General features: G+C 67.7%; 56 protein-coding genes and 6 pseudogenes (2 of these 62 cut by a window edge). 33 read left to right on the top strand and 29 right to left on the bottom strand.

All coding sequences use genetic code 11. The features are described 5' to 3' along the window. The 9 genes from uvrC to ACFQBT_RS08640 form a co-directional block, all read left to right on the top strand. Positions 1–1129, top strand: partial view of an excinuclease ABC subunit UvrC gene (uvrC, locus tag ACFQBT_RS08680; RefSeq protein WP_377821986.1) — the 3' portion only. Its footprint begins 875 nt before the window's first position; 1129 of the gene's 2004 nt are visible here — the last part of the coding sequence; the start codon falls outside the window, past its left edge; it ends in the stop codon at positions 1127–1129. A 13-nt stretch (positions 1130–1142) separates the two neighbouring features. Continuing rightward, positions 1143–2009 carry an RNase adapter RapZ gene (gene rapZ, locus ACFQBT_RS08675; RefSeq protein WP_377821985.1) on the top strand — a complete coding sequence of 289 codons (867 nt, stop codon included), beginning with the start codon at positions 1143–1145 and terminating at the stop codon, positions 2007–2009. Then, positions 2006–2953 (top strand): gluconeogenesis factor YvcK family protein, encoded by a 948-nt coding sequence (locus ACFQBT_RS08670; RefSeq protein ID WP_377821983.1) that lies wholly within the window; start codon positions 2006–2008, stop codon positions 2951–2953. Before rapZ ends, ACFQBT_RS08670 begins: the two co-directional genes overlap by 4 nt. A gap of 76 nt (positions 2954–3029) precedes the next feature. Next, complete coding sequence (gene whiA / locus ACFQBT_RS08665; RefSeq protein WP_377821981.1) at positions 3030–4010, top strand: DNA-binding protein WhiA; 981 nt, start codon at positions 3030–3032, stop codon at positions 4008–4010. Positions 4011–4221: 211 nt separating this feature from the next. Next, positions 4222–5229 (top strand): type I glyceraldehyde-3-phosphate dehydrogenase, encoded by a 1008-nt coding sequence (gap, locus tag ACFQBT_RS08660; RefSeq protein WP_377821979.1) that lies wholly within the window; start codon positions 4222–4224, stop codon positions 5227–5229. Next, complete coding sequence (locus ACFQBT_RS08655) at positions 5229–6428, top strand: phosphoglycerate kinase (protein WP_377821977.1); 1200 nt, start codon at positions 5229–5231, stop codon at positions 6426–6428. The genes gap and ACFQBT_RS08655 overlap by 1 nt, the downstream gene beginning before the upstream one ends. 3 nt (positions 6429–6431) lie before the next feature. Further along, on the top strand, positions 6432–7220 hold the full coding sequence (tpiA, locus tag ACFQBT_RS08650; RefSeq protein ID WP_377821975.1) for a triose-phosphate isomerase: 789 nt from the start codon (positions 6432–6434) through the stop codon (positions 7218–7220). A gap of 23 nt (positions 7221–7243) precedes the next feature. Beyond that, positions 7244–7486, top strand: a complete 243-nt coding sequence (gene secG, locus ACFQBT_RS08645) for a preprotein translocase subunit SecG (RefSeq protein ID WP_291523873.1) — start codon at positions 7244–7246, stop codon at positions 7484–7486. A gap of 78 nt (positions 7487–7564) precedes the next feature. After that, a complete protein-coding gene (locus tag ACFQBT_RS08640) occupies positions 7565–7915 on the top strand; it encodes an RNA polymerase-binding protein RbpA (RefSeq protein ID WP_377821972.1) in 351 nt (116 codons plus the stop codon). Positions 7916–7954: 39 nt separating this feature from the next. Here the strand turns inward: ACFQBT_RS08640 and pgl are convergent, their stop codons facing one another. From pgl to tkt, 5 genes and pseudogenes are all read right to left on the bottom strand, one after another. Further along, positions 7955–8701 (bottom strand): 6-phosphogluconolactonase, encoded by a 747-nt coding sequence (gene pgl / locus ACFQBT_RS08635; protein ID WP_377821970.1) that lies wholly within the window; start codon positions 8699–8701, stop codon positions 7955–7957. Between the two features lie 376 nt (positions 8702–9077). Further along, positions 9078–9857, bottom strand: a pseudogene (locus ACFQBT_RS08630) (glucose-6-phosphate dehydrogenase assembly protein OpcA); the annotation flags it as partial. A gap of 92 nt (positions 9858–9949) precedes the next feature. Further along, on the bottom strand, positions 9950–11494 hold the full coding sequence (zwf, locus tag ACFQBT_RS08625; protein WP_377821969.1) for a glucose-6-phosphate dehydrogenase: 1545 nt from the start codon (positions 11492–11494) through the stop codon (positions 9950–9952). A gap of 22 nt (positions 11495–11516) precedes the next feature. Next, positions 11517–12629, bottom strand: coding sequence for a transaldolase (tal, locus tag ACFQBT_RS08620; RefSeq protein ID WP_377821967.1), 1113 nt, complete (start codon positions 12627–12629; stop codon positions 11517–11519). Between the two features lie 30 nt (positions 12630–12659). Then, positions 12660–14787: pseudogene (gene tkt, locus ACFQBT_RS08615) on the bottom strand (transketolase). Between the two features lie 289 nt (positions 14788–15076). Here tkt and ACFQBT_RS08610 point away from each other — a divergent pair. Next, entirely contained in the window at positions 15077–16015 is a 939-nt protein-coding gene (locus tag ACFQBT_RS08610; RefSeq protein ID WP_377825418.1) for a heme o synthase, read from the top strand. 100 nt (positions 16016–16115) lie between these two features. Here the strand turns inward: ACFQBT_RS08610 and ACFQBT_RS08605 are convergent, their stop codons facing one another. The 5 genes from ACFQBT_RS08605 to ACFQBT_RS08585 form a co-directional block, all read right to left on the bottom strand. Next, positions 16116–16403 (bottom strand): hypothetical protein, encoded by a 288-nt coding sequence (locus ACFQBT_RS08605; RefSeq protein ID WP_377821965.1) that lies wholly within the window; start codon positions 16401–16403, stop codon positions 16116–16118. An 88-nt stretch (positions 16404–16491) separates the two neighbouring features. Further along, positions 16492–17418, bottom strand: a complete 927-nt coding sequence (locus ACFQBT_RS08600; RefSeq protein WP_377821963.1) for a COX15/CtaA family protein — start codon at positions 17416–17418, stop codon at positions 16492–16494. Then, positions 17418–18176, bottom strand: a complete 759-nt coding sequence (locus ACFQBT_RS08595) for an ABC transporter permease (RefSeq protein WP_377821961.1) — start codon at positions 18174–18176, stop codon at positions 17418–17420. The genes ACFQBT_RS08600 and ACFQBT_RS08595 overlap by 1 nt, the downstream gene beginning before the upstream one ends. A 5-nt stretch (positions 18177–18181) precedes the next feature. Then, positions 18182–18889, bottom strand: coding sequence for an ABC transporter ATP-binding protein (locus ACFQBT_RS08590; protein WP_377821960.1), 708 nt, complete (start codon positions 18887–18889; stop codon positions 18182–18184). A gap of 37 nt (positions 18890–18926) precedes the next feature. Further along, positions 18927–19223 (bottom strand): hypothetical protein, encoded by a 297-nt coding sequence (locus ACFQBT_RS08585; RefSeq protein ID WP_377821958.1) that lies wholly within the window; start codon positions 19221–19223, stop codon positions 18927–18929. On the opposite strand from ACFQBT_RS08585, the gene ACFQBT_RS08580 reads away from it, so the two are divergent. The 9 genes from ACFQBT_RS08580 to ACFQBT_RS08540 all read left to right on the top strand — a co-directional run bounded on the left by ACFQBT_RS08580 (position 19207) and on the right by ACFQBT_RS08540 (position 26796). After that, on the top strand, positions 19207–20199 hold the full coding sequence (locus ACFQBT_RS08580) for a glycoside hydrolase family 3 N-terminal domain-containing protein (protein ID WP_377821956.1): 993 nt from the start codon (positions 19207–19209) through the stop codon (positions 20197–20199). The two genes, ACFQBT_RS08585 and ACFQBT_RS08580, sit on opposite strands and share 17 nt — an antisense overlap. Before the next feature lie 94 nt (positions 20200–20293). Beyond that, the gene (locus tag ACFQBT_RS08575) at positions 20294–20983 is read left to right on the top strand and encodes a helix-turn-helix transcriptional regulator (protein WP_377821954.1); all 690 of its coding nucleotides are present in this window, start codon (positions 20294–20296) and stop codon (positions 20981–20983) included. Next, positions 20980–22398, top strand: a complete 1419-nt coding sequence (sufB, locus tag ACFQBT_RS08570; protein WP_377821952.1) for a Fe-S cluster assembly protein SufB — start codon at positions 20980–20982, stop codon at positions 22396–22398. The genes ACFQBT_RS08575 and sufB overlap by 4 nt, the downstream gene beginning before the upstream one ends. Next, complete coding sequence (gene sufD, locus ACFQBT_RS08565; RefSeq protein ID WP_377821951.1) at positions 22398–23585, top strand: Fe-S cluster assembly protein SufD; 1188 nt, start codon at positions 22398–22400, stop codon at positions 23583–23585. The genes sufB and sufD overlap by 1 nt, the downstream gene beginning before the upstream one ends. Next, positions 23582–23920 carry a non-heme iron oxygenase ferredoxin subunit gene (locus tag ACFQBT_RS08560; RefSeq protein ID WP_377821949.1) on the top strand — a complete coding sequence of 113 codons (339 nt, stop codon included), beginning with the start codon at positions 23582–23584 and terminating at the stop codon, positions 23918–23920. The genes sufD and ACFQBT_RS08560 overlap by 4 nt, the downstream gene beginning before the upstream one ends. Positions 23921–23955: 35 nt before the next feature. Beyond that, positions 23956–24720 carry a Fe-S cluster assembly ATPase SufC gene (gene sufC, locus ACFQBT_RS08555; RefSeq protein ID WP_377821947.1) on the top strand — a complete coding sequence of 255 codons (765 nt, stop codon included), beginning with the start codon at positions 23956–23958 and terminating at the stop codon, positions 24718–24720. Beyond that, entirely contained in the window at positions 24717–26039 is a 1323-nt protein-coding gene (locus tag ACFQBT_RS08550; RefSeq protein ID WP_377821945.1) for an aminotransferase class V-fold PLP-dependent enzyme, read from the top strand. The genes sufC and ACFQBT_RS08550 overlap by 4 nt, the downstream gene beginning before the upstream one ends. Beyond that, positions 26039–26473, top strand: a complete 435-nt coding sequence (gene sufU, locus ACFQBT_RS08545; protein WP_377821943.1) for a Fe-S cluster assembly sulfur transfer protein SufU — start codon at positions 26039–26041, stop codon at positions 26471–26473. Before ACFQBT_RS08550 ends, sufU begins: the two co-directional genes overlap by 1 nt. Beyond that, positions 26470–26796, top strand: a complete 327-nt coding sequence (locus ACFQBT_RS08540) for a metal-sulfur cluster assembly factor (protein WP_377821941.1) — start codon at positions 26470–26472, stop codon at positions 26794–26796. The genes sufU and ACFQBT_RS08540 overlap by 4 nt, the downstream gene beginning before the upstream one ends. Positions 26797–26877: 81 nt before the next feature. Here ACFQBT_RS08540 and ypfJ read toward each other — a convergent pair whose 3' ends face one another. Next, entirely contained in the window at positions 26878–27807 is a 930-nt protein-coding gene (gene ypfJ / locus ACFQBT_RS08535) for a KPN_02809 family neutral zinc metallopeptidase (RefSeq protein ID WP_377821939.1), read from the bottom strand. 62 nt (positions 27808–27869) lie between these two features. On the opposite strand from ypfJ, the pseudogene ACFQBT_RS08530 reads away from it, so the two are divergent. Continuing rightward, positions 27870–29467, top strand: a pseudogene (locus ACFQBT_RS08530) (ABC-F family ATP-binding cassette domain-containing protein). Positions 29468–29475: 8 nt separating this feature from the next. Here the strand turns inward: ACFQBT_RS08530 and ACFQBT_RS08525 are convergent. Next, positions 29476–30297 carry an SURF1 family cytochrome oxidase biogenesis protein gene (locus ACFQBT_RS08525; RefSeq protein WP_377821937.1) on the bottom strand — a complete coding sequence of 274 codons (822 nt, stop codon included), beginning with the start codon at positions 30295–30297 and terminating at the stop codon, positions 29476–29478. A gap of 32 nt (positions 30298–30329) precedes the next feature. On the opposite strand from ACFQBT_RS08525, the gene moaA reads away from it, so the two are divergent. Next, positions 30330–31307, top strand: a complete 978-nt coding sequence (gene moaA / locus ACFQBT_RS08520; RefSeq protein ID WP_377821935.1) for a GTP 3',8-cyclase MoaA — start codon at positions 30330–30332, stop codon at positions 31305–31307. Between the two features lie 15 nt (positions 31308–31322). Here the strand turns inward: moaA and ACFQBT_RS08515 are convergent, their stop codons facing one another. Both ACFQBT_RS08515 and ACFQBT_RS08510 read right to left on the bottom strand, forming a co-directional pair. Continuing rightward, entirely contained in the window at positions 31323–31835 is a 513-nt protein-coding gene (locus ACFQBT_RS08515) for a DUF732 domain-containing protein (RefSeq protein WP_377821934.1), read from the bottom strand. Positions 31836–31926: 91 nt separating this feature from the next. Next, entirely contained in the window at positions 31927–32238 is a 312-nt protein-coding gene (locus tag ACFQBT_RS08510; RefSeq protein WP_377821932.1) for a DUF3099 domain-containing protein, read from the bottom strand. Between the two features lie 65 nt (positions 32239–32303). On the opposite strand from ACFQBT_RS08510, the gene fabG reads away from it, so the two are divergent. From fabG to ACFQBT_RS08495, 3 genes and pseudogenes are all read left to right on the top strand, one after another. Further along, positions 32304–33029: a 3-oxoacyl-ACP reductase FabG gene (gene fabG / locus ACFQBT_RS08505; RefSeq protein WP_377821930.1), complete on the top strand. Its 726-nt coding sequence runs from the start codon at positions 32304–32306 to the stop codon at positions 33027–33029. Position 33030: 1 nt separating this feature from the next. Continuing rightward, positions 33031–33791 (top strand): annotated as a pseudogene (gene fabI / locus ACFQBT_RS08500) (enoyl-ACP reductase FabI). 17 nt (positions 33792–33808) lie between these two features. Beyond that, the gene (locus tag ACFQBT_RS08495) at positions 33809–35959 is read left to right on the top strand and encodes a tetratricopeptide repeat protein (RefSeq protein WP_377821929.1); all 2151 of its coding nucleotides are present in this window, start codon (positions 33809–33811) and stop codon (positions 35957–35959) included. Positions 35960–36007: 48 nt separating this feature from the next. Here the strand turns inward: ACFQBT_RS08495 and ACFQBT_RS08490 are convergent, their stop codons facing one another. From ACFQBT_RS08490 to glgC, 5 genes and pseudogenes are all read right to left on the bottom strand, one after another. Then, entirely contained in the window at positions 36008–36772 is a 765-nt protein-coding gene (locus ACFQBT_RS08490) for a glutamate ligase domain-containing protein (RefSeq protein WP_377821927.1), read from the bottom strand. Continuing rightward, a pseudogene (gene cphA, locus ACFQBT_RS08485) lies at positions 36748–38775 on the bottom strand (cyanophycin synthetase); the annotation flags it as partial. The pseudogene cphA and the gene ACFQBT_RS08490, both read right to left, overlap by 25 nt. A 101-nt stretch (positions 38776–38876) precedes the next feature. Continuing rightward, positions 38877–39728: a cyanophycinase gene (locus tag ACFQBT_RS08480; protein WP_377825416.1), complete on the bottom strand. Its 852-nt coding sequence runs from the start codon at positions 39726–39728 to the stop codon at positions 38877–38879. A gap of 24 nt (positions 39729–39752) precedes the next feature. Next, complete coding sequence (gene serB / locus ACFQBT_RS08475) at positions 39753–40673, bottom strand: phosphoserine phosphatase SerB (RefSeq protein ID WP_377821926.1); 921 nt, start codon at positions 40671–40673, stop codon at positions 39753–39755. Beyond that, on the bottom strand, positions 40670–41920 hold the full coding sequence (glgC, locus tag ACFQBT_RS08470) for a glucose-1-phosphate adenylyltransferase (RefSeq protein WP_377821925.1): 1251 nt from the start codon (positions 41918–41920) through the stop codon (positions 40670–40672). The genes serB and glgC overlap by 4 nt, the downstream gene beginning before the upstream one ends. 58 nt (positions 41921–41978) lie before the next feature. Between glgC and glgA the strand changes: the two genes are divergently transcribed. Together glgA and ACFQBT_RS08460 are read left to right on the top strand one after the other, a co-directional pair. Continuing rightward, positions 41979–43175, top strand: coding sequence for a glycogen synthase (gene glgA / locus ACFQBT_RS08465; protein WP_377821924.1), 1197 nt, complete (start codon positions 41979–41981; stop codon positions 43173–43175). Beyond that, positions 43172–43525, top strand: coding sequence for a hypothetical protein (locus tag ACFQBT_RS08460; protein WP_377821922.1), 354 nt, complete (start codon positions 43172–43174; stop codon positions 43523–43525). The genes glgA and ACFQBT_RS08460 overlap by 4 nt, the downstream gene beginning before the upstream one ends. Here the strand turns inward: ACFQBT_RS08460 and ACFQBT_RS08455 are convergent. Continuing rightward, positions 43509–44255, bottom strand: coding sequence for a hypothetical protein (locus tag ACFQBT_RS08455; RefSeq protein WP_377821920.1), 747 nt, complete (start codon positions 44253–44255; stop codon positions 43509–43511). The genes ACFQBT_RS08460 and ACFQBT_RS08455 overlap by 17 nt on opposite strands. Positions 44256–44287: 32 nt before the next feature. Here ACFQBT_RS08455 and ACFQBT_RS08450 point away from each other — a divergent pair, with 32 nt between their 5' ends. The 3 genes from ACFQBT_RS08450 to ACFQBT_RS08440 all read left to right on the top strand — a co-directional run bounded on the left by ACFQBT_RS08450 (position 44288) and on the right by ACFQBT_RS08440 (position 46201). Then, the gene (locus ACFQBT_RS08450; RefSeq protein WP_377821918.1) at positions 44288–45073 is read left to right on the top strand and encodes an ABC transporter ATP-binding protein; all 786 of its coding nucleotides are present in this window, start codon (positions 44288–44290) and stop codon (positions 45071–45073) included. Continuing rightward, positions 45073–45879: a TrmH family RNA methyltransferase gene (locus tag ACFQBT_RS08445; protein WP_377821916.1), complete on the top strand. Its 807-nt coding sequence runs from the start codon at positions 45073–45075 to the stop codon at positions 45877–45879. The genes ACFQBT_RS08450 and ACFQBT_RS08445 overlap by 1 nt, the downstream gene beginning before the upstream one ends. A 130-nt stretch (positions 45880–46009) precedes the next feature. Continuing rightward, positions 46010–46201 (top strand): hypothetical protein, encoded by a 192-nt coding sequence (locus tag ACFQBT_RS08440; RefSeq protein WP_377821914.1) that lies wholly within the window; start codon positions 46010–46012, stop codon positions 46199–46201. Positions 46202–46280: 79 nt separating this feature from the next. Here the strand turns inward: ACFQBT_RS08440 and ACFQBT_RS08435 are convergent, their stop codons facing one another. From ACFQBT_RS08435 to ACFQBT_RS08415, 5 genes are read right to left on the bottom strand one after another with little or no spacing between them, the layout of a single operon-like run. Next, a complete protein-coding gene (locus ACFQBT_RS08435) occupies positions 46281–46835 on the bottom strand; it encodes an NUDIX domain-containing protein (RefSeq protein ID WP_377821912.1) in 555 nt (184 codons plus the stop codon). After that, positions 46828–47367, bottom strand: coding sequence for a YbaK/EbsC family protein (locus ACFQBT_RS08430; RefSeq protein WP_377821910.1), 540 nt, complete (start codon positions 47365–47367; stop codon positions 46828–46830). The genes ACFQBT_RS08435 and ACFQBT_RS08430 overlap by 8 nt, the downstream gene beginning before the upstream one ends. Then, complete coding sequence (locus ACFQBT_RS08425) at positions 47364–47750, bottom strand: DUF3037 domain-containing protein (RefSeq protein ID WP_377821908.1); 387 nt, start codon at positions 47748–47750, stop codon at positions 47364–47366. Before ACFQBT_RS08425 ends, ACFQBT_RS08430 begins: the two co-directional genes overlap by 4 nt. Continuing rightward, on the bottom strand, positions 47747–48382 hold the full coding sequence (locus ACFQBT_RS08420) for a HipA family kinase (RefSeq protein WP_377821906.1): 636 nt from the start codon (positions 48380–48382) through the stop codon (positions 47747–47749). The genes ACFQBT_RS08425 and ACFQBT_RS08420 overlap by 4 nt, the downstream gene beginning before the upstream one ends. Before the next feature lie 2 nt (positions 48383–48384). Next, positions 48385–48513, bottom strand: a complete 129-nt coding sequence (locus ACFQBT_RS08415) for a hypothetical protein (RefSeq protein ID WP_377821904.1) — start codon at positions 48511–48513, stop codon at positions 48385–48387. Between the two features lie 42 nt (positions 48514–48555). On the opposite strand from ACFQBT_RS08415, the gene ACFQBT_RS08410 reads away from it, so the two are divergent. After that, positions 48556–49512, top strand: a complete 957-nt coding sequence (locus ACFQBT_RS08410) for an L-lactate dehydrogenase (RefSeq protein ID WP_377821902.1) — start codon at positions 48556–48558, stop codon at positions 49510–49512. Here ACFQBT_RS08410 and ACFQBT_RS08405 read toward each other — a convergent pair. Beyond that, positions 49509–50549, bottom strand: a complete 1041-nt coding sequence (locus tag ACFQBT_RS08405; protein ID WP_377821900.1) for an LLM class flavin-dependent oxidoreductase — start codon at positions 50547–50549, stop codon at positions 49509–49511. The two genes, ACFQBT_RS08410 and ACFQBT_RS08405, sit on opposite strands and share 4 nt — an antisense overlap. Positions 50550–50567: 18 nt before the next feature. Here ACFQBT_RS08405 and ACFQBT_RS08400 point away from each other — a divergent pair, with 18 nt between their 5' ends. The 3 genes from ACFQBT_RS08400 to ACFQBT_RS08390 all read left to right on the top strand — a co-directional run bounded on the left by ACFQBT_RS08400 (position 50568) and on the right by ACFQBT_RS08390 (position 53752). After that, the gene (locus tag ACFQBT_RS08400) at positions 50568–51338 is read left to right on the top strand and encodes a lysophospholipid acyltransferase family protein (RefSeq protein ID WP_377821899.1); all 771 of its coding nucleotides are present in this window, start codon (positions 50568–50570) and stop codon (positions 51336–51338) included. 33 nt (positions 51339–51371) lie between these two features. Continuing rightward, positions 51372–53447, top strand: a complete 2076-nt coding sequence (locus tag ACFQBT_RS08395; RefSeq protein ID WP_377821898.1) for a RecQ family ATP-dependent DNA helicase — start codon at positions 51372–51374, stop codon at positions 53445–53447. A 74-nt stretch (positions 53448–53521) separates the two neighbouring features. Beyond that, a complete protein-coding gene (locus tag ACFQBT_RS08390; RefSeq protein WP_377821896.1) occupies positions 53522–53752 on the top strand; it encodes a hypothetical protein in 231 nt (76 codons plus the stop codon). Between the two features lie 15 nt (positions 53753–53767). Here the strand turns inward: ACFQBT_RS08390 and ACFQBT_RS08385 are convergent, their stop codons facing one another. From ACFQBT_RS08385 to ACFQBT_RS08375, 3 genes and pseudogenes are all read right to left on the bottom strand, one after another. Continuing rightward, complete coding sequence (locus tag ACFQBT_RS08385) at positions 53768–54727, bottom strand: SDR family NAD(P)-dependent oxidoreductase (RefSeq protein WP_377821894.1); 960 nt, start codon at positions 54725–54727, stop codon at positions 53768–53770. Then, complete coding sequence (locus ACFQBT_RS08380) at positions 54727–55197, bottom strand: hypothetical protein (protein WP_377821892.1); 471 nt, start codon at positions 55195–55197, stop codon at positions 54727–54729. The genes ACFQBT_RS08385 and ACFQBT_RS08380 overlap by 1 nt, the downstream gene beginning before the upstream one ends. Then, a pseudogene (locus ACFQBT_RS08375) lies at positions 55197–55808 on the bottom strand (zinc-dependent alcohol dehydrogenase) (it continues 584 nt past the right edge of the window). Before ACFQBT_RS08375 ends, ACFQBT_RS08380 begins: the two are co-directional and overlap by 1 nt.

Genomic DNA, 55808 nt, shown 5'->3' with positions numbered 1-55808 from the left:
GGAGGAGGGTGACCTGGGCCTGGCCGAAGTGGTCGAGCGACTACTGATCCAGGTGTACGGCGGGGAGTCACCCGAAGGGGTTCCGCGCGAAGTTCTCGTGCCCGTCCTGCCGACGGATCCGGAGTCGGTTGCCGCCTGGCTGAGCAGTCTTCGGGGCGCCCGGGTGGACCTGCGGGTGCCGCAGCGCGGCGACAAACGCACGCTGATGCAGACCGTCGAGCGCAATGCCAGCCAGGCGTTGGCCCGGCACAAGGTGGCTCGCGCCGGCGACCTGACCGCGCGCAGCCAGGCGCTGCAGGATCTGCAGGATGCGCTCGGCCTGTCGCAGGCACCGTTGCGGATCGAATGTTTCGACGTCAGCCACGTGCAGGGCACCAACGTCGTCGCGTCGATGGTGGTCTTCGAGGACGGCCTGGCCCGCAAAGGGGAGTACCGACGGTTCATCGTGCGCGGAACCCCGCAGGCCGACGGTTCGGTGCGGGTGGACGATACGGCCGCGATGGATGAGGTGCTGACCCGGCGGTTCCGGCGCTACCTCGATGAGCAGGGCGATAGCGGTGGTCTGGAGATCGACGACCGGGAGGGCGACGACGGTCTGCCGCACGGGCCGATCGACGAGACCACCGGCAAGCCCCGCCGGTTCGCCTATCCACCGCAGCTGATCGTGGTGGACGGCGGCAAGCCGCAGGTCAACGCCGCGGCGGTCGCATTGAGCAAGCTGGGGATCGACGACGTCGCCGTGGTCGGCCTGGCCAAACGGTTGGAGGAGGTCTGGCTGCCCGACGACGATTTCCCGGTCATCCTGCCGCGCACCAGCGAAGGCCTCTATTTGCTGCAGCGCGTCCGCGACGAGGCGCACCGCTTCGCCATCACCTTCCACCGGCAACGACGGTCCAAGGCGATGGTGCGATCGGCCCTCGACGACATTCCCGGTCTCGGGCAGGTCCGCGCGAAGGCGCTGCTGGCGCACTTCGGTTCGGTGAAGAAGTTGCGGGCCGCCGATGTCAGCGAGATCACGGCCGTCAAAGGGATCGGACCGGCGTTGGCCGAGTCCGTTCATCGTGCCCTGAGCGAGGATGGTGCAGACGTGCCTGCCGTCAACCTGACGACGGGCGAGGTGCTGGAGTGATTGGATCACTGGTGTGAGCCCGCAAGCCGAGCTGATCATCGTGACCGGGATGAGCGGTGCCGGTCGCACGACGGCCGCCAAAGTCCTGGAGGACCGGGGTTGGTACGTCATCGACAACCTGCCGCCGCAGTTGCTGACCGCGATGGCGGAGTTGCTGGCCGACGCCGGCGGGGAGGGGCGATCGCTGGCGGCCGTGGTGGACATCCGGTCGAGGGTGTTCTTCACCGAGTTCCGCGATGGCCTGGACCGGCTGCGCGATGCCGGCTGGAAGCCGACAGTGGTGTTCATGGACGCCACCGACGAGGCGCTGGTGCGTCGCTTCGAGTCGGTACGCCGACCGCATCCGTTGCAGGGCGACGGCCGGATGCTCGACGGGATCCAGGCCGAGCGGGAGGCGCTGTCGGACCTGAGGGACACCGCCGATGTGATCATCGACTCCAGCGGGCTCAACGTGCACCAACTGACCGCGAAGATCCGCGGCATGTTCGGCGGCGACGACGGTCCGAGCCTGCGGATCGCCGTGATGTCGTTCGGCTTCAAGTACGGCATTCCGCTCGATGCGGACATCGTCTTCGACATGCGCTTCCTACCCAACCCGTTCTGGAATCCACAGCTGCGTCCGCACAGCGGTCGCGAACCGATCGTGGCCGACTTCGTGCTCGCCCAACCCGGGGCCAAGGAGTTCCTGCGTAGCGCCGTCGAACTCCTGCGCCCGATGACGGAGGGCTACCTGCGTGAGGGTCGCAGCTACATCACGTTGGCGATCGGCTGCACCGGCGGAAAGCACCGTTCCGTCGCGATGTCGGAAGCCCTCGCCAAGGAACTGGACTCCGATGAGATCCGGGCCATCGTCGTACACCGCGATCTGGGGCGGGAGTGAGCCGTCGTCCGGCGGTCGCCGCACTCGGCGGCGGACACGGTCTGTTCGCCTCGTTGCAGGCCCTGCAGTACGTCACCGACCAGATCACGGCTATCGTCACCGTCGCTGACGACGGCGGGTCCAGCGGTCGGTTGCGGGAGGAGTTCGACATCCTGCCGCCCGGTGACCTGCGGATGGCCCTTGCCGCCCTCTGCGACCCGTCGGAATGGGGTCTGCAATGGCGGGACGCGCTGCAGCACCGGTTCGCCGGAGACGGTCCCCTGGGCGGGCATCCGCTGGGCAACCTGATGATCGCCTCGCTGTGGGACCTGCTCGGTGATCCGGTCGCCGGCCTGGATCTGGTGGGCCGGTTGGTCGAGGCCCGGGGCCGGGTGTTGCCGATGGCCATCGAACCCGTACGAATCGAGGCGCAGGTGCGCGGCGCCGACCCGGACCAGCCCGAGCAGATCAGCACGGTGACCGGTCAGGTGAAGGTCGCCACCACCACCGGCGACGTCCTGAGCGTCGGTCTGCATCCGGACCCGCCCCGGCCCTGCACCGAGGCGCTGGACGCCGTCGGCGACGCCGACTGGATCGTGCTGGGTCCTGGCTCCTGGTTCACCTCCGTGATCCCGCACCTGCTGGTTCCCGACCTGCGGGATGCGCTCGTGCATACCAAGGCGCGACGGCTGCTGACCTTGAACGTGACGATGCACACAGGGGAGACGGCGGGATATACCGCCGCTGATCATCTGGAGGTGCTCGCAGCGCATGCACCCGAACTGCATCTGGATGTGGTGCTGGCCGATCCCAGCGTCGTGACCGACTCCGGCGACCAGTTGCGAGATGCGGCTCAATCCCTCGGTGCCACGGTGGTTTTCACCCAGGTCGCGGACAGCGACGCCCCTGGTACGCATGATCCCTTGCGGTTGGCTGCGGCGTATCGCGACATCTTCGAGTTGTGACTGCCACGCGACCCGGAAAGAGGCTTGGCAGCGACGGCGGTGCATGCATGCTGGACGCGAGTGGGATGATGAACCCATGGCGATGACTGCCGACGTCAAAGACGAATTGAGCCGACTGCCGGTCGTCAAAGCCTGTTGCCGCAAAGCGGAGGTGTCTGCCACCTTGCGTTTCGCCGGCGGTCTACACATCGTCGGTGGACGGATCGTGATCGAGGCCGAGCTCGACACAGCGTCAGCGGCCAGGCGACTGCGACAGGCGATCTCGTCGGTCTACGGGCATGATTCCGAGCTGATCGTGGTCAATCCCAACGGAATTCGACGCGCGACGCATTACGTCGTCCGGGTCGTGCAGGGTGGGGAGGCCCTGGCTCGACAGGCCGGACTCATCGACCTCAAGGGTCGCCCTGTTCGTGGCTTACCGCCGCGGGTGGTCAACGGCTCGGTGTGTGACGCCGAATCCGCTTGGCGCGGTGCGTTCCTCGCGCACGGTTCGCTCACTGAGCCCGGTCGCTCGGGTGCCCTCGAAGTGTCGTGCCCCGGTTCAGAAGCTGCTCTGGCGTTGGTGGGGGCCGCCCGGCGCCTCGGCATATCGGCCAAAGCCCGGGAGGCCCGTGGCGTCGATCGCGTGGTCATCCGCGATGGGGACGCAATCGGTGCACTCCTGACGCTGCTCGGCGCCCACGACGCGTTCATGCAGTGGGAGGAGCGGCGCATGCGCCGCGAGGTGCGGGCGACGGCAAACCGGTTGGCCAACTTCGATGACGCCAACCTGCGCCGATCGGTGCGCGCCGCGGTCGCGGCGGGGGCGCGGGTCGAGCGCGCCATGGAGATCCTCGGGGAGGACATCCCGGAGCATCTTCAGCAGGCGGGTCGACTGCGCGTCGAGCACAAGCAGGCATCCCTGGAGGAACTCGGCCAGCTGGCCGATCCGCCGATGACCAAGGACGCCGTCGCCGGGCGGATCCGCCGGCTGCTGGCCATGGCCGACAAACGGGCCGAGGAACTGAACATTCCCAACACTGAGGCGGTGCTCACACCGGACATGCTTGAAGAGTGAGACGTACTGTCCGGTATCGCCCGAAGGCTGGGCAGCCGGGGGCCAGAGGCGGTGGATTCCCCTAGGGTCGTAACAGGCAGTCGTGACAGATAGTCAGTCGTGAAAGTCAACTGAACCGCAGCACCGCAAAGAGCACGCGCACGCTGACGGCTGGACCCCAGCCCCAGCTGGACGAATACGGCGAGAGCCGGCGATAGAGAGGCGAGTCACCATGACGGTCAAGGTAGGCATCAACGGTTTCGGACGCATCGGGCGCAACTTCCTGCGTGCCGCGCTGGCTTCCGGTGCGGACATCGAAGTGGTGGCGGTCAACGACCTCACCGACAACCACACTCTTGCCACGTTGTTGAAATACGACTCGATCCTGGGCCGGTTGCCCGGTGAGGTCACCTACGACGACAAGAGCATCTCGATCGACGGCAAGCCCATCGCGGCCTTCGCCGACCGCGACCCCGCCGCTCTGGACTGGGGCAGCGTCGGCGCCGACATCGTGATCGAGTCGACCGGCTTCTTCACCGACGCCGAGAAGGCCAAAGCGCACCTGGCCGGTGGCGCCAAGAAGGTCATCATCTCCGCCCCGGCCAAGAACGAAGACATCACCATCGTCATGGGCGTCAACGACGATCTGTACGACCCGGCCAAGGACACCATCATCTCCAACGCCTCGTGCACCACGAACTGCCTGGCGCCGATGGCCAAGGCACTGCACGAAGGCCTGGGCATCGAGCGCGGGCTGATGACGACCATTCACGCCTACACCGGTGACCAGAACCTGCATGACGGTCCGCACCGCGACCTGCGGCGTGCCCGGGCCGCCGCGCTCAACATCGTCCCGACCTCCACCGGTGCGGCGAAGGCGGTGGCCCTGGTCCTGCCGGAGTTGAAGGGCAAGCTCGACGGATTCGCGTTGCGCGTCCCGGTTCCGACCGGTTCGATGACCGACCTGACCTTCCAGGCGCCCAAGGAGACCTCCGTCGAGGAAGTCAACGCGATCATGAAGGCCGCCTCGGAGTCCGGCCCGTTGGCCAAGTACGTCAAGTACAACGAGGACCCGCTGGTGTCCACCGACATCGTCACCGACCCCGCCTCGTGCATCTTCGATGCGCCCCTGACCAAGGTGACCGGTGATCTGGTCAAGGTGCTGGGCTGGTACGACAACGAGTGGGGCTACTCCAACCGTCTGGTGGACCTCACCGTCCTGGTCGGTTCGTCGCTCTGATGCGTACCATCGCGGATCTGGGCGATCTGCGGGGTAAGAAGGTGCTGCTGCGCAGCGACCTGAACGTCCCGCTGGACAAGTCCGGCAACATCACTGACGACGGCCGGGTACGGGCATCCGTACCCACCATCAAGCGGCTGACCGAGCAGGGCGCCCGGGTGATCGTGGTCGCTCACCTGGGTCGTCCCAAGGGCGAGCCGGACCCGCAGTACTCCCTGCGACCGGTCGCGGAGCGACTCTCGCAACTCCTCGGCCAGCCGGTGGCGTTCGCCACCGACACGGTGGGGGATTCCGCCCATGAGGTCGTCGCAGGCCTCCAGGACGGGGACGTCGCGGTCCTGGAGAATCTGCGGTTCAACAAGGGCGAGACCAGCAAGGACGACGCCGAACGCGGCGCCTTTGCCGATCAACTCGCCTCTCTCGCCGATGTTTTCGTCTCCGACGGGTTCGGCGTGGTGCACCGCGCACAGGCCAGCGTCGTCGACGTCGCGGAGCGACTGCCCCAGGCCGCCGGCGGTCTGGTGGAGACCGAGGTCGGCGTACTCTCCCGGCTGACCCGTCCCCGTCGCCCGTACGCCGTGGTGCTCGGCGGCGCCAAGGTCAGCGACAAACTCGGCGTCATCGAGAACCTGCTGAAGGAGGCCGACACCCTGCTCATCGGGGGCGGCATGGTGTTCACCTTCCTGGCCGCCCAGGGCTATGAGGTGGGCAAGAGCCTCTTGGAGGCCGATCAGATCGACACCGTGAAGGGTTATCTGGCCGAGGCCGAGAACCGCGGCGTGGACATCGTGCTTCCGACGGACATCGTCGCCGCCGACGCCTTCTCGGCCGATGCGCATCACGAGGTCGTCGCCGCCGACGCCATCCCGGCCGACCAGATGGGTCTGGATATCGGGCCGGACTCCGCCGAGGCTTTCGGTGCGAAGATCCGTGAGTCCAAGACGGTGTTCTGGAACGGTCCGATGGGCGCGTTCGAAATGGCGCCGTACGCCGCGGGCACCAAGGCGGTTGCAGAGGCTCTGGTCGATGCGACGGCCGCCGGCGCACTCACCGTGGTCGGCGGTGGCGACTCAGCGGCCGCGGTGCGGCAGCTGGGCTTCCACGATGACCAGTTCACCCACATCTCGACCGGCGGGGGTGCAAGCCTCGAATACCTCGAAGGCAAGACCCTGCCCGGCCTCGCCGTCCTGGAGGACTGAAGCATGGCTCGTACGCCGTTGATCGCCGGCAACTGGAAGATGAACATCGACCACCAGCAGGCGACCGTTCTGGTGCAGAAGCTGGATTGGACCCTGCGCGACAAGAAGCACGACTTCGAGGCCGTGGAGGTCTGCGTGGTGCCGCCGTTCACCGATCTGCGCTCGGTGCAGACCTTGATCGACGGGGACAAGTTGTCGCTCATCCTCGGCGCGCAGGACCTGTCGCCGCACGACGAGGGTGCCTACACCGGCGACATCTCCGGGGTCTTCCTGCGCAAGCTCGGTGTGAGTTACGTCCTCGTCGGGCACAGCGAGCGGCGCGAGGGTCATGACGAGACCGACGAAGTGGTCGCAGCCAAGGTCAAAGCCGCCTTCCGCAACGACCTCGTGCCGCTGCTGTGCGTGGGCGAGTCGTTGGAGGTGCGTCAGGCCGGCGAACAGGTTGCCCACGTCGATGCCCAGATCGTGGCTGCGTTCGAGGGGCTGAGCGCCGCACAGGCCGCCACCGTCGTGGTGGCCTACGAGCCGATCTGGGCGATCGGCACCGGCGAGGTGGCTACCCCCGACGACGCGCAGGAAGTCTGCGGAGCCATCCGGGCCAAACTGGCCGAGTTGTACGACGAGGCGACGGCCGATGCTGTCCGCGTGCTGTACGGCGGCTCGGTGAAGTCCGGCAACGTCGCCTCGATCATGGCCCAACCCGACGTCGACGGTGCGCTGGTCGGGGGTGCATCGTTGGATCCTGTCGAGTTTGCGGCGATCTGCCGCTACCAGGCGCACGTCACTGCCTGATTCACCGTTTACACTCGACGTCTGTGGAAGCCGTAAAGATCGCGCTCGAGATCGTTGTTGCCATCACGAGTCTGTTCCTCACCCTCCTGATCCTGTTGCACAAGGGCAAGGGCGGTGGGTTGTCGGACATGTTCGGTGGCGGCGTCTCGAGCAACCTGGGCGGCTCCTCGGTCGCAGAACGCAACCTCGACCGGTTGACCTTGGCCGCGAGCCTCTTGTGGGTATTGGCCATCATCGGGTTAGGTCTGCTCGTCCGTTTCAGTTAGGTCCGGTTCAGCAAAGGAATCCGGCTGTCGGGCATCGGGGGTTGCCTGCCGGTCCGGTCAGGCATCAGGAGGAAGTACGTGGCCGGTGGTAACGCGATCAGGGGTAGCCGGGTCGGTGCGGGTCCGATGGGCGAGGCCGAGCGTGGGGAGGCAGCTCCGCGGGTCGTCATCGCGTACTACTGCGCGAACGACCACGTGACGACTCCGAGCTTCGCCCAGGAGCCCGGCATGGTCATCCCGGAGTTCTGGGACTGTCCGCGATGCGGGTTCCCCGCTGGCCAGGATCAGGACAACCCGCCGGCTCCGCCGAAAGCCGAGCCGTACAAGACCCATCTGGCCTACGTCAAAGAGCGCCGCAGCGACAAAGAAGGCGCCGTCATCCTTGACGAAGCGCTCAAGTCCCTGCGGGACCGCGGTCTGATCCAGTAATCCGGGATCCGGTAATCCGGTCGGAAGGCCCCGGGGCGGTCAGTCGCGACGTGCCTCGAGTGAGGACGCGGCTGCCTGATCCACCAACCACAGCGAGGCCTCGGTGCCGTGCGCCCCGGCGGCCGGGAAGTCCCAGGCCCGGGCATCGGGGGTTAGCGCTCCAGCGACCGCGTCCGCCTTCTCTGCGCCCGCCACGAGGAACCACACGGCCCGGCTCCGGTTGAGGGCGTCAAAGGTCAGCGATACCCGCGTGGGCGGCGGTTTGGGCGAGTCCTCCACGGGAATGGCGATCGCGCCGCTGATCTGTTGCGCCGGGTGGTGCGGGAAGAGCGAGGCCACGTGTGCGTCCGGGCCGACACCCAGCATCACGACGTCGAAGGCACCCAGTCCGTACTCACGCAGGGTTTCGGCATACGCCTCGGCACTGTCCTGCACCGAGTCACTGGTGTCGGGGCCGGCAACCCGGTGCACTTTGTCCGGGTCCAGCCCCAACATCGTCAGACCGGCGTCGTCGTTCTGGGTGTCGTTGCGGTCCGGGTGGCCCGTTGGCAGATAACGCTCGTCACCCCACCAGACGCGTACTCGTCGCCAATCGACCGCATCGCGGCCGGGCTGGTTGACCAGGGAGGTGATGATTGTCGAGCCCATCGACCCACCGGTCAGAGCCAGTTGGGCCTCCGCACGGTCGGCCTGTGCGTCGATGATCGCCGTCAGCAAGCGTGCCGCGCCCGCATCGGCGACCGCTTGTTTGTCCGGGTGCACGATGACCCTGCTGGCTGTGCTCATGAGGACTTCCCCGGCCGGTCGAAGCCCGTTTCGCGGCGGTCTTCGTCGCGGCGGTCTTCTTCGAGGCGGTCTTCTTCGCCGGTGTTTTCGTGCTGGCCTTGCTGGCGGCGGCTGCCTTCTGCGGCGAGGCCTTCTTGGCGGTGGTCTTCTTGGCGGTGGTCTTCTTGGCGGTGGGCTTGGTCGCGGTCTTCTTCGCGGTCGGTGCCGGTCGCTTGGCCAGCGATCGCGCCGACATCTTCGAGTCGGCCCGCCGGGCGGCCTTCTCGCCCTCCTTGGTCGCCTTCGCGACCGATGGCGTCTGGCCCTTGCGGGTGGCGGTGGCGGACGGCGTCCGCGCCTGGGTGACCTTGGGCAGGCCCTTCAGAAGCGTCTCCCGGTAGATGTCGTCTTTGTCGAGACGGCGTAACTCCTCGGCCAGGCAGTCCGCGGTGGTCGGTCGGTGCAGCGCGAGACGCCGCACCGGATGCCCGGGCTGACTCAACGTCGCCTGCTGGTCCTCGGTACGGACCAGGTCGATCGGCCCGCTGGCCCGCAGCAGGCGCACCGAGATCAGCCCACGGCCGGCCGGTCCGCTGATCCGGCGCACCGGACACTTGAGACAGATCGCGAGCCATCCGGCCAACAGGTCCGCGCTGGCCGAATCGGATGCGCCCGTGACGACCGCCGAGGTGACCTGCTCGTACGGCGGTTGGTCCAGTGCCGCGGCCAGCAGACCGCGCCACCGGGTCGCCCGGGACCAGGCCATGTCGGTGTCACCCTCGTCGAAGTGCTCGCGACGCTTCTGCAGCTCGCGGCGCGGGTCGTTGGACGATGACGCATCGGTGATCCGCCGGTCGGCCATCTTGCCGATGGGGGAGCGGGCCACGTCGTACCCCGGTTCGTGCGGCCACCAGGCCACGACGGGGGAGTCGGCCAGCAACAACGGGATCACGGCGGCATCCCCGTGGTCGGCCAACTCGCCGTACAGACGCAGCACGATGATCTCGGAAGCGCCGGCGTCACCGCCGAGGCGGATCTGGGCATCCATGCGGGACGCGGCGCGCACGTTGGACCGCACGATCACGATGATCCGGCTGGGGTGCTGGCGGCTGGCCTGCGCAGCCGACTCGATGGATTCCTCGGCGTATTCCTCGTCAGTGACGATGATGAGGGTCATCACCCGGCCGATGGTCATCGAGCCGGTTTCGTTCCGCAACCGGACCATCGCCTTGCTGACGTCCTGGACGCTGCTGCTGGGCAGATCGACGATCACGGCATCCTCCAGGTGCGCCCGTCGCGGCGCATCATCACATCGGCACTGTGCGGACCCCAGGTGCCCGCGGGGTACTGCTCCGGGCGACCCTTACGGGACCAGAAGCGTTCGATCGGGTCGAGGATCTTCCAGGACAGTTCGACCTCCTCGTGCCGGGGGAACAGCGGCGGGTCGCCCAGGAGCACATCCAGGATGAGTCGCTCGTAGGCCTCCGGGCTGGACTCGGTGAAGGCGCTGCCGTACCCGAAGTCCATGGTCACGTCGCGCACCTCCATCCCGGTGGCGCCGGGTACTTTCGACCCGAACCGGATCGTGACCCCTTCGTCGGGCTGGACCCGGATGACGATCGCGTTCTGCCCCAGTTCCTCGGTGTCGGTGTCGGCGAAGGGCAGGTGCGGCGCGCGTTTGAAGACGACGGCGATCTCCGTGACGCGTTTGCCCAGACGTTTGCCGGTGCGCAGATAGAACGGCACCCCCGCCCACCGGCGGGTGTGTACCTCGAGCTTGACCGCGGCGTACGTCTCGGTGGTGGAGCGTTTGTCGATGCCGTCCTCTTCGAGGTAGCCGATGACCTTCTTGCTGCCTTGCCACCCCGCGGCGTACTGCCCCCGCGCGGTGGATTTGCCCAGGTCGTCCGGCAGGCTGACGGCCGCCAGCACCTTCTCCTTCTCCTGCCGCAAGCCGCCGGCATCGAAGGAGTTGGGTTGCTCCATCGCTGTGAGGGCAAGCAACTGCAGGAGGTGATTCTGGATCACGTCCCGGGCCGCGCCGATTCCGTCGTAGTAGCCCGCACGACCGGCGATGCCGATGTCCTCAGCCATGGTGATCTGCACATGGTCGACGTAGTGGCTGTTCCAGACCGGTTCGAAGAGCTGGTTGGCGAACCGCAGCGCCAGGATGTTCTGGACCGTCTCCTTACCCAGGTAATGGTCGATCCGGAAGATCGAGTCCGGGGGAAACACCCGTTCCAGAACCTCCGAGAGCGCACGTGCGCTGGCCAGGTCGTGGCCGAACGGCTTCTCGATGACGACCCGCCGCCACGAACCCTCCTTCTGGTCGGTCAGGCCGGAGGCGTCCAGCTGCTCGCAGACGGTGCTGAAGGAACCGGGCGGAATCGACAGGTAGAAGGCGATATTGCCGCCGGTGCCGCGCTCCTCGTCCAGTTGCTTGACCGTGCTGGCCAGTTCGGCGAACGCCTCGGGATCATCGAAACTGCCTGGGACGAAACGCAATCCCTCCGACAGGTTGCGCCAGACATCCTCCCGAAAAGGGGTACGTGCGCCCGCGCGGACGGCATCGTAGACGATCTTGCCGAAGTCCTGGTCGGCCCAGTCCCGGCGAGCGAAGCCGACCAGCGCGAAGCTGGGCGGCAACAATCCGCGGTTGTACAGGTCGTAGATGGCCGGTAGCAGCTTCTTGCGGGCCAGGTCGCCGGTGACACCGAACATCACCATGCAACACGGGCCCGCGATCCGCGGCATGCGGCGATCGTCGGCGTGGCGAAGGGGATTGATCCCCCGGGCGACTCGTGCGGGACTCACCGTCTCAGCTCAGCCTCGGCGCCTAGGCCCGGGCCTTGGACAGCTCGCCGGACACCGATTCGAGCAGGTCGTTCCAGGACGCCTCGAACTTATCGATGCCTTCGTCCTCGAGAACCTTCACCACGTCCTCGTAGGAGATGCCGAGCTGGTCCAGCTTGTCCATCACGGCGGCGGCATCGGCGTACTCACCGGTGACCCGGTCACCTTCGAGTTCGCCGTGGTCGGCGAGGGCATCCAGGGTCTTGGGCGGCATCGTGTTGACGGTATCGGCTACGGCGAGTTCGACGACGTAGAGCGTGTCCGGCAGCGACGGGTCCTTGACACTCGTAGAGGCCCACAGCGGCCGCTGGAGGTGGGCACCTGCCTGGGCCAAATTCTCCCAGCGTGGCGTGGTGAAGACCTCCGTGAAGGCCTGATAGGCCAGCCGGGCATTGGCGATGGCTGCCTTTGACTTCAGGCCGGCGGCCTCGTCGGTGCCGATCTTCTCCAGGCGCTTGTCGACCTCAGTGTCCACGCGGGAGACGAAGAACGACGCGACGGAGCGGATCGTCGACAGGTCGACGCCGGCCTGCTGCGCCTGCTCCAGCCCCGACAGGTAGGCATCCATCACCTCGCGGTAGCGCTCCAGGGCGAAAATCAGGGTGACGTTGACGCTGATGCCGGCTGCGATGGCTGCGGTGATGGCGGGCAGTCCCTCTGCGGTCGCTGGGATCTTGATCATCACATTGGGCCGGTCGACCGTGTCCCAGAGCCGACGGGCGCTGTCGATGGTGTCCTGGGTTCGGCGGGCCAGCCGCGGGTCGACCTCGATCGACACCCGGCCGTCCTGGCCGTCCGTGGCGTCGTATACCGGGCGCAGGACGTCGCAGGCGTTGCGTACGTCGTCGGTGGTGATGACGAACACTGCCTCGTCCACGTCGGCGCCGTCGGCAGCCAGCGAACCCACCTGCTCGTCGTACGCCGATCCGTTGGACAGCGCGCTGGCGAAGATCGTCGGGTTGGTGGTGACGCCGACGACGTTCTTGTCCTCGGTCAGCTTCTTGAGGTCGCCGGACGAGATGAGAGTGCGGGACAGGTCGTCGAGCCAGATGGATACGCCGAGGTCGCTCAGCGCCTGGGTGTGTGCGTTGGACATAGAAGAAGCCTCCTGGTTAGGCGTGGACGGTTAGGCGGTGGCGTCGGCGATGGACGCCTTGGCGGCGTCGACGACGGCTTCCGGGGTGAAGCCGAACTTCTCGAAGAGCACCGGGCCGGCGGCACTGGCGCCGAAGTGGTCGATCGCCACGGTCCGGCCGGCATCACCGACGAATTCGCGCCAACCCAGTTGGCTGGCGGCCTCGACGCTGACCCGGGCCTTGATGGTGGGAGGCAGTACCTCGTCGCGGTAGGACTGATCCTGCTCCAGGAACCATTCCCGGCAGGGCATCGAGACCACCCGGGCCTGAATGCCTTCCTCGGCGAGCGTCTCGCGAGCGGAGACGGCCAGCTGCACTTCGCTGCCGGTCGCAATCAGGATGACGTCCGGAGCGGTGCCCTCTGCGTCGGCCAGGACATACGCACCGCGGGAGACACCGTCGGCACTGGCGTAGACGCTGCGGTCGACGATGGGCAGATTCTGCCGGGTGAGGGCCAGGCCGGCCGGGCGATCCTTGTGCTGCAGGATCGTTCGCCAGGCGATCGCGGTCTCGTTGGCGTCCGCAGGCCGCACCACGTCCAGGCCGGGGATCGCCCGCAGCGCCGCCAGGTGCTCGATCGGCTGGTGGGTGGGACCGTCCTCACCCAGGCCGATCGAATCGTGCGTCCAGACGAAGGTGACCGGGAGCTGCTGGATCGCAGCCAGACGTACGGCGGGGCGCATGTAGTCGGAGAACACCAGGAAGGTGCCGCCGTAGGGGCGGGTCAGCCCTTCCAGGGCAATACCGTTCAGGATCATCCCCATGGCGTTCTCTCGGATCCCGAAGTGCAGAGTGCGCCCGTAGGGACCGCCCTTCCACTCGCGGGTCTCGACACCCTCCGGAAGGAAGCTGGGCTGACCGTCCATCGTGGTGTTGTTGGACTCCGCGAGGTCGGCTGAGCCACCCCACAGCTCCGGCATCACCGGGGCGAGAGCGGTCAGGATCTTGCCGGATGCGGCGCGGGTCGCGATGCCCTTGGCGTCGGCGTCGAACGTGGGGAACGCGTCCGCGAACCCCGTGGGCAACTCGCCGGCAACCAGCCGGTCGAGCAACTCGGCGCCCGCCGGGTTGTTGGCACGCCACTTCTCGTAGCCCGGTTGCCACGCCTCGTGCGCCGCCTTACCGCGCGTAGCCACTTCCCGGACGTGGGAGATGACCTCATCGGACACTTCGAAGGTCTTGTCGGGGTCGAATCCGAGGAGTTTCTTGGTGGCCGCGACCTCCTCGTCACCCAGTGCGGACCCGTGTGCCTTGCCGGTGTCCTCCTTCGTGGGCGCCGGGTAGCCCAGGATCGTGCGCAGCACGATGATGCTGGGCTGGTCGGTGACACCCTGCGCGGCTTCGATGGCCTCGTACAGCGCATCGACGTCCTCGACGTACGTGCCGTCGTCGGCCCGGGATTGGCGCCAGTCGACGACCTGGGTGTGCCAGCCGTAGGCCGCGTAGCGGGCGGCGACATCCTCGGAGAAGGACACCTGGGTCTGGTCCTCGATCGAGATGTAGTTCTCGTCGTAGAACAACGTCAGGTTGCCCAGCTTCTGCCGGCCCGCTAGTGAGGACGCCTCGCTGGACACCCTCCATGATGTCGCCGTCGCTGGCGATGACGTAGACGTGGTGGTCGAAGGGGCTCTCACCGATCGGGGCGTCCGGGTCCAGCAGCCCGCGCTGGCGCCGCTGCGCCATCGCCATACCGACCGCGGAGGCCATACCGGAGCCGAGCGGCCCGGTCGTGATCTCGACGCCGACCGTGTGGTGCACCTCGGGGTGGCCGGGGGTTTTGGAACCCCACGTGCGCAGTGCCTCCAGATCGGACAGTTCGAGGCCGTAGCCGCTGAAGTACAACTGGATGTACTGGGTGAGGCTGGAGTGCCCGCAGGACAGCACGAACCGGTCCCGGCCCAACCAGTGGGGGTCGGTCGGGTCGTGTTTCATGACTTTCTGGAAGAGCAGGTAGGCCAGCGGAGCAAGGCTCATCGCCGTACCCGGGTGACCGTTGCCCGTCTTCTGGACGGCATCGGCAGCGAGGACACGGACGGTGTCGACGGCGCGGATGTCCAGATCACTCCAGCCGACCTTGTCGGCGATCGGACGGGCGAGAGAGGAATCGCGCTGGGCGATGGGGGACTGGGTTTCGACACTCACTGGTTCAGGCTCCTTCGGCAGGACGTTGCGTTTACCGGACAACAGGCCGCTTAACCGTTCGTCACGAGCCTAGTCCTGCCTGTCCTCGCTGCCGAGGTGGCGTCGCCCCGACGAGGGTGCCGGATAGGGAGGCTACGATGGAGGCGCGTTTCGAAGTGCGTCTGCGCACTGCCGCAGCGCTTCCCTGCCCAGCAGCTACGACAAGGACATCGTGACCGCGATCCGCCCGCACTCCGGTGCTCAGGAGTCGGCGGCGGTGGATCCGATCGGCGGCGAGGCCGACACCCCGGACCTCGGTCTGCGCACGTGGCGCACCGTCGTACGCGATTACGTCGCGCTGACCAAGCCGCGGATCATCGAACTGTTGCTGGTGACGACGTTCCCGGTGATGTTCCTGGCCGATCGCGGGGTGCCGTCGGTCTGGTTGATTCTGGCCACCTTGGTCGGTGGCACCTTGTCCGCCGGCTCGGCCAACGCGTTCAACTGTTACCTGGACCGGGACATCGACGCCAAGATGCACCGGACCCAGAACCGCCCCCTGGCCACGGGTGCCATCCGGCCCGGGTCGGCGCTGATCTTCGCTACCGCGCTGGGCGTCATCTCCGTGCTGTGGCTGGGATTGCTGGTGAACTGGCTGTCCGCCGCACTGTCGTTCGCGGCCATCGTGCTCTACGTCGGCTTCTACACGATGCTGCTCAAGCGGCGCACCGCGCAGAACATCGTGTGGGGCGGAGTCGCCGGCTGTATGCCGGTCCTGATCGGTTGGGCCGCCGTACGCAACAGCCTCGACTGGACGCCGGTCGTGCTGTTCCTGGTGGTGTTCTTCTGGACCCCGCCGCACTACTGGCCGTTGTCGATGAGGTTCAAGGACGACTACGCCGCAGCCGGCGTCCCGATGTTGCCCGTCGTGGCCGAGGACGTCGCCGTCGGCCGCAAGATCGTCGCCTACGCGTGGGCGACCGTCCTGGCCACGCTGGTTCTCATCCCCGTCGGCGACATGGGTCTGATCTACATCGTGGTGGCCGTCGCCTCGGGCGCGGTCTTCCTGCGCGAGTCGCACCTGCTACTTGCCCGGGCAGGGACCGGAGCGCCGTACTCAGTGCTCAAACCGATGCGGCTGTTCCATTTCTCGATCAGCTACCTGACGCTGGTGTTCCTCGGCGTTGCGATCGATCCGCTGCTGCATCTGACCCCCTGGCACTGACCGCCGGCGCTCGGTCATTGTTTGGCGCCGAAGGGCCAGATTGCCTTCTTCGGACCGCGTACCTGCACCGAACCGGCGGTCGTCGATCCTGACAGACGCATCATGATCCGGGGGTCGTCGGGATTGCCCTTGCGATGGTCCTCGTAGCTGCCGAGGTTGGTGGTGACACTGCTTTCCACCCACACGTCAGCCGGCACCGGATCTCCAGTGAGCCCCCGACCAGGTCGACCAGGATGTCGACCGTGTCGTCGACGAACTCGGCCTGGGAGAAATCGAGTTCGACCGAGCCGAGCCGGCGCTTGATCGACACGTAGCGAGGTACCTGCCACAACCCGGACCGTTTGGTGCTGCCGAGCGTGCCGTTCAGGTGCAGGGTGTCATCGGTCATGACCACAGTCTGGCCGTCGCCGGAGCCGCGGAACAGGACCATGCGTCCTGCCGGGTGCGTGACAGGTGTCAGACGTCGGACGCGTTGCTCACAACCCTGAGGGCGCGACGCGTTCGCGCAGACTGAGCATCGCCCAGGTGACGAAGACCACCAGCAGGCTGGCGCCCAGCATGTGCAGCAGGACCAGCGGTGCGGGCACCCCGAGGAAGTACTGCGTGTAGCCCAGGACCCCTTGCAGCAGGATCACGATCAGGACCCACAACCAGTTGCGCCACGGCTGCGAATCCTTGGCCGTCAGTCGCAGCGCGATGAGTACGGCGAACACCAGGCCCAGCAGCAACATCACGGCGTCGGCGTGCAGCCAGGAAGTGGTGCGCGGATCGATGTCCAAGCGGGCCGGCTGCGTCGCGTCGCCGGAGTGCGGGCCCGACCCCGTCACCATCGTCCCGAGGACCAGCACGATGACGGTCATGACGGACGCCGCCACCGCGAGCCATTGGATTTCTTTGCGCACCAACCACTTTCGGTCCGCGTCACCCTCGCGTTCGCGCCAGACGAGCCAGGCAGAGCCGCAGACCAGCAGCATCGAGGTCAGGAAGTGGATCGCGACGATCGCCGGATTCAGCTTGAGATGGACGCTGATCCCACCGACGACCGCTTGGATGACGATCCCGAGGATGATCAGGCCCACCGGCAGCAGCAGGCCCTTGCGATCGCGGGCCCACAACCAGATGGCCACGAGCAGGGCGATCGCAACGACACCGACGAGGCCGGTCAGGGTCCGGTTACCGAACTCGACGTATTTGTGCCAGGACTGCTCCTGGTGGGCAACGGGTACGTAGGATCCCGGGACGCATTGCGGCCAGGTCGGGCAGCCCAGACCGCTGCCGGTGAGGCGCACCAGGCCGCCGGTGCACACGATGAGCACCTCGACGACCAGGTTCAGCCACACCAGGAATCGCAGGACCCGGTGGGTCGGGACCGCACGCGGCAGGATCGGAAGGACGGCGCCCATCAGTCGCTCCACCGGAAGAACCGGGCCGTGAGCAGGGTGCCGGCGACGCCCCACACGACCAGGACCAGGACCGGCACCACCAGTGAGGTGTCGTGCCCCTGCAACGCAGCGCGCAACCCGTCGCCGAGGGCACCGGAGGGTAGGTAGCGCACGACCTCACCGAGGCCCCCGAGCCGATCGGTCGGGATCAGCAGGCCGCCGCCGGCCGCCAGCAGAACCCAGATCAGGTTGGCGACGGCGAGAACCCCTTCGGCGCGCAGTGAACCGGCCAGCAGCAGGGCCAGCGCCACCCAGGTCCACGTGCCGAGGACCAGCAGGACGATCCCGGCCAGGATGCCGGGCAGGTGCGGTCGCCACCCGAAACCGATTCCGATGGCGGACAGGACCACGGTCTGGATGGCGACGACGGCGAGTACGGCGAGCGCTTTACCGGCCAGCAGCCCGCCGCGCCCGAGCGGGCTGGCTCCGAGAAGCCGCAACACGCCGTACCGGCGATCGAATCCGGTCGCGATGGCTTGTCCGGTGAATGCGGTGGACACGACAGCCAGGGCGAGCACGCCGGGTACTGCGACATCGATGCGCCGGCCGGGGCCCAGGGAAGGGATGGTCGAGACCGCCAGGCCGACCAGCGCCATGACCGGCAGCACGACCGACACCAGCAGTTGTTCGCCGTTGCGCAGCAGGGTCTGCGCCTCGTAGGCGCCCTGTGCGCGGATCCGAGCGGCAGGTGAAGGCAGCCTCGTCGAGGTGGTCGTCATCGTCGTCACGCCGGTCGCGTCAGGTCGAAATAGGTGTCGGCGAGCGAGGCTCCGGCGGCCACGGCGGCGGGTGTTCCGGCGGCCACGACGCGCCCGGCGGCCATGATCACGATGTCGTCGGCCAACTGTTCGGCTTCCTCGAAGGAGTGAGTGGTGACCACGACGGCGCAGCCGCGATCGCGTTCTTCGCGCACCAAATCCCAGACGTCCAACCGGGCGTGCGGATCCAGGCCGGCACTCGGCTCGTCCAGGAAGGCGACCGCGGGACGCGGCAGCAGGGCCGCCGCCAACGCGACGCGCTGGCGCTGGCCACCGGACAGTCGTCGTACCGTGGTCTTCTCGAACGCGGCCAGTCCCAGCCGGTCTGCCAACTGCGGAAGGCGTCCGGTGTCGGGGTAGAGCCGGGCGAAGTGGGTCAGGAACCGACCGACGGCAACGCTGCCGGGCAGACCGCCGTCCTGCAGCATGACGCCCACCTTGGCTCGGTGCTCGGCGTCGGCGCCCCACGGATCGACGCCCAGCACCCGGATCGACCCGGAGTCGGGACGGCGCAAACCCTCGGCCATCTCGATGATGCTGGTCTTACCGGCGCCGTTCGGGCCGAGCACGCAGGTGACCCGTCCGGCCGCGGCCGACCAGGTCAGGCCCGCCAATGCGCGAGTGGTTCCGTACGAATGCACGACGTCGCGGATCTCAACTGCTGCGGACGTCACGAAGAGCCATTCTAGGCGAGGCGCGGTAGTGCCTCGGTTAGGGTCGCTGGGTGACCAGGCGGGCCGAGATGGTGACGATTGCCGGCACGGTGCTGACCGTCGCGGCGTGCAGTTCGCCGGTATCCGCGCCGCCCGCGACGTCGAATGCTCCGGTGACGGCGTCCGGCTCGCAAGCCCCCGTCACCTCCGCACCACCCACCTCGTCGTCACCGCCTGTTTCGTCCCCGCCGGCATCGTCTCCGTCCGCATCCCGCTCGTCCTCTCCGAGCGGCTGCCCAGCGGCGGCCGTCGTCGGGCGGCTCAGCCTGGAGGAGCAGGTGGGACAAGTCTTCATGGTCGGCACGCCGGCCCGCAGCGCAACCAGCGAGTTGTCCGGTTGGGCGACCCGCCACCACGTGGGCAACGTGATGCTGACCGGTCGGAGTACGGCGTCCGTCAGTCGCGTGGCCCACCTCACCGCTGACCTGAGGCGGATGACCACCGTTGCCGGCGTGCGGCCTTTCATCGCCACGGATCAGGAGGGCGGCAACGTCCAGGTGCTCAAAGGGCCCGGCTTCGACCGGATGCCGACCGCCCTGGTGCAGGGCGGATGGCGGTCATCGACACTCGAGGACCGGGCGGGACGGTGGGCCCGGCAGTTGAAGGCAGCCGGAGTGAACATGAACCTGGCTCCGGTGGCGGACACGGTGGCGGCCGGCGCCCGGAACCCGCCCATCGGTGGCTTCGACAGGGAGTTCGGACACACCCCCGGGGTGGCGGGGGCAGGAGCCACGGCCTTTGCCAAGGGCCAACTGGGTCAAGGAATCACGGTCAGCGTCAAACACTTCCCCGGTCTGGGTTCGGTGACCGCCAACACCGATTTCTCCGCGTCCGTCGTCGACAGATCGACGACGAAGGACTCGGCGAGCATCGGCGCGTTCCGTCAGGTGATCGACGCGGGGGCTCCGTTCGTGATGGTCTCCTCCGCGACGTACCAGAAGATCGACCCCCACCATCTGGCCGTCTTCTCTGCGACCATCCTGTCGTGGCTGCGCGGGGGCCTCGGCTTCTCCGGCGCAATCATCACCGACGACCTCAGCGGCGCGAAGGCGCCCCAGGTCCTGCCCGCCGGGCCGCGCGCGATCGCCGCGCTGGCCGCAGGCGACGACCTGCTGTTGTTGTCGGCCCAGCCGCAGGTGCTGCCGACCATGTGGCAGGCGGTGCACGACCGCGCGACGTCCGACGCCGGGTTCCGCAACCGGCTCAGGCAGGCCGCGATCCGGGTGATCGCAGCCAAGCAGCGGCTGGGGCTGGTGACCTGTGGCTCCTGACCGCAGCGACAGTCACCGCGGCACCTGTGACATGTAGCACAAGTTAGGTTGGCCTGCCTAGAAGTGCTACGGCGAATTAGGTAACACTCGTGTTGTGAATATCGAGACGGGTACCCGGCAACGGGTACTTCGCACCGTCTCAGAGCAGGGTCCGATCACCGCGGTCGAGTTGGCCGATCGGCTCGAGGTGACTCCCACGGCCGTCCGCCGGCACCTGGATGCGCTGGTCGCCGAGGGGCAGTTGTCCGAACGCGACAGCCAACGTGACCTGCACGGTGAACGTCGCCGGGGTCGACCGGCGCGGGCGTACGTCGTCACCGATGCGGGGCATTCGCGGCTGCGCTCGGATTACGACGACCTGGCCGCCGATCTGTTGGCCTTCCTGGCCGAGCAGGGCGGCGACGAGGCCGTCCAGGCGTACGCCCGGCGTCGCGCGTCGGTGCTCGCCGAGGGTCTGGAGCTGCCGGCCGAGGGTACGGTCGCCGACCGTACCCAGGCCTTGGCGACGGCCCTCGACGCACGGGGATTCGCCACCTCGACCCGCCCGCTGGGGACGGGCGTGCAGTTGTGCCAGGGACATTGCCCGGTACAGCACGTCGCCGAGCAGTTTCCCGCATTGTGCGAGGCGGAAACGGAAATGTTCTCGCGGGTCCTCGGTGTTCACGTACAGAGACTGGCTTCGTTGGCACACGGGGATCACGTGTGCACGACCTTCGTGCCGACCCCTGCTCAGTCAGGCAATGGTCAGCACCCGCAATCCACCACCCGAAGGGACGAATCATGAGCACGATCGAAGAGCTCAACCCCGGCTTGGAGGGCATCGGACGGTACGAGTACGGCTGGGCCGACTCCGACACCGCCGGCGCCAGTGCCCGACGAGGGCTGTCGGAGGACGTCGTGCGCGACATCTCCGGGCGCAAGAACGAACCGGAATGGATGACCAAACTCCGGCTCAAGGCGCTGTCCCTCTTCGACAAGAAGCCCATGCCGTCCTGGGGGAGTGACCTGACCGGGATCGACTTCCAGAACATCAAGTACTTCGTGAAGTCCACGGAGAAGCAGGCCACCACCTGGGACGAACTGCCCGAGGACATCAAGAACACCTACGACAAGCTGGGCATCCCGGAGGCGGAGAAGCAGCGCCTCGTCGCCGGCGTCGCCGCGCAGTACGAGTCGGAGGTGGTCTACCACCAGATCCGAGAGGACCTGGAGGAGAAGGGCGTCATCTTCGTCGACACCGACACCGGTTTGCGCGAGCACGAGGACATCTTCAAGGAGTACTTCGGCTCGGTCATCCCGGCCGGCGACAACAAGTTCGCCTCGCTGAACACCGCTGTGTGGTCGGGCGGTTCGTTCATCTACGTGCCCAAGGGTGTGCACGTCGACATCCCGCTGCAGGCCTACTTCCGGATCAACACCGAGAACATGGGCCAGTTCGAGCGGACCCTGATCATCGCCGACGAGGACTCCTACGTGCACTACGTGGAGGGCTGCACCGCGCCCATCTACCAGTCCGACTCGCTGCACTCCGCGGTCGTGGAGATCATCGTGAAGAAGAACGCACGGGTGCGCTACACGACGATCCAGAACTGGTCCAACAACGTCTACAACCTGGTGACCAAGCGCGCGACCTGCGAGGCCGGCGCGACCATGGAGTGGATCGACGGGAACATCGGATCCAAGGTGACGATGAAGTACCCGGCTGTCTTCCTGCTCGGTGAGCACGCCAAGGGCGAAACGTTGTCGATCGCGTTCGCCGGCGAGGGCCAGCACCAGGATGCCGGTTCCAAGATGGTGCACGCCGCGCCCAACACCAGCTCGACCATCGTGTCCAAGTCGGTGGCCCGCGGTGGTGGCCGCACCTCCTACCGCGGTCTGGTGCAAGTTCTGCCCGGTGCCACCAACTCCAAGTCGTCGGTGGTCTGCGATGCGCTGCTGGTCGACCAGATCAGCCGCAGCGACACCTACCCCTATGTCGACGTCCGTGAGGACGACGTGCAGATGGGTCACGAGGCCACCGTGTCCAAGGTCAGCGAGGACCAGATGTTCTATCTGCAGTCCCGCGGCCTGACCGAGACCGAGGCGATGGCGATGATCGTGCGCGGCTTCGTCGAGCCGATCGCCCGTGAGTTGCCGATGGAGTACGCCCTCGAACTCAACCGCCTCATCGAACTGCAGATGGAAGGAGCCGTCGGCTGATGTCGTTGCTGACGCCCGAAAAGAGTCACGTCGACCCGTCCGCCCAGGTGTCGGCCGGGGTCATCCCCGATCAGTCGCGCGCCGAGCGGCGTACGTCGTTCGACGTCGCCGACTTCGCGATCCCCAACGGTCGCGAGGAGGAGTGGCGCTTCACCCCGGTCGACCGGTTGGGTCCGCTGTTCCGTGACGAGGCAACCGGCGGCCACCTGGAGTGGTCCGAGCACCTGCCGCAGGGGGCCACCCTGAGCACCATGTCGGTGCAGGAGTGGCGCGACCTCGGTCTGGCGATTCCGGCCGATCGGGCCGCGGCCGTGGCTGCCGCTCATTCCGGTGGCGTCGCGGTGCTGGACATCGCGGCGAACGCCGAGCTCACCGAGCCGGTGCGCATCGAGCTGACCGGTGTGCAGCGCGAGACCGTGCACGGCCACCTGCTGGTGCGCGTCGGCAAGCACGCGCAGGCAACCGTGGTGCTGAGCCACCACGGCATCTCCGACTACAGCGAAGTGCTGACCGTCGAGGTCCAGGACGGCGCGAACCTGACCCTCGTCACCACCGCTGAGTGGCAGGACGAGGCCATCCACCTGGGTCAGTACGACGCGGTCGTACGCCGCGACGCCAGGTACCGGCACATCGCCGTCACCCTGGGCGGGGCCATCGTGCGGCTCAACACCAACGTGACGTACGACGGCCCGGGCGGCGACGCGACGCTGCTCGGCGTCTACTTCGCCGACGCCGGTCAGCACCTCGAGCACCGTTCGTTCGTCGACCACAACGCACCCCGCTGCACCTCTCTGGTGACGTACAAGGGTGCGCTGCAAGGGGATTCGGCCCACACCGTGTGGGTCGGGGATGTGCTCATCCGGGCTGCGGCCGAGGGCATCGAAACCTACGAGCTCAACCGCAACCTGGTCCTGACCGACGGTGCGCGCGCCGACTCGGTGCCCAACCTGGAGATCGAGACCGGTGACATCGAGGGAGCCGGTCACGCCTCATCGACCGGCCGGTTCGACGACGAGCAGTTGTTCTACCTGCAGGCTCGCGGAATCCCCGAGGATGCCGCCCGCCGCCTGGTGGTGCGCGGCTTCTTCGCCGACATCGTCGCCAAGATCGGTATCCCCGAGGTCGTCGATCCGCTGATGGAGGCGATCGACCGCGAGCTCGCGGCCGGCTCGGAGGCCGGAGCATGAGCGAGTTCGTCCGGGTATGCGCCCTCGGCGATCTGACCCGGAACACTCCGGCGCTGGCCGAGATCGACGGCCGGCCGGTCGCGATCGTGCGGGACGAGGACGATCACGTGCACGCCGTGGACGACACCTGCTCGCACGCGAACGTCTCCCTGTCCGAGGGTGAGGTCGACGGCTGCACGATCGAATGCTGGCTGCACGGCTCCGCTTTCGATCTGAACACCGGGGAACCCACCAGTCTGCCGGCCACCGAGCCCATTGCCGTCTACCCCGTGAAGGTCGAGGACGGTGACGTGCTGGTCGACGTGACCGCCTCCGTCAACGGCGTCGCCGTCTGAACTACTGCGTCTGAATCACTGAAGAAGGAAGAACCATGTCCACGCTTGAAATCCGTGACCTGCACGTCACCGTCGATACCGAACAGGGCACCAAGGAGATCCTCAAAGGGGTCGACCTGACCGTGTCCTCCGGCGAGACCCACGCGATCATGGGCCCCAACGGCTCGGGTAAGTCGACCTTGGCCTACAGCGTCGCCGGTCACCCGAAGTACACCGTCACCCAGGGCAGTGTGACCCTCGACGGCGAGGACGTCCTGGCGATGTCGGTCGACGAGCGGGCCCGCGCCGGTCTCTTCCTGGCCATGCAGTACCCCGTCGAGGTGCCCGGCGTCACCGTGAGCAACTTCCTGCGCACCGCCAAGACGGCGATCGACGGAGAAGCGCCGAAGCTGCGCACCTGGGTCAAGGACGTCAAGGGCGCCATGGAGAACCTGCGGATGGACTCCGCCTTCGCCGAGCGCAACGTGAACGAGGGCTTCTCCGGTGGTGAGAAGAAGCGTCACGAGATCCTGCAGCTGGAACTCCTGCAGCCCAGGATCGCCATCCTGGACGAGACCGACTCCGGTCTCGACGTGGACGCGCTGCGGATCGTGTCCGAGGGGGTCAACCGCGCCAAGGAAACCACCGACCTCGGCGTCCTGCTGATCACTCACTACACGCGGATCCTGCGGTACATCAAACCGGACTTCGTGCACGTCTTCGTCGACGGCAAGGTTGCCGAAGAGGGCGGCCCCGAACTGGCCGAACGCCTCGAGAACGAGGGCTACGACCGCTACCTGCAGGGGGCGACTGCGTCGTGACCACACACGCCGACATCGGCGTAGCCACTCCCGATGCGACCGCGCTGGACCTGGCCGCGATCCGGGCCGACTTCTCGATCCTGTCCCGTACCGTGCGTGAGGGAAAGCCGCTGGTGTACCTCGATTCGGGCGCCACGTCACAGAAGCCGCGAGTCGTCATCGAGGCCGAACGCGACTTCTATGAGCAGCGCAACGCGGCGGTGCACCGCGGTGCCCACCAGCTGGCGGAGGAGGCGACGGACGCCTTCGAGACCGCGCGAGCCCGGGTGGCGGCGTTCATCGGCGCGGCGGCGGACGACGTGGTCTTCACCAAGAACGCGACCGAGTCACTGAACCTGGTCGCCTACGGGCTGTCCAACGCGCTGGCCCCGGGCGCCCTGGACGGGGTCGACCCGGCCATCGCCGACCGGCTACGCATCGGCCCCGGCGACGAGGTCTGCATCACCGAGATGGAGCACCACGCGAATCTGGTGCCGTGGCAGGAGTTCTGCCGCCGCACCGGCGCGACGCTGCGCTGGATCCCGGTGCTGCCGGACGGAACGCTCGACCTGGAGAACGCACCCATCGGGGAACACACCAAACTGCTGGCGTTCACCCATGTCTCGAACGTCGTGGGCACGATCAACCCGGTCGCCGAGTTGGTCTCGCGGGCCCGCGAGGTCGGTGCGCTGACCGTGCTGGACGCCTGCCAGTCCGTGCCGCACCTCCCGGTGGACGTGACGCAGCTGGGCGTGGACTTCCTCGCGTTCTCCGGCCACAAGATGCTGGGCCCGTCCGGGATCGGCGTGCTGTGGGGACGCCAGGAGTTGCTGGCCGCACTGCCGCCGTTCCTGACCGGCGGCTCGATGATCGAGCTGGTCACGATGGAGAAGTCGACGTACGCCGCGCCGCCCCAGCGCTTCGAAGCCGGAGTGCCGATGGCTGCCCAGGCGGTTGCTCTCGGGGTCGCCAGCGATTACCTGGCCGGAATGGGCATGGACAACGTGGCCGCGCACGACCGTGCCCTGGTCGCCTACACCCTCGACCGGCTCGCCGAGCGGCCCTGGGTGCGCGTACTTGGCCCGACTGATCCGCAGATCCATTGTGGCGCGGTCGCCTTCACGATCGACGGAGTCCACCCCCACGATGTGGGGCAGATTCTCGACGACGCGGGGGTCGCCGTACGCACCGGGCACCACTGCGCCTGGCCGCTGCACCGAGCTCTGAAGGTGCCGGCCTCGACGCGGGCCAGCTTCGCGCCGTACACCACGTTCGAGGAGATCGACGCTTTCGTCGACGCACTCGACGCGGTGCCGGTGGTCTTCGGATTGGACGTGTGATGGACCTGTACCAGGAAGTGATCCTCGATCACTACAAACACCCGCAGCACGCCGGTCTGCGCGAGCCGTTCGACGCCCAGGTGCACCACATCAACACCACGTGCGGCGATGAGATCACGCTGCGGGTCGATGTGGACGGCGACGTGGTCAAGGACGTGTCCTATGACTCGACCGGCTGCTCGATCTCGGTGGCGTCGGCGTCGGTACTGGCCGAGGAAGTCATCGGCCACTCGATCACCGAGAGCATGGCGACCTACGAAGCCATGAAGTCCATGCTGACCTCCCGAGGCCAGGACCCCGGCGATGAGGAACTCATCGGAGACGGGGTCGCGTTCGCCGGCGTCGCCAAATATCCCGCGCGGGTCAAGTGCGCACTGCTGGCGTGGTCGGCCTACCTCGACGCGCTCAGCCGTACCCAGGAGGAAACCGCATGACAGAGACCACCAACCCCGTCAATGTCGCCGACGTCGAAGAAGCGATGCGCGATGTCGTCGACCCCGAGCTGGGGATCAACGTCGTCGATCTCGGTCTGGTCTACGGGATCACCGTCGACGGTGAGGCCAACGCGGTGCTCGACATGACGCTGACGAGCGCCGCCTGTCCGCTGACCGATGTCATCGAGGACCAGACTGCTTCCGCCCTGGAGGGTCTCGTGACCAGTCACCGGATCAACTGGGTGTGGATGCCGCCGTGGGGGCCGGACAAGATCACCGACGACGGGCGCGAGATGTTGCGCGCCCTCGGCTTCAACATCTGAGGTCCTTCTACCACCTACCAACGCCAGGCCCCCGGAAACCAAAGGTTCCGGGGGCCTGGCGTTCCGCCGCTTCGGGCGGCCTCAGCCCAGCGAAGCCGCGTTGAAGGTGTCGCAGCGGTTGAGGTCGCCGGTGGAGTAACCGGTGTAGAACCACTTCTGCCGTTGCGCCGAGGTGCCGTGCGTGAACGTGTCGGGACGGACCCGTCCACCGGCCTGGGCCTGGATGTGGTCGTCGCCGACCGCCGCGGCCGCGGACAAGGCCGATTTGATGTCGGTGTCGGTGATGTTCGGGATGAACACGTTGCCCTGGGCGTCAGTGGTCTGCGAGGCGTAGCGGACCCACAGACCCGCAAAGCAATCCGCTTGCAGTTCCGTGCGCACCGAGGCACTGTTTGCGCCCTGTGGGTCCTGCTGTGAGGCGCCGAGCAAACCCAGGATGTTCTGGACGTGGTGGCCGTACTCGTGCGCGACGACGTACTCCTTCGCCAGTGCGCCGGTGTCGGCGCCATAGGTGCTGGTCAACTCTCGGTAGAAGGACACGTCCACGTAGACCTTCTGATCCAGGGGACAGTAGAACGGGCCCATGGCGGAAGTCGCGGTGCCACACCCCGAGGCGGTCCTGCCGGAGTAGAGGACGGTCTTCGCGGGTGTGTAGTTCTGGCCGTACTTCGGCAGGTACCCCGACCAGAAGTTCTGCAGGCTGTTGACCGTAGCGATGACCCGGCACGTGTCGTTGTTGTTGGCGTCGGCACCGGTCTTGCACTCGCTGAACTGGTCGCTGACGGAGCCGGAGTTGGACGCTACATCGTTGCCGTTGTTCAGGGCGTTGGAAGTGCCGCTGGTACCAAGCAGATTGCCGCCGAAGATCATGGTCAGAATCAGGATGATGATGCCGCCGATACCGCCGACCGCCACGCCGCCGCGGCCGACCCCGCCGCTGCTGTAGCCCCCACCCGATCCGCCGGACTGCACCTGGGAGGTGTCGAGTCCGACGTTGTCATTGAACGTCATGCGCTGATCATCACCGTTCACGATTGGGGGTGCAAGCGGGCGCGCGACTAGAGTCGCTCCACGTGATCGTAGCCACCGATATCGAACTGCGGGCCGGTTCCCGACTCTTGCTGTCCGATGCCAGCTTCCGGGTGGCTGCCGGGGATCGAATCGGCTTGGTGGGTCGCAACGGAGCGGGCAAGACGACGCTGACCAAGGTCCTCGCCGGACAGAGCCAGCCCGCCGCCGGGTCGGTCACCTCCAGCGGCGAGGTCGGCTACCTGCCACAGGACCCCCGGACCGGTGACCTGTCCGTACTGGCCCGCGACCGCATCCTGTCCGCACGATCATTGGACGTGATCGTGCGTGATCTCGCCGCGTCGGCGGCCCAGATGGGCGACGACGACCCGGCCGTCGCCGAGCGGGCGATGCGCCGCTACGCCCGCCGGGAGGCCGAGTTCGAAGCCGCCGGCGGGTACGCCGCGCAATCCCAGGCCGCTGCGATCGCCTCCAGCCTCGGGTTACCCGAGCGCATCCTCGAACAACCCCTCTCCACCCTCTCCGGCGGTCAGCGTCGCCGCGTCGAGTTGGCCCGGATCCTCTTCTCCGGCGCGGAAACGCTGCTGCTGGACGAACCGACCAACCACCTGGACGCCGATTCCATCGTCTGGCTGCGCGACCACCTGGCCAGCTACTCCGGCGGACTGATCATCATCAGTCACGATGTCGACCTGCTGGAGAAGGTTGTGAACCGGGTGTTCCATCTGGACGCTAACCGGCAGGTGATCGACCAGTACAACGTCGGGTGGAAGTCCTACCTGCAGCAGCGGGAGACTGACGAGCGCCGCCGCAAACGCGAACTGCAGAACGCGCAGAAGAAGGCTGCGACGCTGCTCGCCCAGGCCGACAAGATGCGCGCGAAGGCCACCAAGGCCACCGCGGCACAGAACATGGCCCGGCGCGCCGAACGGCTGCTGAGTTCGGTGGAAGGCGAGCGGCAGAGCGACCGGGTGGCCAAACTGCGGTTCCCCAAACCGGCCCCGTGCGGCAAGACCCCGTTGATGGCCAGGGGTTGTCGCGGTCCTACGGCTCGCTGGAGATCTTCACCGACGTCGACCTCGCCATCGACCGCGGGTCACGGGTCGTGGTCCTCGGCCTCAACGGTGCCGGTAAGACGACGCTGCTGCGGATCCTGGCCGGCATCGATCCGCCGGACACCGGGATCGTGGACCACGGGCACGGCCTGCGGTTGGGCTACTACGCGCAGGAACACGAGAACCTCGACATGGATCGCACCGTGCTGGACAACATGAAGTCCGCGGCGCCGGAACTCGGGGAGACCGAGACCCGCAAGGTCCTGGGGTCGTTCCTGTTCAGCGGCGACGATGTCGACAAACCCGCGGGGGTGCTCTCCGGAGGTGAGAAGACCCGGTTGTCGCTGGCGCTGCTCGTGGTCTCGTCGGCGAACGTGTTGTTGCTCGACGAGCCGACCAACAACCTCGACCCGGCCTCCCGGGAAGAGATCCTGGGCGCGCTGCACGCCTTCGAGGGGGCGGTGGTGCTGGTGACCCACGACGAGGGAGCCGTGCACGCACTGGAGCCCGACCGGGTGCTGCTACTGCCCGACGGCGTCGAAGACCTGTGGGGTCCGGACTACGCCGATCTGGTGGCGCTGGCCTGACGCGCGGCTCACGCGTCCTCCTCGTCCCAGACCCGCACCTTCTGGGGTTTGGGCGGTTGCGGCGTGTTGGCACCGGGTCGGTCGGCGCCGCGTTCGTCGCGAAGCTCGCGCCGGGCGCGCATGACCACGAATCCGTACCCCGCGACCATGCCGATCCACCACTGGATCGCGTACGACAGGTTGATGCCGGCGTAGGAGCCCGGGTCCGGCGCGGGCAGGGCGGCTGGTCGCGCCGGTGCCGCACCGGTCGACGTACGTTCCGATTGCATGAGCACGTACTTGTCGCCGACCACATCGGAGGCAGTGAGCCCGGCCGCGGCGACGATGTCCGGCAGGTAGATCGACGCGACCTGTCCGGTGACCGCGGGTTTGGCCAGATTCGGCTCGAACGGCCGCAGCCAGCCCACGACGGTGATCTGGCCGGAGGGTACGGCGGGTACCGAGTCGGGCGCCGACGCCGTGCTGCCGTTGGGTACCCAGCCGCGATCCACGATCACAGTGGTGGCGCCGTCCGCCGGCGAGCTGAGTCGCAGCGGTACGAGCACCTCGTAGCCGAAGTCACCGTCATTGGGCCGGTTCCTGGCCAGGACCTGTTGATCGGCCGCGTAGGTGCCGGTCATCGTGACGCGCAGCCAGTCCCGCCCGCTGCCGACGGCGTCGGCCAGAGGTCGCGGGTCGGCGTCGTAGTTGACCTGCAGTTGTTCCTGAGCGGCGTGCTTGTCGCTGAACCGGTGCCATTGCCACAGGCCGAGGAAGAAACAGCCGACGGCCCACACGGTGGCGACCAACAACCAGGTCAGCCACCGCCGTTCGGTCAGCTTGGCGAGCACCCCCTGACGTTACTCGGCATAGGGTGGGGCCCATGACGTTGGTCGACCAGTTCGGTCGGGTGGGGACAGATTTGCGGGTGTCGCTCACCGATCGCTGCAACCTGCGCTGCACGTACTGCATGCCCGAGGAGGGGCTGAACTGGTTGCCGCGCAGCGAACACCTGACCGACGACGAACTGGTGCGCGTGGTCGGCCTGTTCGTCGCCGAGGGGGTGACGTCGGTCAGGCTGACCGGCGGTGAGCCGCTGCTGCGCCGGGGACTGCCCGGCGTCGTACGCCGACTGGCCGGCTTGGCGCCCCGCCCCGAGTTGTCATTGACCACCAACGGCATCGGCCTGGACCGGCTCGCTGCGCCGCTGGCCGAGGCCGGCCTCGATCGGGTGAACGTGTCGTTGGACGCGGTGGACCCGCAGATCTACGCCCGGTTGACCCGGCGCAACCGCTTCCATGACGTCGAGCGGGGCCTCAAAGCGGCGGCGGACGCAGGACTACGGCCGGTGAAGGTCAACGCCGTGGCCACGCGTGACGGGGAGGACCCGGTCCGTTTGCTCTCGTGGTGTCTCGACCGCGGATACGACCTGCGGTTCATCGAGCAGATGCCCTTGGACGCCGGTCACACGTGGGACCGCGCCACCATGCTGACCAGGGATGAGCTGCTGACGACGCTGGGCGCGGCCTTCGGGCTCACGCCCGTCGAGGAGCGCGGAAGCGCGCCCGCGGAGAGGTTCACGGTGGACGGGGGACCGGCGACCGTCGGCATCATCGCCAGCGTCACCGCGCCGTTCTGCGGATCGTGTGACCGGGTGCGGCTGACCGCCGACGGGCAGGTGCGCAACTGCCTCTTCGCGCGCGACGAGGACAATGTGCGCGATCCGTTGCGGGCGGGCGCCAGCGACGCCGAACTGGTCGACATCATCCGGGCCACGATGTGGCGCAAAGCCCGCGGCCACGGCATCGGCCGCCCGGGTTTCGTACAACCCGAACGGCCGATGTCGAGTATCGGCGGCTGACGCCGCCGTGATCGATCAGGCGCCGGCAGTCACCTTGGAGGTGTACTGCGGGCACAGGGCACCGATGGACACGCCGAGGAAGTAGCCGGCGTTGGTCGTGCTCCAGTCCGGGTGCTTCTGCTTCAGGTCGCCGATGACCGTCAGGATGTTCTTGTCCTGACCCATCTGACCGCACACCCACTGGCCATCGGCCAGGGCAGCCTGGTCGGTGATGGTGGGGAAGCGCTGCTTCACGACCTTCAGGAAGGCGGTCTTGTGGATCTCGTCGACACTGGTCGACGGGCTCGGCGCCGACGTGCTGGACGCTGGTGCCTCGGAGGTGGAGGTCTGCGAGGTCGTGGTCTCGCTCGGCGTCTCGCTCGTGGTTTCGCTGGTCGTGGTTTCGCTGGGCGTCTCGGACGTGGTCGTGCTCGTCGTGGTGGCCGAGGCGGTGGCGGAGGGGTTGACGGTGACGGTGGATCCGCAGCCGCTCAGCACCGCCGCTGCGGCGACGGTCGAAGCGGCGGCGATCAGGAGGTTCTTGGCCATGCCCCGATCGTGGCATGCAATGGCGTACGGGGCCAGTTCATCGCCGGGTGGGGCGGGACCGGAGAATTCCCGACACCCGTACGGGGCCGCCTCAGCGAAGGTTGTGGTGGGTGTCGGAGGCGGCCGGCGGTAGCTGTTGGTCGGCCCGCAACGGACGCAGCGACCCGCGTACGTCGATCCGGCGCTGGTTGCTGGCGTTGGCCAGGACGACCGCGATGTAGGGCAACAGGATGGCGGCGATCGCAAAAACCCACCGGATCCATCCGTGGGTGAAGATCGCCAGCACGAAGCACAGCGTCCGGATCGTCATCGAAATGGTGTAGTTGCGCATCCGGATGGACTGGTCGCCCTTCGGTGACACCGGCAGATTGGTTGCCGACGGCACACTGGGCTTGTCACTCACCCGTTCAGGATAGGCGCCGCATCGCCGATGGGTACTACCCCCAGTAGTGCACTAACGTCGCGCGGGTGAGTCAGGTCGAAACTCGTCAGCGGAACGTTCTGGTAACAGGTGGCAACCGGGGGATCGGCTATGCCATCGCAGCCGCCTTCGTCGATCAGGGAGACAAGGTCGTCGTCACCTCGCGCAGCGGTCAGGGGCCGGACGGCGCCTACGCCGTCGCGGCCGACGTCACCCGAAGCGACTCGGTGGACGCGGCGTTCACCGAGGCCGAGCAGTGGTGCGGGGGCCCGATCGAGGTGGTCGTCGCCAACGCGGGCATCACCGCCGACACCCTGTTGATGCGGATGAGCGACGACGATTTCGACCGGGTGCTGGACACCAACCTGGCCGGGACCTTCCGCGTGGCGCGACGGGCCAGCAAAAGCATGATCCAGCGCCGGTTCGGCCGGTTGATCTTCATCTCCAGCGTCGTCGCGCTCTACGGTTCACCGGGGCAGGCGAACTACGCCGCCTCCAAAGCAGGTCTGATCGGACTGGCCCGGTCGATCACGCGCGAGTTGGGCGGCCGGGGGATCACCGCGAACGTCGTGGCTCCCGGATTCATCGACACCGACATGACCGCGGCGCTGCCGCAGGCGCAACAGGACGCCTATCTCGCGGCGATCCCGGCCGGCCGGTTTGGCGGCACCAAGGACGTCGCGCGGGCGGTGACGTTCCTCGCCGGTGAGGACGCGGCGTACATCAGCGGGGCCGTCCTGCCCGTGGACGGCGGACTGGGAATGGGGCACTGAGATGGGACTGCTCGACGGCAAACGGCTGCTGATCACCGGGGTCCTGATGGACTCCTCGATCGCGTTCCACGTGGCCCGGTTGGCCCAGGAGGAGGGTGCACAGGTCGTGCTCACGTCGTTCGGCCGGACGATGAAGATCACCCAGACCATCGCCAAACGCCTGCCGCAGACACCCCCGGTCCTGGAACTGGACGTCACCTCGGCAGACGACCTGGATTCACTCGCCGACCGTCTGGGCGAGCACGTCGACGGTGTGGACGGCGTGCTGCATTCGATCGGTTTCGCGCCGCCGGGTGCTTTCGACTTCATGGGCGGGACCTGGGAGGACGTGTCGACGGCTCTGCACGCGTCCGCGTACTCCTTGAAGGCTTTATCGGTCGCGACTTTGCCTGTGCTGCAGCAAGGTTCGGCAGTCGTGGGGTTGACGTTCGACGCAAAGTTCGCGTGGCCGGTCTACGACTGGATGGGAGTGGCCAAGGCCGCATTCGAAGCAACCAGCCGTTATCTGGCACGTGACCTCGGCCCGCGCGGGGTCCGGTGCAACCTGGTTGCCGCCGGACCCATCCGGACCACCGCCGCCAAGTCGATTCCCGGGTTCGAGCAGTTCGAGGACACCTGGTCCACCCGCGCCCCCTCGGCTGGGACGTGCGTGACCCGGAGCCTGCGGCGCGGGCCTGTGTCGCGCTGTTGTCGGATTGGTTCCCGGCCACCACGGGGGAGATCCTGCACGTCGACGGCGGTGTGCACGCGATGGGTCAGTAGCCGCCTACGCTGGGGCCATGACGCGAGTTGCGGTGCGGGTCCTGGAGGGACCGAACCTCTACTTCCCCCGGCCCGCAGCCAAACTCACGTTGGATCTGCCCGAGTTGCTCTCGTGCCCGGCGGCGCGCTTCCTGGCCCTGGCCGGTGATCTCGGCGTACGTCGATCGGTCGTCGGAGTGCCGGACAGCGCCGCGCGGCAACGGGCCCTGATGAGTCTGTTGCCGCCGGTCGTGCGACGCATCTCGCGGGAGGCCGGCATCACCCGCCTGGGTATCCGGGTGCGATCTGGGGAGCAGCCCCAGGAAGTGGTCCTCGCCTGTCCGGTGCGCAGCCGGGGCCGTGCCCACGCGCTGGGCACCGCGCTGGGTGAGGTCCTGGACGCAGCCATCGACGAACGGCTGGACCCGGGAGTCTGGACGCAGGCGGCGGCCACCGTGCGCAATGCGCCGGCTGACGAGACCCTTGCGCCGATCACGCCGCAGGTGCCGGCGGTTTCGGTCACGGGAACGAACGGGAAGACCACCACCACGCGGTTGATAGCGCACCTGGCGATGACGGCCGGGCTGCGGACCGGGTGGAGCTCGACGGACGGTGTTCTGGTCCAGGGGGAGGTCGTGGTCACCGGTGACTACTCGGGCCCGGCGGGCGCGCGGACCGTGCTGAACACACCCGGGGTCGAGTTCGCTGTCCTTGAAACTGCCCGTGGCGGAATGCTGTTCAAAGGGTTGGGCGTCGCCACCAACGACGTCAGCGTGGTCACGAACGTCAGTGCCGACCACTTGGGGATGCAAGGGGTGGACACCCTCGACCAGTTGGCCGAGGTGAAGGCGATCGTCACCAAGGTCACCTCCGGCTGGGTGGTGCTCAACGGCGACGATCCGCGCGTCTGGGCCATGCGCGCCTCCGCTCCGGCGCCGCCGTGGTGTTTCACTCTCAGCCCCGATTCGCCGGCGTTGCGCGAATCTCAGGCGGTGCGCGGCCGCGGCATCACGGTGCTCGACGGTGACATCGTGACGATCGACGAGCACGGTGAACTCGAGCGGTTGATCAACGTCCTCGACGTGCCGATGACGCTGGCGGGACTGTCGCAACAGAACATCGCCAACGCCCTGGCCGGTGCCGCGGCCGGTCTGGCGGCGGGGTTGCCGCGGGACGCCGTGGTCGAGGGGCTGCGGACGTTCGCTCCGGACGTCGCGCACAATCCGGGGCGGATGAACATCTACTCCCTTCGTGAAGCCACCGTGGTGTTGGACATGGCCCACAACGAAGCCGGGTTGGCTGCGCTGCTCACGGTCGCCTCCGGCCTGCGACCACCGGGAGCGGAGTTGTGGCTGGGTCTTGGAACCGGCGGTGACCGTACCAACGAGATCCTGGTCAACCTGGGCGAGCAGGCCGGGTTGGTAGCCGACCACGTCATGCTTGTGCACAAGGAGCATTACCTACGCGACCGCAACAAGGACGAGATGATGAGCCTGATGCGGGAGGGTCTGGCCAGGGCCGGTGTGGTCCCCATCGGCTTGTGCGACGACGAACCGTCAGCTCTGGCAGGCCTCCTGGAGCAATCCCGGCCCGGTGACGTCGTCGCGCTGATGACGCACGAAGACCGGGCGTCGCTGCACGACTGGCTGATTGCTGAGGGTGGGCGGGAGGATGACGCGGCCGCCATCCGGCGAAAGGTGCTGACCGCGGCGGGGCGCCACGAGTTGGACACCGCCATCGACCAGCTGTGGACGATCGAGGATGACCGGTTGCGGATCGAGCGGGCCGCGGAACTGGTCTCAGCGCATCCGCAGGATGCTCGGCTGCGCTACGAGTACGCCGGGACGTTCGACAGCGCGGGTCTGGAGCACGAAGCGCTCGGGCACTACGACCTGGCCCTGCAGGGCGGGTTGAGCGAGCCGTTCCGTCACCGCGCGCTGCTGCAGAAGGCCAGCACATTACGCCACCTGGGGCGGCTGGAGGAGTCGTTGGCCATCCTGGACGCTTTGGCGCAGGAGCGACCGAACAGCCTCGTGGTGCAAGCTTTCCGGGCGTTCACCCTGCACGACCTCGATCGGGACGCGGAAGCGCTGCGCGAGGTCCTGCGCACAGCGCTGGCCGGTTCGACCGATCCGGACGTGGCTCGTTACCCGTCGTCGCTGCGCCGGTTCACCGACGCCATCCAGTGACCGGTCCCGACCGACTGCGATGGCAGGTGACGACGTGAACCGTGCCGGTCAGCTCTGATCCTCGAGGACTTTGCGTAGCTCCTCTTCGTCCTGCGCGGACTGCAGAGCCGCCTGGTCGGACATCTCTCGCGGGTCGAGGTCGGGGTCGCCGGGCTGCCACTCCGTGGTGCGCGATCCGGCCCCCGCTTGGTTGGTGTAGTCCTCCAACTCGGCGACCACCTTGGCGTGCTGGTCAACGCACAGCACCACGAGGTCGCCGGGACGCGCCCGGCTCATGACGTCGCGGGTGGCTTCCAACTCGTCCAGGACCGTCACTACGGTCCGGCAGCGCGCACCGTCGGCAATGGCTGCCTCGACACCCTCGGCGAGCAGCTCCGCAGAGACGCCCTTCTTGCGGCGCCGCAGATTCTCGTCCTCCCGCAGGAACAGCACGTCGAAGTGCTGCGCCGCAATGGCGCCCAGCTCCATGATGTCGGCGTCGCGACGGTCACCAGGCGCACCGATCATCCCGATCCGCGTGACCGGACGCTCGACCGACCGCTCCTTCTGCTGGGCGTACCGCTCGACGAACTCGCCCAGCTCCCGCATGCCGGGCGGGTTGTGGCAGTAGTCGACGAAGACGTCGGCGCCATTGACCTCGGCCTTGTTGAGCCGGCCGGGGGACAGATAGTACGACGTGGTGAAGGTCCGCAGACCCTGCCGGATGTCGTGCAACGGAGCGCCCGCGGCAAGGCCGCTCCCGCGGCGGCCAGGGCATTGGCGACGTTCATCCGGGCGGCGCCGCCGAAGGTCGACGGCAGCAGGTGCGTCCATGCCAGGGGCATGGACCGGCGACCTTGCTTCAGGACGATCATCTCGCCGCGCTCGGACGGCTCGAGTACGACGGCCCGGGCTCCGCGCCGACACCGCTCATCGATGAACTCCCGGATGCGGCTTCCGGGCGGCTGCATCGAGAACCACACGATCGTGCCGCTGCACCGTCGGCGCACGGCTCGTACGAGGTCGTCGTCGGCGTTGAGGACTGCGAATCCGTCGCGCGGAACAGCCTCCACCACAACGGATTTCACGTTCGCCAAATCCTGCAGGGTTTCGATGCCGCGGGTGCCGAGGTGGTCGGCGGCAATGTTGGTGACCACCGCGATGTCGTTGCGGTCGTAGCCCAGACCCTCGCGCAGGATCCCGCCGCGCGCCACCTCCAGGACGGCGAAGTCGACCCGGGGGTTCTGCAACACCATCCGCGCCGACCGCGGACCCGACGCATCCGCCTTGATCAACAGCCGTTCGTCGATCACGATGCCGTCGGTAGAGGTCATGCCGACCTTGCGGCCCATGCCCTTCATGATGTGTGCCAGCATCCGCGACGTCGTGGTCTTGCCGTTGGTGCCGGTGACCGCGACGATCGGTACCCGGGAGGGACTGCCCGGCGGGAACAGCAGGTCGACGACCGGCTTGGCGATGAACTGCGGTTCGCCCACGGTGGGGTGGGTGTGCATCCGGAAACCGGGTGCGGCGTTCACCTCGCAGATCGCACCGCCGGTCTCGCGCACGGGCGCGGTGATGTCGGGGCAGATGAAGTCGATTCCGGCCACGTCCAAGCCGATGACCCGCGCGGCCTCCTCGGCGATCTCGACATTGTCCGGGTGTGCGTCGAAGGTCCGGTCCACCGAGATCCCGCCGGTGGACATGTTGCCGGTGAGCGCCAGTTTGACCATCTCGCCCTGCTGCGGGATGTCACTCATCGCATAGCCCTGGTCGGCGACCAGTTCGACCGCGGCTTCGTCGACCCGGATCCGGGTCAGCACCTTCTCGTGTCCGACCCCACGTCTCGGATCGGCGTTGGTGATCTCCACCAACTCGGTGACCGAGTGCTCTCCGTCACCCATCACGTGAGCAGGCACCCGTTCGGCGATAGCGGCCATGTGCCCGTCGATGATCAAGCAGCGGTAGTCCTTGCCGGTGATGAAGGATTCGACCTGCACCACGCCGCGCCGTGATTCGGCCTCGGCGACCGGGAACGCCTCCCGCACCTCTTCTTCCGAACGCAGGTTCAGACAGACACCGCGGCCGTGATTGCCGTCCAGCGGTTTGACCACGACCGGGTAGCCGATCCGGCGCGCAGCACGCACCGCGCCGTCCTCGGAACGGACCGTCTCGGCTTTCGGCACGGGCAGCCCCGCGGACCCCAGCAGCGTCGTGGTGAGGTTCTTGTCGCCGGCGATGTCGACGGCCAGTGCGGACGTCTGGGAGGTCATCGTGGCCCGGATCCGCTGTTGGTGCACGCCTTGACCGAGTTGGACCAGCGAGTACTGGTTCAACCGGGTCCAGGGGATGTCCCGGCTCACCGCCTCCTCGAGGATGGCGGCCGTGGACGGGCCGAACGCCGTACGGGCAGCCAAGCGCAGGAACTCCTCGCGCTCGGTCGGCCAGTCGAAGCCGGGGTCGTGCTCGACGAGGTCGTTGACCAGCCGCGCGGCCAGCTCGCCGGCCGCGAGACCGACCCGCTCATCGACGTACCCGAAGACGATGTTGTAGCGGCCCGGGACGTCCTTGACCGCGCGGGTCTTGCCCCGGCGCATGTCGTGGCCCGCCTCCTGCTGCAACTGCAGCGAGACGTGCTCGGTGACGTGACCCAGCCACGTGCCTTCACGCAGCCGCTCGACGAAGCCGCCGCGGTAGCCGCGCGAGCAGGTGTGCTCGGCCAGCGCCGGCAGCGCTTCCAGGAGCCGGTCGGTGAAACCGGGAAGGGTGTCCGTGGGATACGCCTCCAGGACCCCCAGGTCCACGACGAGGTGGATGGCCTGTTCGAAGGACCACACGTTGGGTCCGCGGTAGACGCGGCGTTCGGCGATGGTCAGGTCGGGGGCGGGCGGGCCGGACGGTTCGGGACGCTCGGGACGGGACAACGTGGGCCTCCGGGTCAGTGGCGCAGGGCGGCGGCAGCAGCGGCAGTGTCGTGCCGGTCGCGGCTGAAGGAAACCGAGATGTCGGCGTTCTTCTCAACGAAATGGGTCAACGTCGCGGTGGTCAGATCGAAGGTGGCACCGAACGGCAGCGAATGGACCACCGCGCCCGAAACCAGCAGGGGCGCATCGCGTTTGGCTTCGTGGGCGTCGGTGACGGCGGACCGGGCGTCCACGACGAACACCGCGCCGGATCCGACCACGGTCAGTTCGGTCTCATCACGGATCTCGGCCGCGGTGTCCTCGTCGATGCCCATTCCGAGCAGGCTGGGCGAGCCGGCTACCAAGGACATCAGCCGGCCGTAGCGGGCTCGCTGGTCGAAGTGCTGGTCGACGATGACGCCCGTGAGCAGGCCGAGACCGACGGTCAACTGGCTGGAGCGTTGCCGCGGGGTCACTCCCTCTTCGCCCATCGAGATCATGAACTGGCTCATGATCGAGGCCCCGGCGCTCGTGCCCGCGATGACTGTGCCGCGACGGTAGGCACGCAGGAGCGCCTCGCCCATCGGGGTACCCACCACCAACTGCGACAGCCGCAGCTGGTTGCCACCGGAGAGGAACACCCCGGTGGCCTGGTCGAGCCGGGCCACCAGGTCGGGATCGCTGCTGGCGCTGCGGGACGGGGGATTGACCGCGCCGATCTCCTGGACGCCCAGGCGGCTGAACACCGTCGAGTAGACCGATACGACCTCGTCCGGGACCGATGACGCGGTCGGGATGATGACGATGTTGGCGGACCGGCCACCGGCAAGCCGGACGAACCGGCGCAGGATGGTGACTCGACCGACTTTGTCCTCGGCGCCGCCGATGATCAGCAGGGTCCGGGGGCGTCCTCAGTCATGCACTGAGTCTAGGGAGTGCCGGTCGGCAGCGAGCCCCAGCATGAACAGCACGCTGTCCAGATGGGGCTGGTTGAGTGCCGCATGGGCCTGTTCGCGCACGATGGGCTTGGCGTTGTAGGCGATCCCCAGGCCGGCGGTCGCGAGCATGTCCAGGTCGTTGGCACCGTCGCCGACCGCGACGGTGCGCTCCAGCGGGATGCCGAGGGAGGCCGCGATGTCGCGCAGGGTCGCAGCCTTGGCGGCGCGGTCGATGATCGGTCCGCTGGTGCGACCGGTGAGTACGCCGTCGCGCACCTCGAGCGCGTTGGCGCGGGCATGATCGATGCCCAGTTCAGCGGCGAGCGGACCGACGATCTCGATGAACCCGCCCGAGACCACTGCCACCGTGAATCCGTGCTCCTTGGCCGTCGCGATCAGATTGCGGGCACCGGGACTGAGCTCCACCTGCCGGCGGACCTGCTCGAAGACGGTCTGCGGTAGCCCCACCAGGGCAGCGACCCGCTGCGTGAGGGACTCGGCGAAGTCCAGCTCACCGCGCATGGCCCGTTCGGTGACGGCTGCGACCTCCCGCTCGCGACCGGCGTGTGCGGCCAGCAGTTCGATGACCTCCTGCTGGATGAGTGTGCTGTCGACGTCCATGATCAGCAGCCCCGGGCCGGGTTCGTGCAGGGCGGCATCCGTGACGGCGAGGTCGACGTCGTGATCGGCGGCCACCTGGGCCAGAACCGCCCGCAGCGCGCCGATCTCCGTTCCCGTGACCCGGGTTGAGACGGCCGTCAGAGGACGGTCGGTCAGGTTCGCCCAGGCGTCGGTGACGCCGCCCACCGAGGCGACCACTCGACGTACGTCGGCCCGGGCGGCTTCGACGGCGGCGCGGTCAGCGGCAAGGACGACAACGAGAGCGGCGGTCACCCCTCAATGATGGTGCCTTTGCCCACGACGGTGATACCGGACTCGGTCACCGTGAACCCCCGCGCGCGGTCCTGCTCGTGGTCGACCCCGATCGAGACACCGGCGGGCACCCGGACTTCCTTGTCGATGATCGCGTGCTGGATGACGCAATCCCGCCCGATGTCGACCGCGTCGAGCAGCACGGACGCCCGGATGTCAGAGCGGCTGTGTGTGTGCACGTTCAGGCCGAGTACCGACTCATCGATGGTGGAACCGCTGATGATGCACCCGGGCGAGATCATCGAACCGGTGGCCACCCCCTGGCGTTGCTCGGCGCCCATGACGAACTTGGCCGGCGGGAACGAACCGTCGTTGGTCAGGATTGGCCATTCGTAGTTGTAGACGTTGAACACGGGGTGGATGGACACCAGGTCCATGTGGGCTTCGTAGTAGGAGTCCAAGGTTCCGACGTCGCGCCAGTACCCGCGGTCGCGGTCGGTCGCCCCGGGGATCTTGTTGTCCTTGAAGTCATAGGCATAGGCCTCGCCCCGTTCGACGAACGCGGGGATGATGTTGCCACCCATGTCGTGCTTGCTGTCGTCGTCCTTGGCGTCATCCAGCACCGCCTTCACGAGAGCATCCGCATCGAAGACGTAGTTACCCATCGACGCCAGGACCTCGTGCGGGGCGTCAGCCAACGGCTTTGGGTCCGTGGGCTTTTCGCGGAACGCCGCGATCTTGCTGTCACCGGCGTCGGACAGTTCGATGACGCCGAACTGGTCGGCCAGGCCGATCGGTTGACGAATCGCGGCAACACTGGCGGCAGCGCCGGTCTCCACGTGCCGCATCACCATCTGGCTGAAGTCCATCCGGTAGACGTGGTCGGCGCCGACGACGACCACGATGTCGGGCTTGTGGTCATAGATGAGGTTCAGGCTCTGGTAGATGGCGTCGGCGGAGCCGGAGTACCAGCTCTTCCCGCGGCGCTGCTGCGCGGGGACCGGGGTCACGTAGTTGTCCAGCATGCTCGACAGTCGCCAGGTCTTACTGATGTGACGGTCCAGGCTGTGCGACTTGTACTGCGTCAGTACGACCATCTGCAGGTAGCCGCTGTGCGCGACGTTCGTCAACGCGAAGTCGATGAGCCGGTAGATGCCGCCGAAGGGCACCGCCGGTTTCGCCCGGTCGGCCGTCAAGGGCATCAACCGCTTGCCCTCTCCACCGGCCAGGACGATCGCCAGAACCCGTAGACCGCTTCGTCTCGCCATGGGCACAACCTATGACGCCGCGGGTGCATCTGTCGCTACTTGCACTAGCGTCATTCGGGTGAGGATCGACGTACTGACCAAGGAATACCCGCCGACGATCTACGGCGGGGCCGGTGTGCACGTGACCGAGCTGGTGAAGGCCCTGCGCGCGCTCGACATCGAGACCCAGGTGCGCGCGTTCGGCGGACCGCGGGACGAGACCGACACCACGTCGTACGCCGACCTGCCCGAACTCGCCGCCGCGAACGCCACCCTTCAGACCCTCGGGGTCGATCTGACGATCGCCGCCGACTGCGCCGGCGCCTCGGTCGTGCACTCCCACACGTGGTACGCCAACATGGCCGGTCACCTGGCCTCGTTGCTGCATGGGGTGCCGCACGTGATCACCGCGCACAGCTTGGAGCCGTTGCGACCCTGGAAGGCCGAACAACTCGGGGGCGGGTACGCCGTGTCGTCCTGGGTGGAGAAGACCGCCTATCTGGGGGCGGACGCCGTGATCGCCGTCAGCGAGGGGATGCGCAAGGACGTACTTGCCTCGTATCCCACGCTCGATCCCGCTCGAGTTCATGTGGTGCACAACGGGATTGACACCGTGCAGTGGGCGCGCGACGTGTCGCCGTCGGCGGTTGCGTTCGTCGAGTCGGTGGGCGTGGACCCCGCGCGGCCCAGCGTCATCTTCGTCGGCCGGATCACCCGGCAGAAGGGTTTGCCGTACCTGCTGCAGGCGGTGGCGTCGCTGCCACCGGAGGTACAGATCATCCTGTGCGCCGGCGCACCGGACACGCCGGAGATCCTGGCCGAGGTGGAGTCGCTGGTGGCATCGCTGCGGGAGTCGCGCGACGGTGTCGTCTGGATCACCGAGATGCTGCCTCGCCACCAGGTCGTCGCATTGCTCTCTGCCGCAACGGTTTTCGTCTGCCCGTCGATCTACGAACCGCTCGGCATCGTCAATCTCGAGGCCATGGCCTGCGAACTGCCGGTAGTCGGGACCGCCACCGGCGGAATTCCCGAGGTGGTGGTCGACGGACAGACCGGGTGGCTGGTGCCGATCGAGCAGTTGTCTGACGGAACAGGCACACCGGTCTCGCCAGAGACCTTCGTCGCGGACCTCAGTTCTGCTCTGGCACAGGCAGTTTCGGACCCGGAAGAGGCTCGTCGGAGAGGGATCGCGGGTCGGGAACGGGCCATCTCGCACTTCGGCTGGGAGGCGATCGCACGGCGTACGGTCGAGGTTTACGAGTCTGTGCTCCGATGACTGATTCGCTCGTCGATCAGCTGCGGGCGGCGCTGCGCGATGCCATGGTGGAGCGGGACCGCGACCTGGTAGCTGCGCTACGCAGCTGCCTGGCTGTGATCGACAATGCGACATCCAAGGGGATCGCAGCACCTCGAGCAGGAGCGATCGAGGTGAGCGTTGCGGGGTTGTCGGCCGCGGAGGTGCCGCGCCGGCAATTGACCGGCGAAGACATCGAAGCCCTGGTTGATGCGGAGCTCGCGGACCGGGTGGCGGCCGCCGACGAATTGGAAGCGGCCGGGCGCGGCGACCAGGCACAGGTGATGCGGGAGACGACCGAACGCCTGAGGGCAGCTACTCAGCCGGGATGAGACCGGCGAGCCGCAGGGCCGCCGCATTGGTGGCGTGCTCGAGAGCGGTCGTCGCCGCAGCGTTCAAGGTCTGCAACTGGACGGCGACCGCCCCGTCCCGACCGCGGACCAGGTCCGCGGTGTGCTCCTGCGCCACCTCGACCGCCGACAGGATGGTGCCGGCAAGCTCGATCAAGCGGGCGGCCCGTGGTGGCAACCCGCCGGGGAGGGCCCAGTGCTCGCTCGGGCGGGCAACGGCCGGTCGGCGCACTTCGGTAGCGCCCAGGTCCAGCTCCTCCAGCGCCGCCGTGGAGGAGCCCAGCGCCGCCCGAAGCTCACGCTCGGCGATTCCCACGTCGATTCCGGTCAGGCGGTGCTGGGGGACCGGGTCCGCGTCGAACGCCAGGAACTCAACGCTCACACCGACGTCCCTTGCGGCGCCGTACTCGCTGACCACCGGCACCACCACGCCGCCCAGACTTGGGACGAACACGCATTCGCCGTGCTCGGTCGCCGTCTGGCGCATCTGCTCCGGTCCGCGCGGAAGCAGGCCCGGTGCGCCCGGACGGGGCAATGCGCAGGCCAGGACCTGTTCGCCGAACTCACCCCAGTCGGTGAACCGGCCGAGTGAGCCGGCTATGTCATCAACGTCGGGTAGGGCGCGGACCACGGCGTCCTCGACAGGCATGGTGCCGCTCCAGGCGGCGGTCACCCACAGGCTGAGGCGGGTCGAGGCGGGGAGCGCGAACATTCCCTCGATGGTAGGTGGCTAACCTCGGGGGCATGGGTGACGTGCTCGATTTCGACGAGGTGACCATCGTCCGCGGCGGCCGGAAGCTGCTCGACAAGGTCACCTGGGGTGTCGACGAGGGCGAGCGCTGGATCATTCTCGGCCCGAACGGCGCGGGCAAGACCACGATGATGCAGATCGCCGCGGCCCAGATGCACCCGACGTCCGGGGTTGCACGGGTGCTCGATGAGCAACTCGGCAAGGTCGACGTCTTCGAGCTGCGCCCCCGGATCGGCATTGCGTCGGCGGCCCTGGCCAGTCGGATCCCGAACGACGAGCGCGTTGGCGATGTGGTGGTGACCGCGTCGTACGGCGTGGTGGGCCGCTGGCGGGAGTCGTACGACGCCCTCGACCACGGGCGCGCCGTCGAGTTGCTGGATCTGATGGGTGCCGCTCAGCTGGTGGACCGCTCTTTCGGCACGCTGAGCGAGGGGGAGCGCAAACGGGTGCAGATCGCACGTGCGTTGATGGTGGACCCCGAGCTGCTCATCCTCGACGAGCCCACGGCGGGAATGGATCTGGGTGGCCGGGAGGACCTGGTGCGCCGGCTCGGGGAGATCGCCGAGGACGTCTACGCACCTGCGATGGTGATGGTGACCCACCACGTGGAGGAGATCCCGCCCGGATTCACCGACGTGCTGATGCTGCGCGAAGGCCGGGTCGTGGTCGCCGGTCAGATCGACGACACGCTGACGGCGGAGAACCTCAGCACGACCTTCGGGATGCCGTTGGTGCTGGATCAGCACGGTGACCGGTACGCGGCACGCTCCGCCACCTGATGGTCGTCTGGATCGATGATCCGGGTGATGAACGGGTCCGCGACTATTTCTCGTTGACCGACGTGGCCCTGCGCCGGATCCTCGAACCGGCGTCCGGCCTCTACATCGCGGAGTCCGAGAAGGTGATCCGGCGCGCCCTCGCCGCCGGGCACCAGCCGCGCTCGTTCCTGATGGCCCAGCGCTGGCTGGAGGACCTGGCTGACGTGATCGAGATCACGGCGGCGCCGGTCTACGTCGCGTCGCCCGAGGTGATCCGGGAGATGACCGGGTTTCACCTGCACCGCGGCGCCCTGGCTTCGATGCACCGGCCGGCGTTGCCCTCCGTCGAGGACGTGCTGCTCGGTGCGCGCCGGGTGTTGATCTGTGAGGACATCGTCGATCACACGAATGTCGGTGCGATCTTCCGGTCGGCCGCGGCCCTTGGGATGGATGCGGTGCTTGTCACCCCGCGGTGCGCGGATCCGCTCTACCGCAGGGCAATTCGGGTGTCGATGGGCACCGTGTTCCAAGTTCCGTGGACCCGGATCGAGCCATGGCCAGGCGCTGTCGGCAGGTTGCACGAGGCTGGCTGGACCGTGGCGTCGTTCGCCTTGGCCGACGATGCGGTGTCGCTGGACACGTTGGCCGCCGATCCGCCGGCGAAGCTCGCGCTCGTGGTCGGGACCGAAGGAGACGGGCTGTCCCCAGCCACGCTGGCGGCCAGTGACCTGGTCGTGACGATCCCGATGCGCGGGGGAGTGGACTCTCTCAATGTGGCCGCGGCGACGGCGGTCGCCGGTTGGGCCCTGCGAGTGCTCGATGACTGATCAATGGGCGCCGACACCGGCAGCGGTGGCCGCCGGACGAACGCAGTTTGCCGGGCTGGTGGGCTCCGGTCGCTGGACCGCCAGCATCTGGTGCGCGTTCGCAACGCCAACGGCGTGCCAGAGTGATCGCATGAGAGGTGAGGCAAGCAAACAGCTGCGTAGACCCGAGGTGTGGATGCTCCTGGTCATCGGAACACTGCTCATCGCCGTCGGTCTGATGATCATGAGCCTGCCGTCAGGCCGGGGAATCGGTGCGGTGCCACTCATCGTCGGTGCTGGTGTGTTCGGGATGGCCATCGCCACCATTGTGCGAGGCGGCTAGCAAGCGAGTCTGTTTCTGAGGAGAACCCGGGTTATGAGGATGCAAAGCCGGCTATTGCTCCTCAGAAACGTCACTCTCCTCAGGAACTGCGGGCACGGGCGTCGATAGCGGTGACGAAGCGGGCGAGATGCGGGTCGGTGGTGCTCGGGTCCAGTTTGGCGGCCTCCTCGAAGGAGTACCACCGCACGCTGGCCATCTCGCGTCGATCGATCTGCACGTCGTCGTCCTGGCTGAGGCCAATTGCGTACCAGAGGCTCACGTCAGTGTGCACCTCGCGGTTGGTCTCGGTGATGGTCACCAGAAGCGGCTCGTCGGTGAGGAGCCGCGCGTCAACACCTAACTCCTCCAGGCACTCCCGACGTACGGCGTCCCGCGGGTCTTCGTCGATCTCGACGTGCCCGCCGGGCGGCAACCAGAGACCCGACCGGAGATGTTCTTCCAGCAACAGTGTCCGCCGAGTGGTGTCTACCGGGACGAAGTAGGACACCAGGTGCGGAGACGGGGTCGCCGGTCGCTCGAGCCGGAACAAGTCCGCCCCGCTGTCGATCCATGCGAGTGCGCCCTGAATGTGCTGGCGCGCCAGATCATCGACCGGGGCAATCGAAGCGATCGCTGCGCGGACGACGTCACGCATCGACGATGCGGGCCATGCTGTCGATGACGGTGACGTTCGGTAGCTCTGCGGCGCGGGCGCCGGGCAACCGCAGCTTGCCGGCGCGGATGCCGGAGCCAATGACGATCGAGGAGCGTTGCAGCACAGCCGCATCCACCAACACCGGCCACTCCTGCGGTAGGCCGATCGGTGTGATGCCGCCGTACTCCATCCCGCTGCGTGACACGGCGTCATCCATCGCCATGAAGGAGATCTTGCGTACGTCCAGGTGCCGTCGCACCACGTTGTTGATGTCGGCGCGCGTGTTGGCCAGCACCAACAGCGCGGCGACCCGTTCCACACCGTCGCGTTTGCCGGCGACGATGACACAGTTCGCCGAATCAGCCGGATCGAGACCGGTGGCGGCCACCAGTGCCGCGGTGTCGCTGATGGCCGGATCGATTGCGACCGCCTCAACCTCGTCGGCGAAGGAGAGCCCCTCGACAGCGGCGGCCGTCGACGGCGCCATGAGTTCGGGGTGGGCGGTGGCGGGCTTCCAGACCAGTGACGTCATGTCACCAGTTTCTTCACCAGGCGCTGAAGCTCCGCCGCGGGGTCTGCCGTGACGCCACCGTGCACCGGTCCGGGCTGTAGAACGGTGCTGCGCGGCGCCGACAGCCATCCGAAGCGTTGCCCCGGTTTGGCGTGCTGCGGTAGCCCCGGCGGCGGATCGTCGTCGCACACTCGTTCCAGCGCGGCCAACGACTGGGCCAGCGCATGCAGATCGACCGCCGGCGAAAAGGCTCGCAGTCGCAGTGCGTCCAGTTCGTAGGCGACACCCAGGAAGTCCGCCAACTGCGCGTAGAGCACGACACCGACGTTGACGAATTCCTCCCGGTCGACCGCGGGCACGTAGCGCAGGACGACGTACTGATAGCCGTAGTCGCTGGCCGTCACGGCAGATCCTCGGGCAGCCACGCGGCCGGGTTCGCCACCCGCGCCAGGAGGTGATCGACGTACGCCGATCGCACACTGGCCGTGGACGGCAACCACTCCGTGGTCTCCAGCCACTCCTCGGGGACCAGGTCGACCACCTCGGACAGTAGATCGGGGGTCACCACCTCGGACAGGCGGGCGTGGGTCCCCACCAGGTCACGGGCGATCGGTCGCAAGATGTGGCTGTCCGCGTCGTAGGGCTGTTCGGCGAACCGGGAGGGCGAGGGCGCCCGCGTCGGCCAGGCGTGCTGGAAGTACAACGCCGCGCCGTGGTCGATGCACCACGTCTCGCCATGCCACACCAGCAGATTCGGGTTGCGCGGGGTGCGATCGATGTTGGCGGTGAACGCATCCAGCCAGAGGATCTCGGCCGCGATCGACGCAGCGGGAGGTGCGGACCCGTCGTACCCGAAGGCACCGGGCAGCAGGTCGACACCCAGGTTCAACCCGATACTCGCGGTGAGCAGGTCCTGCACCTCCTCATCCGCTTCGTACTTCGCAATCGGCGCGGGCAACTCGATGGCTTTCAGCGCCGGAACCCGGATGCCCAGGGCCCGGCCGAGTTCGCCGACGATGACCTCGGCGACCAGCACCTTCAGGCCCTGTCCCGCCCCCGGAACTTCAGCACCCAGGTGCCGTCATCGTCGGCCTCCACGACCCCGGGCAGCGAGCCGCCCTCGCGCAGCGGCGTCACGTAACGGATCGCACGGGCGGTAGGCAGCACGCAACGAGCCTATCGAGGTGGAGGAACCGACAAGATGGACCCATGAACCACACCCAGGGCAGCAAGGTCTCGATCATCGGCGCCGGAGCGGTAGGTGCGACCACGGCGTACGCGCTGCTGATGAGGGGATCGGCGCGGACAGTGGCACTGATGGACATCAACCAGGCCAAGGTGGACGCGGAGGTCCTCGACCTCGCGCACGGTTCGCAGTTCACCTCAGCGGCCTCGGTGATCGGCGGAACCGATGCGGCGGTCTGCGCCGACTCCGACATCATCGTGTTCACCGCCGGCGCCAAGCAGAAGCCGGGTCAGACCCGCCTTCAGCTGGCCGAGACGACAGTCCGGCTGGCGCAGAAGGTGCTGCCCGATCTGGTCGACGTCGCCCCCAACGCCATCCACGTGCTGGTCACCAACCCCGTCGACATCGTCACGTACGCCGCGTTGAAGGCCACCGGGCTGCCGCCGAACCAGGTGTTCGGCTCCGGAACGGTGCTGGACTCCTCACGACTGCGGTACCTGGTCGCACAACACACCGGTGTAGCCGTGCAGAACGTGCACGCCTACATCGCCGGCGAGCACGGTGACTCCCAGATCCCGTTGTGGTCCTCGGCGACGATCGGCGCCATCCCGCTGATGAACTGGACTCCGTTGCCGGGTTTTCCGGAGTTCGACCAAACCGTCCGGGACGAGATCGCCCACGAGGTGGTCCACTCGGCGTACCAGATCATCGAGGGCAAGGGCGCGACGAACTACGCGATCGGGCTGGCCACCGCGCGGATCGTGGAGGCCGTCCTCGGCGACGAACGACGCATCCTGCCGGTGTCGACCCTGGCCACTGGTTTCCACGGGATCGGAGAGGTGTGTCTCTCCTTGCCGTCCGTCGTCGACCGCCGGGGCTGTGACGTACGACTCGACACGCCGCTGTCGGACCAGGAGGAAGCCGGCCTGCTCAGCTCGGCGACCACGCTGCGCGGCATGATCGAGCAGTTCGGGCTCTAGCTCCAGGCCTTCATCAGCAACTCGTAGGATGCGATCCGCTCGGCGGGGTCGTGCACGTTGGTGGTGATCATCAGCTCGTCGGCGCCGCACGCGGCCGCGCGTTGTGCGATCCCCTCGGCAACCCGATCGGCCGTGCCCACCGTGGCGAACCGGGCGAAACCGGCGGCGATCTGCTCATCGACGGGCGTCCAGTCGTAGGCCGCTGCCTCATCCGGCGAGGGCAACGGGCCCGGGCGGTTCTGGCGCAGGCGAACCATCGACAAGGCGGCCGCCCGCTGGAGTTCGGCAGCGCGATCAGCGGTCTCGGCGACGATGGCCGCTACCGCGAGCATGCTGTGCGGTTCGGTCAGCGCTCCCGGTTTGCCGGTTGGGCGGAACTCCTCGCGGTAGATCTGCATCGCCTCGCGCGGATCCGCTTCGCCGAAGTGCCCTGCGTAGGCGAAAGCGACGCCCGCCGCGGCAGCCGCCTGCGCGCCGTACAGGCTGGAGCCCAGGATCCACACGGGAGGCAGCGGTACGTCGGTCGGCTGGGCCGAGATCGGGGCGAACGGGTGATCGGCGGGGAACCCCTCGACGTACGCCAACAACTCGGCGTACTGCTGGGGGAAGTCGTTGGCAATCAGCGCTTCCCGGCTGCGCCGCAACGCCAGCGCGGTCAGCTGGTCGGTGCCGGGAGCGCGCCCGAGCCCGAGGTCGATCCGGCCGGGGTGCAGGGCCTCCAGGACCCGGAACAGCTCGGCCACCTGTAGCGGCGCGTGGTTGGGCAGCATGATCCCGCCGGCCCCGACGCGGATGGACTCGGTGTGATCGGCCACGGTCGCGATCATCACCACGGGCGCGCTGCTCGCGACGCTGGGGATGTTGTGATGCTCAGCGACCCAGAAACGGTGGTAGCCGAACGACTCGGCGGCCTGCGCGAGCCGCACGGTCTCGCGCAGGGCCTGCGAGCCGGTGCGGCCGGATGCGATGGGGGACAGATCCAGGACGGATAGCGGGATGCTCACGCACAGTGCAACCCGGCGGACCCGGGCGCGCATTCCGCCTAAGCTGGGCGGATGGAGCCTTTCTACGGGAGCATCATCCGCATTGCGCAGGGAACCTTCGCGGCCCAGGGCCTGAAAGTCACCCGGATCGGCTCGGAGAACATCCCACGCACGGGCGGTGCGGTGATCGCACTGAACCACATCGGCTACATGGACTTCGCCCTGGCCGGTTACGCCGCCCTCGATGCCGGGCGCAAGGTCCGCTACATGGCCAAACAGGAGGTCTTCGACCACAAGATCTCCGGCCCCATGATGCGCGCGATGAAGCACATCCCGGTGGACCGCTCGGCCGGTGTCGGTGCCTTCAATGCCGCGGTCGATGCGCTGAAGCACGGCGAGCTGGTGGGCGTCTTCCCGGAGTCGACCGTCTCGCGGTCCTTCGAACTGCGCAGCTTCAAAACCGGCGCGGTGCGGATGGCTGCGCAGGCCGGGGTGCCGGTGCTGCCGCAGATCGTCTGGGGTTCGCAGCGGATCTGGACCAAGGGTCATCCCAAGCGGCTCGGCCGCACCAATGTGCCCATCACCATCCGCACCGGGGAGCCCATCTCCATCGACCCGGACGCGGATGCCGAGGTCGCCACCAAGGATCTGCATGCGGTGATGGAGCAGATGCTGCACGAGGTGCAGGAGGCCTACGAGCCGCTGACCGGCGACGACCTGGTCTTCCTCCCGGCCCGGATGGGCGGCAAGGCCCCGACGATGGAGGAGGCGGCCAAGATCGAGGACGCAGAACTTGCGCGGAAGAAAGCTGCGCTGGCAGCGCGTCGAGCACAGCAGTCCTGAGCGTTGTCGGTGCCGCCTGACACCGTCTCGGGCATGTCCACATCCACGTTGTCTCCCGTCGCCGTCCGCACCCTTGAGGCGCTGGCCGGTCCCGGTGCGCAACTGCGGGACGGTCAGGGCGAAGCACTCGATGCGCTGTTGCAACCCGGCGCACGGGTCCTGGTGGTGCAGGCCACCGGTTGGGGCAAGTCAGCGGTCTACTGGATCGCGACGGCCACGTTGCGCAGCCAGGGATCGGGTCCCACTCTCGTCGTGTCGCCGTTGCTGTCGCTGATGCGCGATCAGGTGGCCGCCGCCGAGCGAGCCGGGTTGCGAGCGGCCACGCTGAACAGCGCGAATTTCGACGACTGGTCGACCGTGGAATCTGCTGTGTCGGCCGACGAACTCGACGTGTTGCTGGTCTCGCCCGAGCGCCTGGCGAACCCCGCTTTCGGAGAGCGGGTCATGTCGGCGCTGGCGGGGCGGTTGGGTCTGCTGGTGATCGACGAAGCCCACTCGATCTCCGACTGGGGCCATGATTTCCGGCCCGACTACCGCCGGCTGGCTCGCTTGCTACCGCGCCTGTCGCCCGCGGCTCCGGTGCTGGCGACCACCGCAACAGCCAACTCACGCGTCGTGGATGACGTGGCGGCACAACTGGGTTCAGCAACAACGGTGCTGCGCGGGCCGCTGGCCCGGCGCAGTCTGCACCTGGCCGTGCTACCGCGCCTCGATCCGCTGTCCCGCTACGCCTGGGTGGTGGCCAACCTGCCGGCACTGCCCGGCAGCGGCATCATCTACACCCTGACCGTGGCCGACGCCGAGCGTCTCGCGGATACCATCACTGCGGAGTACGGCGATCGGTTCCCGGTCGCGGCGTATACCGGCGGGGTCGACGCGGACACCCGGCTGCGCCTGGAGGAGTCACTTCGGGACAACACGGTCAAGGCGCTGGTCGCCACCTCCGCGCTCGGCATGGGATACGACAAACCCGACCTGGGCTTCGTGGTGCACGTCGGAGCACCGCCGTCTCCGGTGGCGTACTACCAGCAGGTCGGTCGCGCGGGCCGCGCCATCGACTCCGCGCTCGCGCTGCTGTTGCCCGCTTCTTCCGACGATGCCGTGTGGGACTACTTCGCCACGGCCACGATCCCTTCGGCGGCCGAGGTCACACGGTTGCTCGGTTTGCTCTCTGACCAGCCCCAGTCGATTCCGGCGCTGGAGGCCGAGTCCGGGATCCGTCGCTCGCGGGTCGAGCTGCTGCTGAAGCAACTGGCCGTCGAGGAGGTCGTCTCCCGCACCGCGGACGGGTGGGTCAGCACCGGTGCTTCGTGGTCGTTCGACCAGTCGCACTACGACGGTGTTCTCGCCCAGCGCAGGGCCGAGGCGGACATCATGCGGGCTTACGTGCGCGGCGAGCGCTGCTTGATGCAGTTGCTGCAGCAGGCGCTCGATGACCCTACGGCGACGCCGTGCGGCCGGTGCAGTGTGTGCCTGGGCAGCCTGCCGGACGGTGTGAGCGCGCAGATCCCACCGGACGCGATTGCCAGTGTCCGGTCCAGGCTGCGCACCGGCAGCCAGGTGCTCGAGCCGCGCAAGATGTGGCCGGGCGGTGCCTTCGGCACGAAGGGCCGGATCCCACCGCAGCTGCAGGCCGACCCCGGCCGGGTGCTGGTGCACGCCGACGCCGTGGAATGGGCTACCGAGTTGGCGGGGCCGTTGTCCTCCGATGGGCCGGCGTCTGATGACCTGCTCGACGCAGCGGTGAGCTGCCTTGTCGGATGGAAGGATTCGTGGTCGAGCCGCCCCACGTTGATCGTGACCCTAGCCGCTGCGAACCGCCGCGCGTTGGTCCTGTCGGTCGCCGAACGCCTGGCAGTAGCGGGCCGGCTGCCCACGGCCTCGTGGGATGTGTCGCTGACCGGTCACCCGGGCTCGGCCGCCTCCGGCGAGGAGGCAGCGTGGTGGCGCGGCACGCTGGTCGATCCGCCGCAGGTGGCGGGTGAGCAGGTGTTGTTGGTGGTGGACGAAACCTCATCGGGATGGGTGTCCACAGTGGCGGCGGCCGCGCTTCGCGAAGCCGGGGCCACCGGCGTCCTGCCGTTGATCGTTCATCGCACCGTGGGGTAGCGCATCACGCACCGTGCAGGCGATGCACCCCGCAGGAGGGTACGCCGAGCGCCGCATCGTGCAACCGTCGAACCATGGATGACAACAACCCGGACAAGGAAATCCCCGCGGTGGACCGTCAAGACGGTGGTCCGGGATCGCACAGCGACGATCAATCCGGCGGAGCCGACAACGACGTCGCCAGCGGCGGTTCGAGTGAGGGCGCCAGCGGTGATCACGACCAGGACGATGAGATCAGTGCCTCCGGTGCGCAGGACGACGCCGGTCCAGCCGGTGACGAGGCTGACGTCGCCAGCGGCGGCTGAGGCCCGCACGCCCCGCTAGGCCACGGGCCGTTCGTTGTTCCGCCGCGCCGCCCGGTCACCCAGAACACTCAACCGCTGCACGAACCGCGCAGTGGCGGGCTGCAAGCCGGTCCGGGCAGCCTCGCCGGGCACGGTTCCGGTCGCTTGATCGCTCGGTGCGTCCGGCAACAGGCGCACCGCAAGGCCCATGGCCCGGGTCGTCAGTCCGGGGGCCATCCCGCGGACCCGGATGCCCAGCCAGGCCAGCGGCGTGAGTACGACGTTGGGTCGACCGGCCAGTACCCCGTCCACGATGCGCCGGGCGGCCCGACCCGCATCGATCGACAGCAAGGGCAGTGAGGCGGCCGGGGCGAACCAGGCGAACTCCGTCGCAGCGTCGCCGGCGAACTGCGCCCGGCCGTGGGAGCCGGTGCGCATCAGGCCGGGGATCACCGTCGTCGCCGTGATGCCGGTCCCGGCCAGTTCCGCCGCCAACCCGTCGGTGAAGCCGACGGCCGCGAATTTCGCTGTGGCGTAGGGCAACAGATGCGGTGGCGCCACCATCCCGCCGATGGACGTCACGACTCCGATGCGGCCCTTGCCGCGGCGGCGCAGGTGGGGAAGCACGGCCAGCGTTGCGACGACTGGCCCCATGCCCATGGTCTCCATTGCTTCATCGAACTGCGCCATACCCATCGACTCCGCCGGCCCGGCCTGGATCACTCCCGCAACGTAGATCATGGTGTCAATCCCACCGTAGGTCTCGTCTACGTCATCGATGAGTGTGGTCAGTGCCTCGCGATCCCGCGCGTCGCACACCCGGGGATGGACCTGAACGTCGCGTCTGCCCGAGGTGAGTTGCGCTGCGGCACGGTCTAGTTCCGCGGCGTCACGTGCAGTGATGACAACCTCGTAGCCATGACCCAGCAGCTCATCTGCGATCAGCAGGCCCAGGCCGCGGGACGCGCCGATGACCAGCGCCAGTGGTTTGCTCATCAGGAAATCACGCGTTCGTGCAGGTCCTTCACGGTGCGCTCCTGGGCCAGGGCGCGTTCGTGCAACGCCGTCAGCGCAGCCGTGTCGAGCTGATCGTGGCTGGCGGTGCACGACAGCAGCGTTTCCCACAGCGTTGCCTTCGCAGCGACCGCCGCCGACAGGGCTTCCAACTCCAGCACGTCAGCTCCCGGCGAGCGATGCCACAAGGACCCGTTCGGTTTGAACCGTCCGAGGAATTCTCCTGCGACTGCGGCGTATTCGGTGAGCGAGTCGCGGCGGACATCGAGTGCGGCCATGATCTCGGCCAGGCTGTCCCGATCCTGTTGCACCTCATCGGCCAACCGCGCCACGCAGTCGCGGACCTCGGGCACGCTGTGGCTGTCGGCGACCCGCCGGAACAGCCGCACCCCGGCGGTCGCGCCCGCATAGTGGTCGCGCAGGTAGAGCGGCAGCCAGTCGTCGGTCTGCATCAGGAGCCACCTCCGGGCCGCAGCACGACCTTCACACAACCGTCGGCCTTGCGCTGGAAGACGTCGTACATCTCGGCCGCTTCGTCCAACGGCGCGTGATGGGTCGCAAGGGATTCGACGCCGAAGACGTCGTTGGGTTCCTCGAGGATGGCCAGCAGTTCGTCAGTCCACCGGCGGACGTGGCATTGCCCCATCCGCAGGGTCACTCCCTTGTCGAAGATCGTCATCATCGGGAACGGGTCGGCCATCCCCCGTAGACGCCGCTGATCGACACGGTTCCGCCACGACGCACGGCCTCGAACGCAGTGTCCAGTGCCGCAAGCCGGTCGATCCCGAACTTCTCGGTCGCAGCCTGTGAGATCGGTTTGGGCAGACGCGCGGCCGCCCCGATGACCTTCTCCGCAATGGGATTACCGTGTGCCTCCATACCCACCGCTTCCAGCACCGAGTCCGGCCCGCGGCCGTCGGTGAGGTCCTTGAGGGCGGCTGCGACGTCACCCACGTCGTTGATGTCTACGACGTCGATGCCCTGCTCACGCGCCAGAGCGAGTCGCTCAGGCACGAGGTCGACTCCGATCACCCGGCTGACGCCCCGGTGCAGTGCGCTGCGC

This window comes from Branchiibius cervicis (assembly GCF_042661605.1).
Classification (GTDB): Bacteria; Actinomycetota; Actinomycetes; order Actinomycetales; family Dermatophilaceae; genus Branchiibius; species Branchiibius cervicis.
The sequence above is the reverse complement of the archived record's forward strand: the minus strand, read 5'-3'. Positions and strand labels throughout refer to the sequence as shown.

Bases quoted from the DNA above. Each gene is read 5' to 3' on its own strand.
- ACFQBT_RS08380 (WP_377821892.1), bottom strand. From the start codon at position 55,197: ATGCAGACCGACGACTGGCTGCCGCTCTACCTGCGCGACCACTATGCG.
- ACFQBT_RS08460 (WP_377821922.1), top strand. From the start codon at position 43,172: ATGACTGATTCGCTCGTCGATCAGCTGCGGGCGGCGCTGCGCGATGCC.
- ACFQBT_RS08595 (WP_377821961.1), bottom strand. From the start codon at position 18,176: ATGACGACCACCTCGACGAGGCTGCCTTCACCTGCCGCTCGGATCCGC.
- ACFQBT_RS08440 (WP_377821914.1), top strand. From the start codon at position 46,010: ATGAGAGGTGAGGCAAGCAAACAGCTGCGTAGACCCGAGGTGTGGATG.
- ACFQBT_RS08430 (WP_377821910.1), bottom strand. From the start codon at position 47,367: ATGACGTCACTGGTCTGGAAGCCCGCCACCGCCCACCCCGAACTCATG.
- ACFQBT_RS08585 (WP_377821958.1), bottom strand. From the start codon at position 19,223: ATGAAGACTTGTCCCACCTGCTCCTCCAGGCTGAGCCGCCCGACGACG.
- ACFQBT_RS08560 (WP_377821949.1), top strand. From the start codon at position 23,582: ATGAGCGAGTTCGTCCGGGTATGCGCCCTCGGCGATCTGACCCGGAAC.
- ACFQBT_RS08450 (WP_377821918.1), top strand. From the start codon at position 44,288: ATGGGTGACGTGCTCGATTTCGACGAGGTGACCATCGTCCGCGGCGGC.
- tal (WP_377821967.1), bottom strand. From the start codon at position 12,629: ATGTCCAACGCACACACCCAGGCGCTGAGCGACCTCGGCGTATCCATC.
- gap (WP_377821979.1), top strand. From the start codon at position 4,222: ATGACGGTCAAGGTAGGCATCAACGGTTTCGGACGCATCGGGCGCAAC.
- ACFQBT_RS08655 (WP_377821977.1), top strand. From the start codon at position 5,229: ATGCGTACCATCGCGGATCTGGGCGATCTGCGGGGTAAGAAGGTGCTG.
- ACFQBT_RS08540 (WP_377821941.1), top strand. From the start codon at position 26,470: ATGACAGAGACCACCAACCCCGTCAATGTCGCCGACGTCGAAGAAGCG.
- ACFQBT_RS08600 (WP_377821963.1), bottom strand. From the start codon at position 17,418: ATGGGCGCCGTCCTTCCGATCCTGCCGCGTGCGGTCCCGACCCACCGG.
- glgC (WP_377821925.1), bottom strand. From the start codon at position 41,920: ATGGCGAGACGAAGCGGTCTACGGGTTCTGGCGATCGTCCTGGCCGGT.
- ACFQBT_RS08490 (WP_377821927.1), bottom strand. From the start codon at position 36,772: ATGGACGCACCTGCTGCCGTCGACCTTCGGCGGCGCCGCCCGGATGAA.
- ACFQBT_RS08495 (WP_377821929.1), top strand. From the start codon at position 33,809: ATGACGCGAGTTGCGGTGCGGGTCCTGGAGGGACCGAACCTCTACTTC.
- sufU (WP_377821943.1), top strand. From the start codon at position 26,039: ATGGACCTGTACCAGGAAGTGATCCTCGATCACTACAAACACCCGCAG.
- ACFQBT_RS08515 (WP_377821934.1), bottom strand. From the start codon at position 31,835: ATGGCCAAGAACCTCCTGATCGCCGCCGCTTCGACCGTCGCCGCAGCG.
- moaA (WP_377821935.1), top strand. From the start codon at position 30,330: ATGACGTTGGTCGACCAGTTCGGTCGGGTGGGGACAGATTTGCGGGTG.
- ACFQBT_RS08405 (WP_377821900.1), bottom strand. From the start codon at position 50,549: ATGCGCGCCCGGGTCCGCCGGGTTGCACTGTGCGTGAGCATCCCGCTA.
- ACFQBT_RS08605 (WP_377821965.1), bottom strand. From the start codon at position 16,403: ATGACCGATGACACCCTGCACCTGAACGGCACGCTCGGCAGCACCAAA.
- sufC (WP_377821947.1), top strand. From the start codon at position 23,956: ATGTCCACGCTTGAAATCCGTGACCTGCACGTCACCGTCGATACCGAA.
- ACFQBT_RS08390 (WP_377821896.1), top strand. From the start codon at position 53,522: ATGGATGACAACAACCCGGACAAGGAAATCCCCGCGGTGGACCGTCAA.
- sufB (WP_377821952.1), top strand. From the start codon at position 20,980: ATGAGCACGATCGAAGAGCTCAACCCCGGCTTGGAGGGCATCGGACGG.
- ACFQBT_RS08455 (WP_377821920.1), bottom strand. From the start codon at position 44,255: ATGTTCGCGCTCCCCGCCTCGACCCGCCTCAGCCTGTGGGTGACCGCC.
- ACFQBT_RS08395 (WP_377821898.1), top strand. From the start codon at position 51,372: ATGTCCACATCCACGTTGTCTCCCGTCGCCGTCCGCACCCTTGAGGCG.
- ACFQBT_RS08385 (WP_377821894.1), bottom strand. From the start codon at position 54,727: ATGAGCAAACCACTGGCGCTGGTCATCGGCGCGTCCCGCGGCCTGGGC.
- ACFQBT_RS08445 (WP_377821916.1), top strand. From the start codon at position 45,073: ATGGTCGTCTGGATCGATGATCCGGGTGATGAACGGGTCCGCGACTAT.
- tpiA (WP_377821975.1), top strand. From the start codon at position 6,432: ATGGCTCGTACGCCGTTGATCGCCGGCAACTGGAAGATGAACATCGAC.
- ACFQBT_RS08435 (WP_377821912.1), bottom strand. From the start codon at position 46,835: ATGCGTGACGTCGTCCGCGCAGCGATCGCTTCGATTGCCCCGGTCGAT.
- whiA (WP_377821981.1), top strand. From the start codon at position 3,030: ATGGCGATGACTGCCGACGTCAAAGACGAATTGAGCCGACTGCCGGTC.
- sufD (WP_377821951.1), top strand. From the start codon at position 22,398: ATGTCGTTGCTGACGCCCGAAAAGAGTCACGTCGACCCGTCCGCCCAG.
- pgl (WP_377821970.1), bottom strand. From the start codon at position 8,701: ATGAGCACAGCCAGCAGGGTCATCGTGCACCCGGACAAACAAGCGGTC.
- ACFQBT_RS08410 (WP_377821902.1), top strand. From the start codon at position 48,556: ATGAACCACACCCAGGGCAGCAAGGTCTCGATCATCGGCGCCGGAGCG.
- ypfJ (WP_377821939.1), bottom strand. From the start codon at position 27,807: ATGACGTTCAATGACAACGTCGGACTCGACACCTCCCAGGTGCAGTCC.
- ACFQBT_RS08400 (WP_377821899.1), top strand. From the start codon at position 50,568: ATGGAGCCTTTCTACGGGAGCATCATCCGCATTGCGCAGGGAACCTTC.